A 55043-nucleotide genomic window follows, 5' to 3' on the forward strand; every position below is an offset into this window, starting at 1 on the left:
GGCGTAGGGGCGGATGTCGGCGAGCGCCTGGAGCAGGGGCTGGCCTTCGGCGGGGCGGTAGCCGTCGATGCGCAGCCACACCGGGCCCGAGAGGCCGTGCTCCTTCAGGCGGTCCAGGGTCGTCATCACCAGGGGAATGCGGCCGGCGAAGTCGAGGTAGAAGGGGTAGAAGTCTCCCTCCCGGTTGACGCCGTGATAGCTGCTGGTCCCGCGCCTTGGTGCCCAGTGCTCGCGGGACAGGCCCGCGACCGCGCGCATCCAGTTGGTGAGCGCCGTAGGGCCGGCCCCGGCGGGGACGATCGCCAACGGCGGCAGCCCGGTCAGGCCGGTGCGCCGGTGCGCCGGTGCGCCGGTGCGCCGGCGCACCGGTAGAGCGTCTCCCAGAACGGGACCGTGTCCACGTGGCCGATCCTGCCGCGGCCGGAACTCGGAGGCAGTGCCGGGTCGCGGACCCGACGGGCGTAGAAGTCCGCGTAGGCGCCGACCTTGTCCGCCAGCACGTGGACGGACTCCGTCGCCCGGTCGACCTCCACCATCAGCAGCGGCACACCAGCCGCCTTGTCCTGGAACACCGCGTCGCTACGGACGTTGCGCTTACCCGAGCTGGTGAGCGGGTGCGGGACCTCGGTGCGCCAGCAGTCGATGCTCCCGATCCCGGCCGGGGAGCCGGGCAGGGTGCCGCCGCAGGTGAAGGCCACGATCGTGTGGTTGACGGCCATCGCGTGCGGAGCACCGCCCGCTCCGGCTCCCCGCGCGCGGCCGCCCATCAGCTCCGGGTCGCGCCCCAGCTTCTCGGCGGCCGACTCCAGGCCGGCCGGGGTCAGGCCCCACAGCTTCTGCGACGGCTCACCTCGCCGGTCCGGCGCCCCGAACTTCCCCGCAGGCCCCGCCGTGCTGCCCGCCGCGACCACCAGCTTGTCGGCCTGAAGCACCAGCAGGGCGTTGCGGATCGCCTTGTTGTCCGACAGATGCGGGCGGACCAGGCGCATGATCTGCGTCGCGGTCGCCACCTTCAGAACCCCCAGCACCCCCAGCACATCGGCCTGGTCGCGCACCGTCGCCCGCGGCCGCCGCGCCTCCTTCTGCCCCGCCTTCGCCCTCGGCTTGGTCACCGAGCCTGCCCTGTCCGTCATCCGACGCCTCCCCGCCGACGATCGCTTCGTGGAGGCCCTCCATCGTCGCCTGCGCCGGCCGCAGGCCAGCTCAACTGTCCTGTGGTGCGGCCCTGGCCGCGATGTCCAGCAGGGCGGCGCGCATCTGGCCGGCGTCGTCGCCCGCGCGGGCGGCGGCCTGAGCGCTCTGGCGCTCCATCTCCTCGATCTCCTCGTCGCTGAGGTCCCAGACGTCCCGCGCGCCCCCGTAGGTGCGGTCTGACCGCCAGTCGTCGTAGTCCTCGTCTTCCCTGAGCCGGCCCGTGCGCCGCTTGATGCGCTCGTCCGTGCGCAACTGCTCCTGGCGGCTCTCCACCGCGGGATGGCCGTCCAGGCACAGGTAGGCGGCGGCCGACACCGGGGGCTGCTGACGGTCGCCCCGGCGGGCGTCGGCGATGCGGTCGCGGGCGGCGCGCAGCCGGGCGTTCTGCTCCGGGGTGCTCTCCAGGGCCGTGAGCAGTACGAGCAGTTGTCCGTCGGTGGGCAGGACGCGGCCGTGCATGATGAGTTGGATCGTGGAGCGCGGCACGCGCAGCCCGGCCTGGGCGGTGGCCGTCTCCAGCAGGCGGAGCGAGATGCCCGACTGCTTCCACAGCCGGTGCAGGTGCTGGCCGAGTTGCCCGGTGGTGCGGATCTTGCGGCGCTCGGCGGGACCGGCGGCGGGCGCGGCCTCCCTGGCCGCGGCCCGCCACAGCGCGTAGGCCCGGTCCACGCGGGCCTGCCGGACCCGCGGGGACGGATCCCCGCAGGCCCAGGCGTAGGCGTGCACCGCTTCCCAGCGTGGCAGCCGCGCGCCGGAGACGACCTCGGTCAGCGTGCTGCGCCCGCAGTGCCTGGCGGTGCCCGCGGTGCGGGCGGCCATCTGCTGGTAGGTGAGCTGCGTCCGGGTCTTCAGCTCGCGCAGGAAGCCGACGAGCCGGCGCAGGGCCGGCTTTGCCGCCGGATCGACCGCGCACATGGGGCGCGCCATATCAGCCGTTCCGCTTCCCGCGGCCGCCGGGGCCGCGGCGGATCAGGTCGGCCACCGCCACCGCGATGAGGGTGAGGGCCTGCGAGGCCTGGATGCCGCTCATCGCGAGCGCGGCCAGCACGAGCACGACCACCACAATGACGGCCGCGTCGGGCGCCGGCAAGTGCCGGGAGCCGGGCTGCGCGCTGTGCGGCCACAGGGGGGTGTGCGGCGAACCGCCGCACGGGCAGGGCAGGTTGAGCGACATACGGTTTTCACTCCTGCGTCAGATCGGGGGAATCGAAGACCCCGGGTCGGGCGGAGGCCTTTCGGCGGGCCGCCCCGGATGACGCCGATAGTGCAGTGCCGAGGGGTGCTGCGGCCACTCCAAAGGTCCGCCGGCGTCGGCGACGTCTGCGCGAGCGTTGCGGCGTTTCGGCGATGACGGCAGGTCAGATGAGGCGGGAAACCCCATTGACCCGATTGCGTCCAGAAACAGAAGTCGAACAGGTGAACGACATGGGGGTGTGCCCGCTGTAGCGAGGGCAGCAGTCGGCGGTGGCGCCGGGGTGCGCATGAGGTGCGCCGCCGCCGACTGCTCCGGCCGCAGCCACCCTTGCCACCGCCGGCACTGATGGACCTCCGCGCGGCACGGGCCGCGGCGGCGGGCATCACGATCACGGTCAACGAAGCGGCCTCAGCCTGCAGGCGCGCCCCATTCGCGGCCGGCTGTGCCGGGCGGCCGCCCCTGCTCCCGGCACGGCGGCAAGTCGTCCCGGGCGCGCCGCCGAGCGCCCGCCGGGCGCGGTGCTACGCGGAGCGGGGCGAGAGCTCTCCTCGCTCGGTGCGGTCCTGCCAGGTGTCGAGCACGAACTCCGTCACGGTCACGGTGCTGTTCAACGCCAGGCGGGCGTGCCGGGCCAGTGCCGGGCTCGGTGCGGTGCGTCCGTGGCCGAGCCCGAGCTGGTTGCGCAGCTCGGCCAGACCCTGCACCGTCGTGGTGAGGGTGCGCAGGATCTTGACCACCGTCGCGCTGGCCTTGGAGCTGCCGGCTACCGCGTCGGCATTCAGGCCCAGCAGCGTCGTGACCCGCCTGAACAGCGGCGGCAGGTCCTCTCCCCGGGGGTATTCGACGCCCTGGTGTTCCAGGATGATCTTGCAGAGGCTCTCGACGAGTTCCTTGCACGACGCGATCGCTGCGGCCGGATCGCGCTCCAGACCGGCCCTGATGCGCTCCTGGTGCTCATGCAGGACACGGGGGTCGGTCAACAGGGGGCGTGCCTCGAACTTCAGGTCCGGCCGAGCGCCGTGGAAGGACGCACGGGGACCGCCGGCGTAGACCGGCAGCCCGCTGATGTACTCGGCCGGGTAGAGCTCGAAGCCGTCCTTGGCGAGGATGTCGTTGAGTTTCTCGGCCAGACGTTGGACCTCGGCCGGGTCCCGGCGCACCACGGGGTGGAGCATCTCGGCGAGGAAGTCCATCAGCGGCTGCGGAGAGTCGCTGTTGAGGCCGAAGCGGGCATCGGTGAACACCCACTCCGGCGGCCAGTCGTCGTTGTTGACGCAGTGCTGCCAGATGTCCTCCCTGGCCGTGGCACGCCGGTAGCCGTCGCCTTCGAGGGCGTCTAGGTCGTACAGGCGCTCCAGGAACCTCACCTCGTCCAGATCGCCCCACCACCAGACCCTCTCGACGACCAAGAGGTCCAGGATGCGCTGGCGGGTGACGACAGTGAGCTGCTGCGGTGCCACAGGTCGGCTCTTTCTCGCTGGGGTTCGAGTTCGCGCGGGCTCAGGTCGAGGCTGCGGGTGCGCTGCCCGCGGTCGGGGTCGGGGTCGGGGTCGGGGTCGGGGTCGGGGCAGGCTGCGCCTTGCGCCAGGGGGCATCGGGGTCGGCGAGGGTGTCCAGCATCAGCTCGCACCAGGTGGCGGCCGTGCCGACGGCGAAGCGGGCGTGCCGGGGCCCGAGCCCTGTGGGTGCGGCCAGGCGTCCGTGGCCGGTCCCGTACCGGTTGCGCAGTTCCGCGACGCCGATGGCAGCCGAGGTCAGTGCGCCCAGGATGCGCTTGATGCTGTCGGCGTTGTCCGGGCTGCCATCGGTGCGGGCCGGCGGCACTACTGCGGGGTGGAGGTTGAGGGACTGCTGCGCCTGCTTGATCAGCGCGGGCAGGTCCTGGCGTTCGTCGACGGGTAGGTTCCGCTTGAGCAGCACGAGCTTGGCGGTCGCCTCGATGAGCTGCTTGGCCGCGCCGATCGCGTCGTCGGGGTACTCGGCCCCGAACCGGCGCGCCCGCTCCAGTTCGGCCTGGATGCCCGACGCCTCGGACAGGGCGTCGGCGTGCACGACCAAGTGGGCGACGCGTGCCGTGTGCAGGCGCAGATCGTCGTCCAGACGGCAGCCGTCCCGCGCGAACGCCTCCCGCAGCTCCGCCACCGTATCGGCAGGCAAGCCGTCCCCGCCGTACCTTCGGCTCTCCCGGTCCAGGCGGCGCAGCATGCTCTCGAACACCCGCAGGGCCCGGGTCACATGGTCGTGGTCGGTCCAGTCGACGGAAGCGGCGTAGGAGTCAAAGAGTTGCTTGCGGACCCCGCCCTCGCCCGGAGTGAAGCCGGGATCCGGGGCGAAGTGCTCGTTCTCCCAGTATTCGCCGATCGCTCCTGCCACGAGCCCGCTCATCTGTGCCCGGACGGCGTTGCGGGCGGTCCGGGAGAGCAGTTCGCGATCGGCGGTGACCATACCGGCAGATTACGGGGCCGGTGGTCGAGCGGTCCGGCATTTTCTACCGTGCAGCTCTGGCAGCGTATCGATGGAGGCGTCGGTCCAGGATCGGCTTATGGCGTCCGGGCCGGCTCTCCAGGATGTGCTCGCATGTCCGGGCTCCTGCCGTGAACTCGGCGCAGGTCGAGGGACTGGAAGGCCAGCTCCAGGGGGGCGGCCTCGCCGCCAAGCGAGCCAATCACGGGACAAATCAGAGGGGGGACAAGGGGGGCGGGACAAGGGCCAGCTCCCGCGCGGACCCACCCCGAAACTGAAGGTCACGCTCCACGACGGCCAGCAGTTCTAACTGATCGTTTCAGAATGAGTTGAGCCGCGGGTCTTGCGCCTAGCGATCTTGGTCGGCAAGGTGTCCGGGTGCGTGCTGATCTTGTTCCGGATGACCTGTGGGAGCGCGTGGCTCCGCTCCTGCCACCCTCTCCTGAGCGCCGCCGCCACCCCGGGCGACTGCGTGCTCCCGACCGGGCAGCCCTCACCGGGGTGATGTACGTACTACGGACCGGCGTCGCCTGGCGTGATGTCCCGGCCGAGATGGTCGGCTGCTCCGGCGTGACGGCCTGGCGCCGTTTGCGGGACTGGACTGAGGCCGGCGTCTGGCCGCGCCTGCACGCGGTCCTGCTGACCGAGCTGCGCCACGCCGACCTGCTGGATCTTGAACACTGCGCTGTTGACGGCTCGCATGTCCGGGCCCTCAAAGGGGGGATCACGTCGGCCCCTCGCCGGTCGACCGTGCCCGTCCTGGCTCCAAACACCACCTGATAGTCGACCGGCACGGAACCCCGCTCGCCGTCACGCTCACCGGCGGCAACCGACACGACGTCACCCAGCTGCTGCCTTTGCTCGACGCGGTCCCGCCGATCCGGGGGCTGCGAGGACGGCCTCGTCGCAAGCCGCGGCACCTGTATGGCGACCGCGGCTACGACTTCGACAAGTACCGACGGGCGTTGTGGGCGCGTGGCATCAAGCCGGTGATCGCCCGACGCGGCGTCGCCCATGGCTCCGGGTTGGGCAAGACCCGCTGGGTGGTAGAGCGCACATTCGCCTGGCTGCACCAGTTCAAACGGCTCCGCATCCGCTACGAACGTCGCGCTGACCTCCACCAGGGCCTGCTGGAACTGGCCTGCAGCATCATCTGCCTCCGACGACTCCGAACGATGTGCTGACGCATCAGCGACCTCCGCGAGGGGTTCATGAGGTTCGGATTGGACTGTAGAGGTGCGATATGGACCTCACTGGTTAGAAGTCGGGTTGAACGCGCAGCGTCGCCAGGGCGGCCGGCGCCTGGTCCGGCTTGAACGACCAGCCCGGCATGCCGCCCCAGGCGATCGACACCCTCAAGTACTCGACCAGGGTGATGCCGGATCGGCCTGCCACGCCGTGAATGACCGGGTCGGGCACGAACTGGGCCATCTCGATCTCGTGGGTGGCACCGCTGATGTTGGCCTTGTGCAACTCGTCCGGTGCAAAGTCGAAGAAGAACCCATCCTCGCCAACCTCGGGGTCGTCCTCAACGGCGTCCTGGTAGTCGCCCCAGCTCTCCCGCAGGTGCTGCACAGTCGGAAGCACCAGCGGGTCAGGAAGTACCGGGGCGGCGCTGTACTGGCTCCCTGCGGAGTAGCACTCGTTCAGCGCCGCGCAGTCCCCAGCGAACCACGCGCCGCCAACCTGGCGGAAGCATGCGTCCAGAGCCGGCGGCACAGGGCCCATCTCAGCACGAAGAAGATCGAGCTCCCGCAGATCCTCGGCCGTGACCGGCTCCCGGACGGGCATGACAGGCACGAGTCCGAGGTCGGTCAGCTGCTCCGCGAGACGGTCCACATGGCCTGCCACACGCTGCATCGTCGCAAACGCCACCCCTCGGCAGTCCTCATCAAGCGCATCTGGAACTGAGCCAAGACGGCGCAGTTCGGCCCAGACACCATCATGATCACCACTGATGTACCGCTGCGTAAAGGAAGTCACCGAGGCACCCTGTCCAACATCAGCATCCGTAGGCAAGCCCCGAACTGCCTGCGGCATCCCCCACGTCCTTGCTCCACGGCTCAACTCATTTTGAAACGATCAGTAAGCCGTGGCCGAGGGCCAGCGCAGCGCGGCCGACGCGTCGTGGTGGTACCTGCTGCAGATCCACCTTCCGGCCGCCACCCAGCGTTTCGGCCGCCCGGCCGACGAACCCGCCCTCGTCGACTTCACCGCCCCCGCCTCCCGCCGCGAGCCGATCGAGGGGCAGGCGTACGACCAGATGCCCACCGAGCGCGTCGGCACCACCCCGGCCTGGAAGGTCGAGGAGCCGGTCCACTTCGGCACTGAGCACGGACCTGCCCGCATCGTCCACCCGCGGCACCTGCCATGCCGTACCGCTCACACCGCCGGGCGCAGTGAACCGGCACTCCCCCCGCGGTGGCGTGTGACGCGTGGACGGTGCGCGACGAGGATGGCTGTGACAGTCAGGTCCGGGACCCGAGTCCTCCTGGTGACCTGGGGGCGGGGCGCGGCCGAGGGCATCATCGTCACTCCGGCAACCCAGGCTCCCGCGGGCCCTGCTGCCAGTGGGCAAGTCTGCTGTGGATGACCTTCGTCCGAGGATGGTTGGGGCCGAGGATGCGCCGGGCCTCGGTGAGCAACTGGCCGAGCGCGGCGGCGGCACCGGTCGGATCTCCTGCCTCGCCCCGCCAGTGCGCGAGGTCGCCGCGTACGGAGAGCGTGTAGGGGTGGTCCGTGCCGAGGACGCGCTCGACGACGGGGAGCAACTCGGCGAAGCAGGAGACCGCCGCGGCTGGGTCACCGGCCCTTCCCTGCCATTCGGCCAGGCTGCCCATGTTGTTGAGAGTCCCCGGGTGGTCCCAGCCTTGCGAGGTCAACCGGTCGCGGACCACTTGGGCGAGCGCGGTCACGGCGCAGTCGGGATCGCCGGTCTCACCGCGCCAGTGGGCCAGGCTCGCCCGGGTGTCGAGGGTCAGGGGATGGGTGTCGTGGAGGATTCGCCGGAAGTCGTCGAGAACCTGGGCTAAGCCGACGACGGCCCCGTCGGGATCGCCCGCCTTTCCCTGCCAGTGCGCCAGGCTGCTGCGGACGAGCAGGGTGTTCAGGTGGTCGGGACCGTTCTGTCGTGCGGTGTCCGCGAGCAACTGGCGCAGGGTGCTGGCGGCGCCGGCGGCGTCCCCCGCCTCTCCTTGCCACCGAGCCAGCTCCCACTGTGCTGTGAGGATGTCGGGGTCCTCAGAGCCGCGGAGCCGCCGTGCAAGGGCCACGATGCTCTGGAAGTGGTCACGCGAAACGCCTTCGAGCCCCGCTTCACCGAGGCTGCGGCCATACCGGCTGAGCAGCGGATGGACTGCGGCCTGGACGAGGGCCTCGTCGGCACATGCGATGAGATTTGCGGTGTTGGCACGTAGCGTCAGCGCCAGAAGCGGGTCGCCGCCGTCGATCTCCGGCCACAGGGCCAAAAGCGCGTCCCCCATCGCCCGCGCGTACGCGTGATGCTGGTCCGCCGGCAGCGATTCGCGGGTGGCCCGCTGAACCAGCGCGTGGACGCGGACCGTCCCGTAGGCGGTATTTATCTCCTGGATCAGGCTCAGCCTGTGCAGCACCTGCAGCCCTCGTCCCACGATCCCCCAGACGGGGACGAGGTCCGGCATTGCGGCGACATAGAACCTCTCGACGGACCGGCCGTAGAGGACAGCGACCGGAACTCCGTTGGGGTCTCCCAGCGCGAGCAGCTGCATCAAGGGGCGTGCTGCGCCGACGGGTTCCTGCTGGTCTGCCCGGTCCAGAGACAGCGACCAGACCGCGGTGACCGTTACGGTCTGGTCGTCGGGCAGGCGGTTCGCCCGGGGCAGCGCGTCGGCCAGCCTCCGACGGCGGTCGGCCAGCAGGTCGCGGTATTCCGTCACGCCCATCTTCCTGTCGGCGATGTAGGCGGCGGCCTGCGACAGTGCCAGCGCCAGATAGCCCAGATCCGACGCCAGGCCGGCAAGGTCGTGGCGGGACTCGGTTCGTCCGTGGACGGCGAGCGCCGACGACAGGTAGGCCACCGCTTCGTCCGGGGTGAACAGGCCGACCTCGATCCTGCGGCGGCCGGTTCCCAGCAGTGCCGGCTCGCGGCTGCGGGTCGTGACCAGGGTGCGCCCGTTCGGGGTCTCCGGCGGCCAGAGCCCCCGCAGGTCGTCCGGTTCGGCGAGGTCGTCCAGGACCACGAGCCACTGGTGGCGTTTCGCCCGCAACCAGGCCAGGAACATCCCCGCGGCCTCCTCGCGATCCCGCGGATCGGCCCCACACACCTCGACGCCGGCTCGCGCGTACCCCGACACGATGTCCTCGCGGCTGCTCGCGGTGATCCACACCAGCAGCTCCAACGTACCCTCGTCCCACGCCTGGTGGGCGAAGTCCGCGGCGAGCTGCGTCTTCCCGACCCCGCCCATCCCCACCAGTAGCTGGCACAGCACCACTGTCTCTCCGGCGGAGACCGCCGAGCGCAGCCGGTCGGCCTCCGCACGGTGCTGGAACGAGCGTGCACGCAACGGGACCACGCCCACCTGGTGAGGCAGTGTGGCCGGCGGCCTCGGAGCGCTGACGAAGGTGTTGTTCTGGATGTTGCCGTCGCCCCACATCGCGCCGGTGGGGCCGAAGAACGTGCTGCCGTTCCCCGTCATCGGCGGTCAGGAGCCGAAGGTGTTGCGCATGGTGTTGTGATCACCGAACTGTGCCGCCGTCGGGCCGTGGAAGGTGCTGCCCTGCACGGTGCCGATGTCTCGCTGCTGAGCGAGCGCGTCCGCTACATCGGCCAGGGCTTCCGCCAGCACGGCGGCGAACGCACCGTCCTGCCCTGCGACTTGCTCCAGCACCGCTTCCACGCTCGCACGCGTGCGATCAGTGGGCTGCCGACGGCCCGACTCGGCCTCCTCGACCACCCGTTCGAGCGCGGAGGCCGTGTCAGGCCGTCCCGCGACGAGCTCGAAGAGGCGTCGCAGTCGCGTGTCCACGACACGGTCCACTTCCGTCCCCGCCTGTTCGGAGGCATGCTGTCCCCGCCGCAGGACCCATGCCAGCAGATACCCGGCCACCAGATCGATGCCCAGCATCCCGCCTCCCAAAGTTGCCCGAACCTCCGCGATTCGAAGGTAACCCGTCAGACGGGGAGGCGTGCCTCTTCCTCTTCGTCCCGCGCCCCGGACGAAGTGCCGCACCGCCACGCGCCGCCCCACGGCCCTCACCCGCAACGCGCGATAGCACGGCCGCCCGGCGGGAGCGTTGAGATCCGTGCCGAGAGTGGCTCGGTTGCCGCGCAGCGGATCGGCGACGTTCACCAACACTTCCATCCCCCTGTACGGAAGGCAGTGTCGTGGCCGCGAATGGTGGGGGTGATCCCACCGCAAGCCGATGCGTTTCAGGACTATGCCGAGCGCTCCCGGCTTCGGACCGCGACCGCCGACGGCGGGACCGTGGCACTGTGCCAGGTTTCGCCCAATTTCACGCCAATACAGGAGGGTTCGGAGCAAGGAGCCGAGAACCGGGCCGGTCACGGACCCGCTTGCACCCGCCCCCATTCACCCCCGTTCCACAGCTGCGACCTGCAGCATCGCTGCCCGTGGAACGCCAGGCGCCCGATGACACTGAAACTTGACCGATTGCCACTGAACATCGACCGGTGCGGGATGGTGACGGACGAGCGATCCGCGCGGACAGAAAATCGTGTGACCTCGGTCGCGCCGCGCCCGGACAATGACTCATGCTGACGGACCACTGGCCCCTGCTGGGACTGCGTCTGAACACCCCCCGCCTTGTACTGCGGCTGCCCTCCGAACAGGAGTTGGGCCAACTGGCCGACCTGGCGGCCGAAGGCGTCCACGAGCCGGACCGGATGCCGTTCATCGTCCCCTGGACCGATCTGCCGCCGGCGCAAAGAGCGCGCTCGGTGGTGCAGCACCACTGGCTGCGGCGGGGGAACTGGGCCCCGGACAACTGGGCACTGAACCTCGCCGTCTTCGAGGACGGCCGCGTCGTCGGCCTGCAGGAGATCGCCGCTCGTGACTTCGCCGTGCTGAGGCAGGTCAACACGGCCTCCTGGCTCGGCCTGCGTCACCAGCGCCAGGGGATCGGGACCGAGATGCGCGCCGCAGTTCTGCATCTGGCCTTCGCCGGCCTGGACGCACTGGAGGCACTGTCAGGCGCCTTCGAGGACAACCCCACCTCATTCGCCGTGTCCAAGAAGCTCGGGTACGAACACGACGGCGTCGAGCAGCACAACATCCGTGGCCGACGCGCGACAATGCGACGCCTGCGGTTGACCCGGCCCGAGTGGGAGGCGCACAAGCACATCTCCACCACGGTCACCGGTCTCGCACCCTGCCTGCCGCTCTTCGGCCTGCCGGGCGCGACAACAGCCTGAGTCACCGCCACCGAACCCGAACCGGCCAAACCTCACGGGCAAACGGTCAAGGTCCGGTGGCACCGGACACCAGGCGCCCCGGCCCGGTCCGGTTTTCCACCCACAGAATCAAACGGAATATCGAACTACATTGGGGTTGTGAGCAAGGAAACGAAGGGCGAGGACACGGTAGGGGGCGCCCAGAAGCAGCAGACACCGGAGACGCCACAGACCGTTCAAGCGGATCAGGCGGATCAGCCGCAGGACCGGCCCGACCCGCCCGCGCCGCAGGCCTTCTCAAAACGCTGCGCGAGCACGATCCCGACTTCGTCCTCCTGGACGGAACGCTCGCCGAATGCGACCGCGTCGGCCGCAGCCGCGCCGACTACTCCGCCAAGCACCGCCGCCACGGCGTGAATGTCCAGGCCGTCACCGACCCCGACGGCCACGTGCTGTGGACCTCCCCGCCCTGCCCGGCCGCACCCACGACCTGGCCTCTGCCCGCACCCACCGCATCATCCGGATCTGCGAACGCCAAGGCGTCCCGATCCTTGCCGACCGCGCCTACCGGGGCGCCGGCCCATGGCTCACCACCGGGCTCAACCGACCACCCGACGGGGAACTCAGCCCCACCCAGCACACCGTCAACCGTGCCCTCCGCCACCGCCGGAAAAGTCGCCGCCACCCCCGCCGTGGTCAAAATAGGGACCGCCATAGCCGGATTCGCGGTGGTGGCTCACCGTGCACCTCGCCTTCGCATGAGCCGGAGCAGCTACCCGATCCAGACGACCGAGACCACGTACAGGCGCCCGGCGCTGCGGTTGATCCAGTACACGGCGGTCAGCTGGCCGACGGCGGCCGCGCGGACGTCCTCGCCCTCCAGGTCGCCGGCGTCCATCGGTGGCCAGGTCCACGGGTCGCGGCCGGCGATGTCCAGGACGTCGCGCAGCATCTCCACCGCATGCGGCGGTAGTTCGGTGATGGTCTTGGCGGCCTGTGGGGAGAGGCGGGCCGGCCACAGGCTGCTCACTGGGCGGCCCGCGGCGGCAGCACGTCCTCCAGTGCGACGCCGTCGGAGTCGTCGTACCCCGAGGCGATGAACGCGTCGACGGCCGGCGTGGCGGCCAGGCGGGCCTGCCAGGTGCGCACGACGTCGTGCAGGGGGCTGAGGCTGTAGGAGTGCCGGGAGTCCTCGAGGGCGCGTGCCCAGTCGGCCTCGAACGCCGGCACCCACCGGCCCGCGCGGCGGTCGGCGCGCAGCGCCTCCAACAGCCGCGCGGCAGCCGCCGGAGCCGGGGGCGTGGCCGACGGCAGAGCGTGGTCGGGAGTCGCGCTCATCGAGGCCTCCAGAGGGGCGTTGCGGGCTGCTGCCACGGTAGCGGCCCCGCGGGGCCGCCCGTGCCCCCTTGGCCGGACATCATGGCCCCAGCCGAGGCTGTTCCTCCCCGGGCGCTGCCGACGGGGCGGCCCGCGTGCTGCGGGAGCCGGCCAAGCGCTCGCGGTGCAGGCGCCGCTCGCGCCACCAAGCCAGCCGGTCGGCGGACTCCTGCGGGAAGACCGAGCGGACGATGACGGCGACCGCGCCGGGCAGCGACAGCACCAGCACCGCCCACCACGGACCTCCTGCCGCGAGCAGACTCACCGGCCTATCCCCCGGGCCGTCGGCAAGGCCTGCGCGGCCTTGGCGGCCGCGGCGCGCTCGCAGTGCCGGGCGCCGAGCCGCTTGAGCTTGTGCCGGACCCGCTCGCCATAGCCCTGTGGCAGGCCCGCGCCAGCCGCGGCCTGCTCCCAGCCTTCCCCGTCGACCGCCCACCGCAGGGCGACTTCGGCCTCCGGGCCGGCCAAGCCGCGCAGGACCGGCTCCAGGCGGTCGTCGCGGAACAGCCTGCGCTCATGGGCCAAGTCGGCCCGTAAGGCGGGGCGGTCGGTGTGCAGCGTCGTCATAGTGGTCGTCCTCCTCTGTCGCTTAGGTGCACCTAACGACTGGAATCCGGACAGAATTGCCAAGCATCGCGCTGGATTCAACCGATGTGGTGGCCGGGCCGCCAGGCTTGCGGAGGCAGGCAGAAGCCAGGGCGGATCGCTGGGAGGAACGAACCGGGGACCGTGAAGTAACAGGGCGCAGCCACCGCCGAGGATGGGCGGGGCGGGCAGCACGAAGCCCCGGGCCGCCGTGGGGGCGTATGGCGCCGGGGCTTCGGGAGTGGGGGGATCGCGGTGTCCAACGAGCCGGGGCCGGGATGGTTACGAGGCGGCAGGCTCCGGGCTGAGGTGATGTGCGAGCAGCGGCCGGGCCCCGCGCGGTGTTCACGGGCGGTGAGACCCGGGCGGGTGTAACGCTGTCACGCTCAACTCCGAAGTGCCCGGATCGGCCCTCCCGGCGGGCGATCCCGGCGAGCGTGACACCCGACCCTGACCGTCGTCCCACCCGCCGGGCACGTCCACGATGCCCATTGACCTGCAGTTTCAGTCATCCGCGCGGCTAGGTGATGATGCAACGCGGAGTGTCACGCTCCCGGGCGGCGCAATGCTCACTCTGCGTCAGCGGGACAGCGGACGTGACACCCGTCCCGTAGGGCGGTGGGTGCCGGTCCCTGCAGGCCGCGCAGCTCCTTGCGTGTGCGCGCTCGAATTGCCCGAGCCGCCCAGGGGCTGTCGACCTGAGCGGCCTCCGCCCGGGTGGAGGCACGCCGGACCCGCCTGGTAGAGCGCGTCGGCCTCTCACGCGAAATACTCTCAGTGGCCCACCTAACACGGAGAGGCGTCACCATGGAGAAGTACCACTGCGCAGTCTGCGGAAACCCTTATGACCCCGCGTCGGGCGATCCAGACACGGGAGTGGAGCCTGGCACCCCCTTCGAGGACGTCTCGGAGGACTGGGGCTGCCCGGTCTGTGGCAGCCCCAAGGAGGACTTCGCGCCCTACACCGACTAGCCGCGCTCCCAGGCCCCGCTCGCCGGCGGGCGCCTGAATGTCGACGGCGGCCCGGCCCTGCGCGGTCTCCACCCGGGTGTGCCCTCAGCCGACACCGTCGTCCACGCCGCGCCGACCGGCGCTCACAACGCCCGTCCGGCGGCGGGGTCAAGGAACGCGACCAGGTCCGCGGCGGCCTCGGGGTCGGCGGCCGCGAGACGGCCGGCGAACGCCAGCTCGTCGACGTCGATGTCGCTACCGGGCTGGAGGCGGGCGAGGGCAGCCAGCAGCGCGGCGTGGGTGGGGATCGGGCGCGGCAGGAGGCCGGCGGCGGCCTGGCGGCCTGGCGGGCGGCAGGGTCGGCGTAGTGGCCGCGGCCGGCGGCCAGGGCGTGAGCGAAGCAGGCGTCGACTCGGTAATTCGGTGAGCCAGGTATGGCAGCTCTGCCGGGCGGCCTGCTCAGGAACTGAAATCTATGAACTCCACATCGGTGAAGACCACGTCCGGCCCTCCCGCCCTCGAGTCGAAATTCCGGAAGTAGGCGTGCCCGAGGGCCTTCGCGACCAGCTCCTGCAACTCGGCATCGGTCGCGCCCCGCTCGCGGGCGACGAGGATCCGGCGCGTATCGTCGGGTGCGATCGTCTGGATGATCAGCCACATGTGCGGGTCGTCGGTGGAGCCGAGCGCGGTCCGGAGCCCGAACTGGGCGCGCGCCTCGATCCGCAGACCGCCGGTGGTGGCGGCCTGCGGCCAGCGCCGCGGTGCAGGACGCGCGCGCTGATCACGACCATGCCCGCCGGGAGTTGACCGACCGTGAGCGGCGCCTCAAGGACTCGCGGGCCGCGGCCGCCGAAGCGCAGCAGCCCTTGGGCCGGGCCGTCGACCGGGAGGCTCAGGCGCGCCACGCCGTCGACGAAGCCGAGACGGACGCCCGCCGCACCGGCCGGCAACTGCGCCGACGACGTGTGGCAGGCCCGGCAGCGCCTCCGAGCGGGCCACCGTCGCCTGCGCGTCCTTGGCGTGGACGGTCGCAAAGCCCAGCTCCTCGGCCGGAGCGAAGCACCGCTCGGCGCGGCCTGCGGATCCAGCACTTCAGCACCAGGGCGAAGCTCTCCCGCTTGCGCAGGCCGTGCCGCTCGGAGATCACCACCGTGTCGCACCGCTCGTCAAGGGCGTAGGCGTCGTGGAGGTTCCACGGGGCCCAGGCCCACCGGGTTCGGCACGATGCCCGCGAGCCGTTCGGTGAGCTGTTCAGTTCTGCGCTGTGGGACGGACGACGATCTCGTTGACGTCGATGCCGGGCGCCTGCCCGATCGCGTATCCGATCGCCTCGGCGATCGCCGAGGCCGGCAGGCCGATCTGTTCCGTCGCGGCGCGTACCGCGCCCTGGACCTGCGGGTCGCCGCCCCTGTCAGCGAGTTCGGACCGGGTGAAACCCGGGCTGATCACGGGGACGCGGAGGTCGGTGTTCTCCTGACGCAGGCCCTCGGAGAAGGCTCGGACGGCGAACTTGGTGGCGCAGTAGACCGCCGCCGTCGGGTCGACGCGGTGGGCTGCCGTCGACGCCACGTTGACGATGTGCCCGCAGCGCCGCTCACGCATGGCGGGCAGCACCGCCGCGACGCCGTGCAGGACGCCTCGCAGATTGACGTCGATCATCCGGTCCCACTCGTCGAGCCGGAGCGCGGCCACCGGGGACAGCGGCATGACGCCGGCGTTGTTCACGAGGACGTCGATACGGCCATGCCGCGCGACAAGGCGCGAGACGACGTCCTGCACGTTGCCGCGGTCGGTCACGTCCAGTTCCTCGTGTTCGGCGCTGTGACCCGCCTCGGTGAGATCCCCGACCACCTGTGCCAGGCGGTCTCGACGCCGGGCGGCGAGGACGACGTGGTGACCCTGTTCGGCCAGATGCCGGGCGGTGGCCTCGCCGATGCCGCTCGATGCCCCGGTGACCAGGACGACCTTGGCGTCGGTCGGGATGCGGGTGGGGGATGTGCTCATGGCGCAACTCCGGGAAGTGAAGGTCGGTCGGCCGACTGCCGACGCCGTCATTCTTCGGCCGCGCGCCGATGGGAAGAAGGCCGTGTCATCCGGGGTGCCGTACACCCACCCACGGCTGTCATGGCTCCCAGGTACGCCAGCGCCTCCGCGCTGCGACTTCCCGGCTCGGCCGATCCGACCAGCAGTTCCTGTCCGGGCGCCGCCCGCACGTCGAAGGACTGGTAGGTGAGTTCGATGCGCCCCACCATCGGGTGCACGAACACCTTGTACGCCCGCGTGAGGCCGGAGACGACCTGGTCCTCCCACAACGCGCGGAACGGCGCAGACCGGCGGTTCAGGTCCTCGATGAGCGCGATGATCTCCGGGGCGTCGGGAAAACGCCCGGAATTCAGCCGCAGGGCGTGGACCGTCGCGCCGGCCACCAGCGACCAGTCGGGAAAGACCGTCCGGGCCCGGGGATGCGTGAAAAGGATCCGCGGCATGTTCTTCTCGTGACCGAACGGGGACAGGAGCGCCGCGGCGGTGGAGTTCGCGGCGAGGACGTCGAAAGCGGGACCGAGGACGTAGGCGGCGTCCGCGGGAAACCCGTCCAGCAGGTGCAGCAGCGCGGGATGCACGTGGTTGCGCCCGCTGGGCGCGCCGAGGGCGGGATCGACCCCGGCCAGCCGGAACACGTGGGAACGCGCGTCGGCGTCCAGCCGCAGTGCCCGGCACAGGGCGACGACGACCTGGGGCGACGGGTTCGACTCGCGCCCCTGCTCCAGCTTGGTGTAGTAGTCCGCGCTCACCCCGGCGAGCACGGCCACCTCCTCACGCCGTAGTCCTTTGACCCGTCGCCCCGAGGCAGCCGGCGGAAGACCGACGTCGGAGGGCTCGATGCGCGCGCGGCTCGCCTGCAGGAACGCGCCGAGCGCGTGGTCGGCATGGTCGGGATGTCTGCTCACGGTTCACGGTAACCCTGCTGTCGGCGTGGCCGATGGGGGTGACGGTCGCGGTGAGCCCGCCACCCGGGCGCGGGACCACCCGGACGTCGCCCCCGCCGACCCGGGCCGCGGCCTGGACGGTGGACAGGTTCAGGCCGCTGCCCCGGGTGGAGCCGACCCGGTCGGTGACCCCGCGGACGCTGGAAGAGGACCGATACCTCCTGGGCCGCGCCGACGGGGCCGGTGCCTCGCCCATCACCAGGACTTCCTGCCGGAGGCCCTGGTGATGGGCGAGGCACCGGCGCACCCCTTCGGGCCACGGGCCACGGGCCCCGGTGCCCGGAGCCGCCGGGGGCCCGCGTTTAGGAGGTGATGCTGACCGAAGCGCTGTAGACCTCGGGGAAGGAGTAGACGTAACCGTCGGTGAACTGCACCGCGGCGATGGCGCCCGTCTGGTACGAGGCGGGCGAGACCGGGTACTCGCTGTCGACGGTGTTCTGCAGACCGGAGTAGACCTGCCTGACGGCGCTGTTCGCGACGAGCGAGCCGTTGCGGTACAGGCCCACCTGGGCATCGATCTCGGTGGTCGTGTAGCTGCACTGGACGCCGGCCAGGCCCTCCTCACCGCCGCCGTACGGGCCGCCGTAGTAGCGGAAGGGATTGTCGGCGTCGAGCGTGCAGGTGACCGTCGAGAACGGTGCGACGGTCAGAGTGTGGCTGAAGCTCGCCGACGTCATCGGCGAGACCTTCCCCCCGCCCGGCACCGCGTGCCCGGCCGACGTCAGTCCGCCGGTCGCCGCCGCGGGAGCGGTGGCCCCGGCCGCGGTGCCGCTGACCAGAGCGCCACCCACCGCCAGCGCCACGGCGCCGGCCAGCAGCCCGGCCATCCGCCTCCCCGATACGGACCGCTTTCGATCCAACGTCATGCCCACTCCTCAGAGGTGTCCGGACGCGCACGTACCCGCGGTCGCGGCGTGCGCGATCAACCGTGCCTGGCGTGCCGTTCACGAAGTGCTGAACCGTCGCCGAACCCGCCGCTCACCAGGTGGTCGCGCGGGTCAGGCCGTTCCTGTGGTGAGAGTGTCCGCGGTCCGCACGGTGGCCCTGCCAGGCGCCGGGGCACCGGCGGAACGGGGAGCGACCGACACCCGCCAGCCGCCGCCGGCCAGCTTGCGCCGCAGCAGCTCCGCAACGCCGGGGGATGCGGCGATGTACGCCACCAGCTCGTCCGGAGCGGAGCCGTTCGCCGTCGCTGCCGGGGCGTCACCGTCGCAGGGCGCGCCCAGTCGCAGCGAGTCGGCGCCGACGCCGAACTCGGCCGTCTCGTCCAGCAACCGCCCGAGTTCGCCCGGCCGGCCGGCCACCGTGACACGCAGCGTCACCTGCGCGCCGGGCGAAGCGCGGTTCGGGCCGTGCACGCTCTGCCAGCCGTCCTGACCGCGGTCGAGCAGTTCTTCTACCGCCGCGAGGGCACCCGGGCCGCACGTCGCCGCGGCCCGCAGCGCCGCCACGAGGGTGTTCAAGTCCTCGGCCAGCCCGCCGAGCGTGTCCGCGACATGCGCGGCGTTGGAGCCGATGATGTCGCGCCACAGCCGTGGGTCGCCGCCCGCGATCCGGGTGACGTCGCGCGCCCCGCGCCCGGCCAGCCGCAACGCCTCGTCCGGGGCTCCCCGCAGCCGCGCCGCCATCAGCGAGGCCACCACGTGCGGGGCGTGGGACACCAGCGCCACCGCGCGGTCGTGGTCACATGGGTCCATCATCACCGGGACCGCGCCGCACAGCGCCACGGCCGCCAGCACCCGGTTGAGCGCGTCGGCGGTGGTCTGCCCGGTGGGGGTGAGCACCCATGGGCGGCCGTCGAACAGGTCGGCGCGGGCGCCAAGCGGCCCGGAGCGTTCGCTGCCGGCCATGGGGTGGCCGCCGACGTAGCTCGCCTGGTCCGCGACGCCTTGGGCGACGGCGCGCGTGGTGGCGTCCTTGACGCTCGCCACGTCGGTGTAGGTGAGCGCGAGGCCGCGGTCCTGCTGCTCGGCAAGGACGCGGACGACGTTGCGGGGCGGCACGGCCAGCACCGCGAGGTCCACCGGGGCGGTGGGCACCGCGAGCGTGCCGGCGCCCAGGGCCGCGGCGCCCCGCGCCGCCTGCGGATCCACGTCGAGCAGATGCACGCGGACCCCGCGCCGGCTCAAGGCCAGGCCGGCCGACGTGCCGATGAGCCCTGTCCCCACGATCACCGCCGTGCGGATCATCGGCCATGCCTCCCCATCTCGGTCTCCGTTCCCGGTCGCTTCGGACACCGGTGCCGGGCGCCGTCGGCGTGGGTCCGCCCCGGGGCCGAGCCGGTCGTCGTCGCGGCCGGGGCCGTCACCACGCCGCCCCCTGAGGCCACCCCTGATGCCTCGCGGGCGGGCACGGCCGCGGCGCGAACGGCAGTGCGGCACACGGTCGCAGGGGTCCTTCGGCCGGACCCCGGCGTCCCCCGGGGGGACACGTTGCAGTCTCGCCCGGGGCCGTGGCACGTCTTCGGGCGTGCGCGCACGGTGTGTGCCACATCCGCGCACGGCCCGGGTACGCGAACGCGACAGTGCGGGTGCGCGCGGGCGCTACAGCCCGTCCCGCACGGCCCTTAACGTGCCGTTACCGGAAGCGGGAACCGGACCGGCTGCCTTCCCGGGCCGGGCTGCGTCGGAGGTCCGCGGCCGAGTCAGGCCCGCGGCAGCACACCGCGGACCTGTTCCCTGACCCGCCGCGGCTGCGCTCCCGTGGACGCGACGGCCCGTTGGCAGACGGATCCCGGCCGTGGTCGTCCCGGCCGCGCCGTCCGACACGGGGAGGAACACGAGGAGGAAGAGGCATGGAACTCGATCTGCGCGCCGCCATGCGCCACTTCGCCACCGGCGTGAGCGTGGTGAGCACTTTCGCCGCGGCGCCGGACGCCCCGGGCGGCGTGCGCCACGACGCGGTGACCGTCAATTCCCTGGCCCCGGTCTCGTACGACCCCCCGCTCGTCTCCCTGTGCCTGCACAACGAGTCAGCCCTGCTCGCCGACCTGCTGGCGGCCGGCCGGTGGGGGGTGTCCATCCTCGGGGCGGACGGCGCCCGGACGGCGGCCTTGCTGGCCCGCCCCCGGGAGCGGCGGCGCGAAGCACTCGCCACGCTGCCGGCCGACCGCGGCACGCACACCGGAGCGCTGATCTTCAGCGGCCCCGGCTGGCTGGAGTGCGCGCTCGCCGACTCCTTCGCGGCCGGCGACCACCTCATGGTGATCGGCGAGGTGCTCGCCACCGGGGTGCGCGAACCGCAGGAGCCACTGATCTTCCTTCAAGGCACCTTCACCTGCGGCGTCGCCGGCTAGTCCACGGCAAGCCACGGCCGCCGGCCTGCCGTCCGTGCGACCTGTCCCTCCCACCGCAGCCCCAGCCGCAGAGCCACCCGCAGGCCCACTGCAGACCCACCCCACAGACCCACCGCAGTCCCGCGGCCGGACGCCGGCCGGCGTCCGGCCCGTCCGCCCGATCAGGGCACGTCCGAGGGAGATACCGCCTTGTCCGAACTGCCCACGGCGGTCGATGACCGCCTCGCCGATCCGTCCCCCCGCCCGCGCGCGCTGAACAGCGCGCTGGAGGAAGCCGTCCGGATCGTGGGGGCGGAGCGGGTGCTGCTCCCGGCAACCGACGGGAGCGCGACCGGCCTGCTCGGTCCCAACACCGGCCTCTTCCGGTCCCGGCGCGTCGCGGCGGTGCTGCGGCCGGCCGACGCGGAGCAGGCCCGAAGGCTCGTGGCGCTGTTCGGCCGTGAAGCCGGATCCGGCAGCCTCCACGTCATCAGCACCGGCCGCAACTGGGGACTGGGGTCGAGCGAGCCCGCCCGTGACGACGCCGTGGTGCTCGACCTGGGCGGCCTCGACCGGATTCGCGACCTCGACCTGGAGGCCGGCTGGGCGGTGGTCGAGCCCGGGGTCACCCAGGGACGGCTGTCCGAGCTGCTGGCAGGGACCGACCGCATGCTCAACGTGACCGTCTCCGCCGCCGGTACGAGCATCCTCGGCAACCTGCTGGACCGCGGTGTCGGCCTGCGGGGCCAGCGCACCGAGGACCTCGCCGGCCTGGAGGTGGCCCTTGCGGACGGCGATACGGTACGCGTGGGCTGGTGGCCGGGCGAGGACCGGCGGGCCCCGGTGTACCCGCACGGGCTCGGCCCCTCGGCGCTGCCGCTCTTCGTCCAGTCCGACCTGGGCGCGGTGACCGCCGCCGTGGTGCGGCTGCGGCCGCGGCCCGAGGCGCTGCGCCTGGTTCGCCTCACCTTCCGGCGCCCCGGGCTCGCGCCGGCCGTCACCGCCGTCCGCCGCTGGGTCGCCCAGGGCCTGACCAGGGGCGTGCCCCGCATCTACGACCCCGCCGCGGGTCGTGCCTACGGCGGCGCCGACGACGAGTTCCTGGTCGACCTGCCGGTCGACGGCACGGCCGAGTCGGTGCGCGCGCTGGCCGGCGTCCTGGTGGGCGAGGCCCGGCGGGCGGGCGTGTTCACCCGTGTGTCCGACACCGACGCCACCGATCCCGACAACCCGCGGCGTGCCGAGGCCGCGCTGGTGGAACGCGCCTACACCGGCGACCCGGACGTCGAGGACACCCTGTTCCGCGCCAAGATGGGCGTGGGCGCCGAGGAGGTCGACGCGCAGGCCGGCTTCCTCTTCTTCCTCCCGCTGCTGCCGCTGACCGGCGAGGCGGCCGTCCGGGCCGACCAGTTGGTCCAGGACGCGGCCGCCGCGACCGGCACCCGCATGTCCGCGACGCTGCATCTGCTCGGCCCCGACCTCGTCGACTGCGTGATCGCCCTGCGCTTCGCCCGCGACGAGGATTCCGCCCGCCGGGCGCACCGGGCACTCGACCTGCTCTACAGCTCCTTCACCGGGGCGGGGTTCGCGCCCTACCGGCTGGACGTCGACCACGCCCACTGGGTCGACACCCTCGCCCCGGACGCCGGGGCGGTCGCGCTCACCAGGCGGCTGAAGGCACTCCTCGACCCGCACCAGGCGCTGGCGTCCGGCCGCTACTCCTGACCCGCGGCCTCGGCCGCCTCCTCAGACTGGAGAACCCCGCCATGACGACGTCACCGACAACCGCCCCCGCGTCCAAGACCCGGCCCAACACACCGGCGGAGGTCCTGCGCCGGGCCGAGGGACTGGTCCCCGTGCTGCGCGCCGCCTCCCCGGAGATCGAGCAGGCGCGCCAACTGCCCACCCGTGTCGTGGACCTGCTGCGGGAGGCGGGCGTCTTCCGGACCGGCGTGCCGGTCGAGCGCGGGGGGCCGGGGCTGGACTCCCTCCAGCAGACGGAGGTGGTGGAGACCCTGGCCCGCGGTGACGCGTCCGCGGCGTGGTGCGCGATGATCGGCATGGACACGGCGCTGTACGCGCAGTTCCTCCCCGAGTCCGTCGCCCGGGAGGAGCTGAGCGACCCGGACGCGGTGACCGCGGGCTTGATCCTCCCGCTCGGCCGCGCCGAGCGGGCACCGGGCGGCTACCGGGTCACCGGGCGATGGCAGTTCGGCAGCGGCATCACCCACGCCGATTGGGTGGTCGCGGGCTGTTTCGTTCACCGTGACGGCGAACTGGAGCCCGGTCCCGACGGCCGGCCCCAGTGGCGGATCATGATCGCGCCGACCGGCCAGTTCGAGATCCTCGACACCTGGCACACCACCGGGCTCGCGGGCAGCGGGAGCCGCGACTACCGGGCCGACGCGCTCTTCGTGCCCGAGGAGCACTCATTCAGCCTCGGTACCCCGCGCACCAGCGGCCCCTACGCGACGCCCGAGGCCATCCTGCGGAACATGCCCGGGGTGCCGCTCGGCGTGGCCCGCGGCGCCCTCGACCATGTCCGCGAACTGGCCGTGGAACGATTCGACCGGGCCGCAGGCACCCCCTGGGCCGACACCTACCGGGTCCAGATGGCCATCGCCGAGTGCGAGATGGAGCTCGGCGCCGCCCGCCACGCCGTCTACGGCAGCCTGCGCCGGCAGTTGGAAACCCTGGCCGCCGACGGCGAGATCGGCCGGGACGCCCGGGTGGAGCCCGTTCTGGCCCGGGTGAACTCCTTCCGCGCCGCCCGCAATGTCGTCACCCGGCTCTACGACCTCGTGGCGACCACTGCGATCTACCGCCCCTCGCCCCTGGACCGCGCCCTGCGCGACCTGACGACGATGCGCCAGCACGTGATCGCCCAGGACCAGGTGCTCCAGTCCGCCGGGGCACACCTGCTCGGCGGCACCCCGTACAACCCCTTCAGTCTGGGCATCGTGGCGTGACGGCGCCGCTGGAGCATTGGCGCGGGCCGCAGGGGTCCCGCGTGCCCGGCGCCCCGGACGGCCTGGCCGTGCTGCAGGGCGGTCCGCTGCCGGAGCCACCTGTCACCACCTTGTCCGGGGCGCTGCGGCGGGCAGCCGACACCCGTAACGGCGTGGTCCTCATCGACGCGAGGGGGATCGGGACCTGGCGGCCGTACAGCGAGCTGTACCGCGAGGCGACCGCCGTTCTCGGGGGACTCCAGGCGGCCGGTGCGGAGCCGGGAGCGGTGGTGGTCCTCGCGCTGTCGGCGCCCTCGGACCTGCTCACCGCGTTCTGGGCCTGCGTCCTGGGCGGCTTGGTGCCGCTGCCGGTCCCCGCAGCCGGCGGCAGCGCCGTCCTGGCCGATGCCGGTGCGGCCGCCGGCCGGGCGTGGCTGGTCGCCGACGGCGATCCGTCCGCGCTGCCCGCGGGCATCCGCCCGCTGGGCCCGGTGTCCGCCCTGGGCGTGCCGGGCGGCCCCGGGCCGAGGCCGCACCGCTGCCGGCCGGACGATCCGGCACTCCTCACCCTCACCTCGGGCAGCTCCGGTCGGCCCAAGGCGGTGCCGCTCAGCCATCGCAACGTACTCGCCCGGTCCCACGCCACCGCGCTGGCCCGCGGGCTCGACGAGGGCACCCGCACCCTCAACTGGCTGCCGCTGGACCACGTCAGCGGCATGGTGATGTTCCACATCCGGGACGTCTTCCTCGGCTGCCACCAGGTGCACGCGGACACCGGCTGGGTCCGTGCGGACCCCCTGCGCTGGCTCGACCTGGCCTCGGCCGAGCGCGCCGACACCACGTGGGCGCCCAACCACGCCTTCGCCCGGGTCGTCGAACGGCTCGACGAAAGCGGAGGGCGGCCGTGGGACCTGAGCCGGCTGCGGTACGTCATGAACGGCGGGGAGGCGGTCAAGGACCGGGTGGCCCGGCGCTTCCTGGCGGCCCTGGCCCCCTACGGGCTGCCGGCAACCGCCATCCACCCGGGCTGGGGCATGCCGGAGACCGCCTCCGGTGTCGTCGACGGCGTCCTCGTCCCGCACGGTGGGCCGTCCCGGCGGTATGTCCCGGTGGGGGTGCCGCACCCCGGTGTGTCCGTGCGGGTGGTGGACGACGAAGGGCGGGTGCTGCCCGAGCGCGCCGTCGGCCGCCTCCAGGTCACCGGTCCGCCGGTTGCCGTGAGTTACTTCGAGGACGCCGCACCGCACCCCGCGCCGCTCACCGCGGACGGCTGGCTCGTCACCGACGACCTGGCGTTCGTCGACGGCGGCGAGCTGACCGTGACCGGCCGGGCCGACGACGTGATCGAGGTCGGCCAGGACCGCTACCACGGCCACGAGTTGGAGGACGCGGTCGAGGAACTGCCCTGCGTGCTGCCCGGGTCCACAGTGGTCCGGTCCTACCCGGGCGCCGGCGGCCGCCGGGCCCTCGCGGTCTTCTTCCGTCCCCGCCCGCGGGTGCCCGGCCCGGAAGCAGAACGGATGGTGCGCGAGCGGCTGCGGGACCGCTTCGGGGCCCACGTGGACCACCTGGAGGCCCTGGGCGAACACGACCTGCCGAGGACCCCCACCGGCAAGCTCCGCAAGTCCGCACTGACCGCGCGCCTGCCCGGCCCGCACCCGTGACCTGCAGAGGGCACCCGTGCGCAAACGGCCCATTCCGCGTGCGCGCTTCGGCGGCCGTGCCGCAGGCGCGCTGCCTACGCTCGTCGCGCCCGGTGTCACCGAGCGCAGCCGATCACAGGGAGGGGCAACCCCGTGCTCCCCGACATTCGACCGACCATGCGCACATTCGTCACCGGTGTCTGCGTGGCAACGACCTTCGCCGACGGCGACGGCGAGCGGCGGCACGAGGCCGTCACGGTGCGCTCCCTCGTCTCCGTCTCCCTGCAACCGCCGCTGATCTCCATGGTGTTGCCCCGTGAGGCCGGGTTCTTCACCAGCCTGCTCGCCTCACGGGTGTGGACGGTGTCGATCCTCGACGTGGCCGGCGACGATCTCGCCCGCTCCTTCGGGGCCGACCCCGAGACCCGGGCCAGGGCCCTGCGCACCTGCGTCACCTGGGCCGGCCCGCGCACCGGGGCCCTGGTGCTGGCGGCGTCCGCCTGGCTGGAGTGCCGGCTGTACGAATGGCGGGGGTTCGCCGACAGCGCGGTGGTGATCGGCGAGGTGCTGGCCACCGGCGGGCGCCGGCGTCGGCCACCGCTGGTGTCGCTGAACGGCGCGCTGCGCACCCTGGCCTGCTCCCGCGCCGACAGCCGTCCGCCTCTTGCGCAGCCCCTCCCCCGCGCCACGTCCGACCACCCGGCCGGCGCCGTCGCACGGATCGGCGAGGAACCGTGAACGGCCGGGCGAACGGGCCGGAACGCAACGTCACGAGCAGGAAAGAGGAGGAGCAATGAAATTCGGGGTCTGGCTGGACTTCCGCAACCCGGTGCGCTGGCGGCGTCCCTGGGAGGAGGTCTACGAGGAGACGCTCTCCCTGGCAGTCGACGCCGAGGAACAGGGCTTTGAGTCCGTGTGGCTCTCCGAGCACCATCTGACCGAGGACGGCTACCTGCCCTCGCTGTTCCCCGTCCTGGCCGCCATCGCCGCCCGGACCAGGCGCATCAGGCTCGGTACCGCCATGGTGCTCGCGTCCCTGACCCACCCCTTGCGGCTGGCCGAGGACGCCGCCGTCACGGACCTGCTCTCCGGCGGACGTCTGGAGCTGGGCTTGTCGGCGGGCTACCGGGAGCTGGAGTTCGAGGCCCTGGGCGTGCTGCGAGCGCACCGGGGCGCCCGCACCGAGGAGACGGTGGAGATCCTGCGCCGCGCCTGGAGCGGCGAGCCGTTCTCGTACGCCGGGAAGCACTTCTCCTTCGACGACGTGACCGTCACCCCGGTGCCCGCCCGGCAGGGGCCGCCGGTGTGGCTGGGTGGCGGCGGGCCGGCCGCGGCCCGCCGGGCCGGCCGCCACGGGCTGCGCTTCCTGCCCGACCTCGGCACCCCGCCGGAGACCGTCGAACTGTACCGGCAGACGCTGGCCGCACACGGCCACGACCCCGCCCGCTTCGGCATCACGGCCCTGGTGACCCCTGGCGTCTACGTCTGCGAGGACGCCGAGGAGGGCTGGCAGGAGATCAGGGAGCACTACTGGTACCTGCTCAGCACCTTCCAGGAGTGGTTCGGCAACCCCGGCCTGCCGTCGGTGGACGACCTGCCGCGCGAGCTGTTCCTGGTCGGACCACCCGATGTCGTCGCCGAGGGCATTCGCGAACGCGTCAAGCCGCTGGGCGACGTGGAACGCGTCATCTTCTTCGGCCGGGCGCCGGGACTGCCCGTCGAGCGCGCCCGCCGCTCGCTGGGTCTCTTCGCCGAGCACGTCGTGCCCCGGTTCGGCTGACGACCCGGCACCTTTGACGCCACCGCCGCACCTCCCAACCGACGGATGAAGGAGCACCATGCCAGACATCGCCATTGTGGGAGCAGGCATCTCCGGCCTGCACCTGGCGCTGCGGCTTCAGCAGGCCGGGGTCGCCACCACCGTGTACGCCGAGCACAGCCCGCAGGAGGTCGCCGCGAGCCGCCCGCACAGTCTCCCCGTACGGTTCGGGGCGACCCGGCGGCGCGAGCGGGAACTGGGGGTGGCGCACTGGGAAGGACCGCAGGACGACACCCACGGAGTGAACCTCGTGGCGCCCGGCGACCCCGCCGTCCACTTCTTCGGCCGGCTCGGCGAACCCGCCAGCGGGATCGACCTGCGCCTGTATCTGCCCCGGCTGACGGCCGACTACCTGGAGCGCGGCGGCCGCCTGGAGTTGCTGCGTCCCGAGGGGGCCGAGATCGACCGCGTTTCCGGCGGCCACGACCTGGTCGTGGTCGCCGCCGGGCGGGCGGCCAGGAGCGGGCTCTTCCCGCGCGATCCGGCACGCTCGCCGTACACCGCGCCGCAGCGGGTGCTGACGGCGGGACTGTTCCACGGCATCGCGCCGTCCGACCCGGGGTGGATCCACTTCGAGGTCAGCACGGTGGGGGAAATCTTCTCCACCCGCATCCTCACGTCGGACGGTCCCGTGCACGGCATGGTCGTGGAGGCGCTGCCGGGTGGGCCACTGGAGCAGCTCGCCCGTTTCGACCACGCCGCCGACCGGGCCGGCTTCGAGCGGCTGCTGCTCAAGCTCGTCGGCGAACACGCCCCGGGGCTGCGCGAACGCATCGACGAGGGCGAGTTCGGGATCACCAGGCCAGGTGACGTGATCCAGGGCGGCATCATCCCCACGGTGCGCGAGAGTTGGACCACGCTGCCCTCGGGGCGGGTCGCGCTCGCACTGGGCGACGCCTGGGTGGTCAACGACCCGCTGACCGGCCAGGGGGCCAACCTCGGCTCCCGGTGCGCCTTCGCCCTGGCCGATCTCATCGTGGCCGGGCCGCCGTACGACGAGGCGTTCGCCGGCAAGGTGGCCGAACGGCTGTGGCGGATCGCCGAGCCGGTGGTGGCCTGGTCCAACCTCAACATCGGTCCGCCGCAGGAGCACCTGGGCGGGATCTTCGCCGCGGCCACCCGGGACCAGCAGGTCGCCGACGCCTTCGTCGACAACTTCAACGACCCCGCCGCCATGTGGGACGTGGTCCGATCCCCCGAGGCCACCGCCTCCTGGCTGGCACGGTTCACTCCTCAGGGCGGCTGAACCGGCTCGGGCCCCCCGCGGCGGCATGTCCCCGGGTTCCGGCGCGGAACGGGAGCACGCGGGAAGCGGGCCGCCCCCGCCCACCCCGTGTGCCGTCAGGCCGTGGCCGGGCCGACGGCAGACGGGGCGGCGAGCGACGCGTCCCAGGCGGCCATCGCCATGTCCACCAGAGCGTGGAGCTGGGCGCGTGGGGCACCGTCGCGGGCCTGGACCGAGACGCCGTTGAGGAAGGTGGTGTAGAACGCGGCGATCCGTTCGGTGTCCACCTCAGCGGCCAGTTCGCCCTCCGCCACCGCCCGCTCGAGCCGCTCCTTGATCACGGACTTCGTGCGGGCCCGGCAGCGCAGCGCGAAATCCCGCACGGACTCGTGGTCCGCGGTGCAGTTGGCGGCGGCCTGCACGATCATGCAACCGTGCGGCTTGCCGTCCGCGGTGAACTGGTCGACGCTGCCGTGCAGGAGCGCCGCGACGGCCGAGCGGACATCGGGTGCGGCGTTCATCGCCTGCCGCGACACCGCGGCCTCGGTGGCCTCGTAGTGACCGATCGCCTCGCGGAACAGGTTCTCCTTGTTCGTGAACGCGGCGTACAGGCTCGGCGGGTTGATGCCGATGGCGGCGCTCAGCTCGGTCGTGGAGGTGGCCTCGTAGCCGCGCTCCCAGAAGACCAGCATCGCCGTGTGCAGTGCCGCCTCACGGTCGAACGCACGGGGTCGTCCCAGCCTTGCCACGGGCCCTCCTTGACGGCACGCCAGCCGCTCAGTAGCTTTCTTTAGAGCCTATTACAGAAGTCGGGGGTGCGCTCGCCCCGAGCTGCCACGCTCCCGCCTCCTCGTACCCCCGCACGGCCGTGCCCGCTTCCCTTGCCGCCTCGTCCGGCCCCGGCACGGCCTTCCATCCAAGGAGAGTAGTTCATGGCCCACGCGGACGACGCACTCGCGGACGCCCAAGTGCCCGACGCCGAGGACGGGCGGGGGGAGGTGCGCTGGGGGCTGCGGGCATGGCTGATGCTCGTGGTCGTCTGCGGCGCGTTCTCGCTGGACGCGCTCGACAACATCATGGTCGGCATCGCCACCCCGCAGATCAAGGCCCACTTCGACATGAGCACCTCTGCCGCGCAGTGGGTGGTGAGCGCCTACGTCCTCGGCTTCGGCGGCTTCCTCCTGCTGGGGGGCCGGCTGTCGGACCTGGTGGGGCGGCGCCGGGTGTTCGTGGCCGGCCTGCTGTTGCTGGCGCTCGGCTCCCTCGGCGGCGGCACCGCCACCACCGGTGTGGTCGTCGTCCTCGGCCGGCTGGTCATGGGCATCGGCGCCGCGCTGACCGCGCCCGCCGCCCTGTCCATCGTGATCGGCACCTTCCCCGAGGGCCCGCAGCGCAACCGGGCCCTGGGCATCTACACCGCGTGCGGCGCGGTCGGGTACTCCATCGGCGTCGTGGTCGGCGGCTCCCTCACGCAGGCGAGCTGGCGCTGGACCTTCATGCTGTCGGTGCCGGTGGCCCTCGCCGCCATCGCCGGCGCCCTGCGGCTGGTACCGCGGGATCCGGCGCGCGAGAGCGGCGAGCGCCACTACGACGCGGCCGGCGCCGTCACCGTCACCGCCGCGATGCTGCTGCTCGTCTACGCGATCGTGCAGGCGCCCGGGCACGGTTGGGCCGCCGGCCGCACCCTGGGACTGTTCGCTCTCGCGGTGCTGCTGCTCGCCGCCTTCGCGGCCGTGGAGACGCGCAGCCCGCAGCCGCTGCTGCGCCTGGGCCTGCTGCGCAACAAGTCCCTGGTGGGCGCTAGCCTGATCGCCGCCGCGATCCTCGGCACCTACATGAGCTACCAGTTCGTCGGCAGCCTCTACCTGCAGTCCTACCGCGGCTGGTCACCGCTGGAGATGGCCTTCGCCTTCCTGCCCGTCGGCCTGATGATCCTCTTCTTCGCGCCTCGCGCGGGCAGGCTGCTCGGCCGCACCGGCGTGCACTGGATGATCTTCGGCGGCATGCTCGCCTACACGGTCGCCTTCCTGCTGTTCCTGCGGATCGGCGCCGACTCCTCCTACTGGTCGGTGATCCTGCCGAGCATGGTGCTGATCGGCGGCGGCTTCCCGTTCGCTTTCACCGCGGCCAATGTGCAGGCCACCAACGGGGTCGCCGAGTCCGAGCAGGGGCTGGCCGCCGGCATTCTCCAGACCGGCTACCAGGTAGGCGCCGCCGTCGTGCTCGCGGTGGTGACGGTGCGCATGGGCGACCAGGACACCGGCCAGGCGCGGACGGTGTCCGGCTACCACCAGGGCACATGGGCCATCGTCGTCGTCGCCGCTTTCTCGGCGCTGGCCGCGGCGGTCACAGCCGTCGCCGCCCGCGTACGGGCCAAGGGCGCCGCCCGGGCAGCCGCGGACTCCCCCCAGGCCGGGGCCGGGGAGGAACGGTCCGCATCGGCGGCGTCCGCCGGTGGGTCCGCTTCCTGACCGCGCCGCGGCGGACTGCGCCGGCCGCCGGACGACACGAGGGCCGGGGCCGCCTCCGATACGGGGCGGCCCCGGCCGTCTGCGGTGGGTGCGCTACTCCTCCAGCAGGTCCGGCTGTTCGGCGGTGATCTCGTCCCACAGCAACTGGAAGCTGAACCAGCCCAGTTGCCGGTCACCGAAACCCTGCCGGGCGGCGAGGGCCTGCTCGTGGCTCATCGGCTGGGGCCTGCCGGCCGCTGCGGCAAGGAGCTGGACCTGGGCGGCGCCCTCATAGGTGAAGAACCAGTGCACCGCCTCGTCGACGGAGCCGCCCACGGTGATCAGTCCGTGGTGGCGCAGCAGCATGGCGCGCCTGCCGCCGAGTTCGGCGGCGATGTCCTGGCCCTGCGCCACGCTGATCGACGGCCCCTCGTAGGCACTGTAGAAGACCTGGTCGCCGTAGAAGGCGGCGGACTCCTGGTCCACCGGCTCCAGCAGCCGGCCCAGGGCACCGAGCGCCCGCGAGTACGGGGTGTGGCCGTGCGCCGCGGCCACGGCGTCGGGTCGGGCGCGGTGAATGGCGGAGTGGATGACGAAGGCACTCGGGTTGACCCGGTGGCGGCCGCTGACCACCCGGCCCTGCCCGTCGACCAGAATCAGGTCACGGACCCTGACCCGGCTGAAGGAAACCCCGAACGGGTTGACCCAGAACCGGTCCTCGTCCCCGGGGTCGCGCACCGAGATGTGGCCCGAGATGCCCTCCCCGTAGCCGTACTTGCCGAACAGCCGCAGGGCGGCCGCCAGGCGCTGCTTGTGGTGCCTGCGGGCGTCGTCGACGGAGTCGAAGACCGGCTCGGCGGGCATCGGGAGCCCGGTGCGCGTGTCCGCCAGGTAGCCGGTCTGGTTCTCGGTCGCCGTGTCTGTCGCCGTGTCTGTCGCCTTCTCGGTCGCCGTGTCGGTCATGAAAGAGCGCTCCTTCGCGGGTGTCTGCCCGTTCCCCTGGACGGGGGAACGGGCGGGGTGCGGGCCGGGCGCGTCATGCGGTCTGCATGGAGACGGCTCGGCGGGCGGCCTCCCGGTGGATGGCGTCGGCGATGTCGACAGCCCGGTCCACCAGCGAGGGGACGCCGAAGGTGAAGAACAGGGAGCCCGACGCCAGGTCGCCGAGGGCGTACAGCCGGGTGTCGGCCCTGCCCTTGACGGTCAGCCCGCTCGTGGCGCGGGTGACGCGCAGGCCGCCGCGCGGGTGCCGCTCGGCCAGGCCCTGCCCGACCAGCGACGCCACCAGCGGCTGCGCCGCGGGCGGGATGCGGTGGGCCGGCGGGCTGACCGCGTTGACCACCACATCCGCGTGGCGAACGCCGTCCTCGGTCCACAGCCGGAACCCGCCGCCCGGCACCGGGCTGATCCGCCCCACGAGCCGGGCGAACTCCAGCCGCCCTTCCCCGGCCTGCCGCAGCAGTGCCTCGGCCGTGGCCGGCGGCATCGGGCAGCACAGGCTCATGATGGTGCGGTAATGGTGGCGCACCAGTGCCGCCCGATCCCGCTCCGGCAGGAGTTGCCATACGTCGGGGCCGGTGTCGGGCACCGCGCGCTGCAGGATGCGCAGCCCCAGGTCAGGGTCGTCGACCGCGGCGAGACCGCGGCGCAGCCGTGCCTGCGGGTCCTCGCCGGGGCCGGTGGAGATCTCGCGCACCACCGCGTCCGGGTCGGCCCCGGCGGCCGTGAGTTCCTTGCGCATGAGGGCGGAGGCGTCGGCCAGGGCCAGGGTCTGCCCTCGGGCGGCCATCGCCCGGAAGTGCTCGGCGGTGAAGTACCGCGCCACGTGCTCCACTTGCCGCTGCCGCACGCCGGGCAGGATCCCGGTGCGCGAGGCGAGGACGACGCCGCCCTCGTGGCCCGCCGCTGCGAGCGAGAGCACGACGTCGACCGCGCTCAGCCCGCTGCCGACGACCACGACCCCGGCCCGCGGGCCGATCTCCGCCAGCCGCCGCGCCACCGGATAGGGGTCCGGCACGAAGCCCGGCGCGCCCCCCAGCCGATGCGGGTCCGCCGGGCCGCTGTTGCCCATGCACAGCACCACGTGGTCGAACGCGTGGGAGCCGCCGTCGGCGGTGCCGGCCACCAGCAGCTGCCCGTCGCGGCGCAGGCCGGTCACCGCGCTGCGCACGAAGGAGAGGTCGCTGCCCCGGTCCGCGAGTGCGCCGAGCGCGCTGCGCGCCGACTGCTCGAGGTAGTCGCCGTAGACGGCGCGCGGCGGGAAGACGATGCCCGAGCGGGCGTCCGCGTAGTCGCCGGACATCCCCAGGGTCACGCGCCGCTCTTCCAGCCAGCGCAGGAAGTGCCGCGGATCGCCGGCCCGCACGCTCATGTCCTCCGGCGGCGCGTTGACCCGCAGCACCTCGCTGTCGGGTTGGTAGGCGCGGCCGCGCCACGGGTGCGGCGCCGGATCGAACACCGTGACGGCCGCGGGAACCGCGTCCCGCCGGCTGAGCGCGTCGAGCAGGCACACGGCGGACGCGCCGGCGCCGACAATCCCTATTCGCGTGGAACCGAGCATGCGGGAGAACCCCGTTCGCGTGTGATGGTTCGGGGAACAAAAAGGAAGGGCGGATGCGCATGCATCGTGATTCACGAACAATGCAGGCGCCGGAAATTCCTTGCCCTCGTCAAAACAACGATCGTGCTTCAGTGTCCTGGGAACGGCTTGCCGTTACTCGCGGAAAAGCGCATGCGGTGTGCCGGGTTCGCGCATCCGCGGCACGGGCCGGCCCCCACGGCCGGCGCAGAGCGGACCGGACGCTCGCAGTGAGGCCCGCGGGACGTCAGAAATCTCCCGACCCCGCCGACCCCGCCGACCCCGCCGACCCCGCCGACCCCGCCGACAGGGATCGTTGACGCCACTCCCGCGGGGTGATCCCGTAGCGCTGGCGGAAGAGCTTGCTGAAATGCGAGGCACCATGAAGGCCCCAGCGCTCCCCGATGTGGGCCACGGTCAAGTGCGCCATGCGCGGGTTGCCCAGGTCCTCGCGGCAGCCTGCCAGCCGCTCGTTGCGGATCCACTGCGCCGGGCTGGTGCCCTCGTCCTGGAAGAGGAGTTGCAGGTAGCGCAGCGAGACGTGGTGGACTTCGGCGAGCAGCGGCGGCGTGATCCCGGGGTCGCCGAGACGGGCGCGCGCGTACGACTTGATCCGGTGGAGCTGGGCCCGGCGCGCCGCGGCCGCGCCCTCGCCGCCGTACCGCAGCTTTTCCGCGCACACGGCGGTGACCAGGCTGGCCAGGCTGCTGCCGAGGTAGCCGGCGGCAACCGCGTCCAGCTCCCTCATGTGGCCGGTCAGGCTGCGCAGCAGGCTCGCCAGCAGGCCCCCGGCGCCCTCGCGCCCGGACCAGGTGGCGGCCCGCAGCGGATGCTCCAGCCCCACTCGCAGGTCCACCAGGCGGTGGTCGAACTTGACGGTCACCATGTGGATGGGCGCGCTCATCCGCAGCACGAACGGGCAGGAGCCGTCGTAGCAGAACAGGCTGTCGGTGCCGGCCACGGCGTGGGTGCCGCCCTGGTCGATCACGACCTCGCCGTCCAGCACGCAGGTGAGGTGGAGGGGGGTCGCCTTGGCCCGGGTGGCCAGGCCCTCGGTGAGTTCCACGGTGTGCGGGTCCGCGCGCACCGTCGCGACCTGCACGCTGCCGAAGGTGCCCGAGACGATGACCCCGTCGAAGGCCCCCCGGTCGGCCTGGTGCACCCGCATCGGGCCGCAGGCCGTCGCGACCATCTCGCCCCACACGTGGAAGCGGCCGCCCGATCTCGCCTCCTGGATGTGCAGGCTCTCGGCCGGCGAGCGGTCGGCCGTCAGCAGGCCGTTCATGGGCGGGGCCCGACTGTCCGTGCTCCATGGCCCTCTGTGACCGGCCTCCTCGCCGCGGCCACTCCCCGCCCCCTGGGCTCCGGGCCCTCGGGGGCCATTCCGGAACGCCGGCCGGTTGCCTCCGACGTGAAAACGACAATTGCGTGTCGCCCGCATCGCATAGAGTCCGCTCCTGAATGCGTGAGTCGACAGGTTCGGTCAACGCCCTCGACCATACGTGGCGACACCGAACAGCCGTGCACTCATTCAAGTCAATGTCTTTCCCGGCTTTTCCCGGCTCGCGCCATACGGAGTTGCCGGCTCCGTTCGGCCGGTGTCCCTCGGCACCCCGAATCGGCCGAGGCCGTTCGGAGGGCGGCGAAAGCCGCAGGCCGACGCCCCCGGCCGGGCCCCCGGGGCGCTCGGCAGATTTGCCATCTCGTGTTCACGAAACGCGGCCGGCCACCGGATCCCGCGCGAGCACGCCGTCGCGGCCGGCAGTGCCCAGGTCAGCGCCCCGGGGGCCGGTGCCGCCGTGGCGGGCCTCGACGCCAGGGGCACAAAAGGCGGTCTTGACCGGACGCGCCGGAGAGTTCCCGCGCGTTGACGGCCCGTCAGCCGACCGGTGCACCCCCGTGCACCACCTCGTGCTCCCACTCACCGCGCGCCTGGGTGTGCAGCCGCCAGTAGTGCTCGGCGATGTCGTCCGGATCGTACGCCGTGCCCGGGGCAACCGCACCGGGCACGGTGACGGAGGCGACGTGCACCCCCGCCGCGCCGAAGTTGGCGTCCAGCAGCGCGACCAGAGTACGCACGCCGAACTTGCCCAGGCCCAGGCTGATGTAACGAGGGTCGATACGGGGCATGCCGCCGGTGACGAGGACGGAGCCGCGGCCGCGCTCGGCCATACCGGGCGCCACGTGCACGGCAGCGGTCAGCGCGCCGACGACGTTGACCGCGTAGGCGTCCAACTGGCCGCGCGCGTCCAGCTCTCCCGGTCCGTCGCTGCGGATCCAAGCCGCGTTGTACACCAGGGCGTCGATCGGTCCCGACTCGGCTGCCACCGTGTCGAGGGCGGCTTTCAGCCCCACCTCGTCGGTGCTGTCCGCGGTGAGCGCCAGGACCTTGCGCCCGCGCCGTTCGATCTCCCCGGCAACGGCCCGGACGGTCGACTCACGGCGGGCGATCACCGCGACAGGCAGCCCCTCCCGCGCGAACCTGTCGGCGACGGCGAGGCCGATCCCCGGCCCCGCACCGATCACCACTGCTCCTGGCACGGTGCGCTCTCCTCACGACCCGTCAGGTCCCGGCAATCCCAGCGACTGCGGACACCCCAACTCTAGCTCGATCCCTGTCGGAGATCTTGGAAAGCCGAGGTCAACTCCCGGTCCGGCGACGGACTCGGCAACGACGACCGCGCCTGCGTCCGGGCATCACCGCGCTGAACGGCACGCTTCCGGCCGGCGGCCGGTACCTCGTCCAGGAATGGGGCAACATCGGCGGCACCACCCCCTTGCCCACCCCCGACGCCGTCGGCGACACCAACCTCTCCGCCACGAGCGGCATCGTCGCCCTCGTCGCGGGCACCACGCCGCTCACCTGCCGCACCCAGGCCGCCTGCGCCGAGGACGCGCGCGTCAAGGACCTCCTCGGATACGGCACCGCCGCCGTCCACGAGGGCAGCAGCCCCGCCCAGGGTGCCGGCAACATCACCTCGGCGGCACGCAACACCTCGCTCCGCGGCATCGACGACAACGCTGCCGACTTCGCTGCGTCCCTCCCCTCACCCCAGAACTCCGCCGCGGGCGGCGGCACGGACGATGGCGGCAGCAGCGTCGGCCCCACCGGCGGAGCGGACGACGGGGGCACCGCCGGAGTCATCGCCGGCGTCGACGGCATCACCGGCAGCGTCAACGGCGGCGGGACGGACGACGGCGGCACCATTGGTGTGACCGGGTCCTGAGCACCTTCGTCCGGGAAAGGAGCCCGCACAGGCGGCGACGTGCCGTCCACCGCGGCTCCGGCAGGGCGGCCGGGCCGGCCACAGGCCCGGCCGCCCACGTCGGGCGGGTGACCGACCGGGCCGGCCGCTCACCTGCTCACCCGGGTCGCCGCCTCCGGCACCCCGAAGGCCGCGAGCACCAGGACCCGGAGCGAGGATTACGCGCGCCACCGGTGCGGTAACGATCGCAGGTGCCGGCCGCACCGGACACCGGGACACCGGCACCCCCACAGCCCACCGGCGAACCCGACCGAGGAGAAGCACGCGATGAGCCCCGATACACCCGGCAGCGCCGATGAGGAGTACCGGACCGCACTCGCGACCGCCGGGGAACTGCTGGGGCAGCGGCTCGACTTGCCGCCGGCCCCGGGGGAACCCGCGGCGGGCGCCGACTTCCGCAAGGTGGCCACCGTGCACGCCTTCGCCGACTCCTGGACGCGCACCGCACTGTCCACCCACGACCGAGCGCTGGTCTCGGTCGCGATCACCGCGACACTGGGCGCCCAGGAACCCTTGCGCGGCCAGCTGCGCATCGCACTCAACAACCAGGTGACCAAGGAAGAACTCGTCGACCTGTTCATCCACCTGGCCGTCTACGCAGGAGTCGCCCGCGCCTTCGAAACCTACCAAGTGGCCCTCGCAGTATTCGCCGAACACTCCACCAGCCCCTGAACCCCGATCCCCCATTGCGACAGCGCTCCCACACCACCCCGGCCAACCCCCATCCCCGCACCCACCACCAACACAGGCAACACGACACCCGCCGACAAGCGGCCGCCCCGCTCCGACGCGGAATATCTCGACGCCACGAACATCCGACCACACACCCATTCGATTCCGCACCCGTACAAGCGAAGCCGGAACGAACAGGCGAGCAACCACCTCGACCGCGAACCTGCTCACACCCGCCTGCCCCGCTTGCACGCCCCCCGCGCCCCCGTCCCGGCTGCCCACAGGAGGCAGCCGGGACGGCCCTACCGGCACAGCAGCCATGCCCGGGCATCAGCCCTGCCGTCGATCATCCAGGGAGAGCGCGACTCAGAAGCTGCCCCCGCAGGAGTACGAGTTGGAGTACAGGAAGTCACCCACACATACGCGTGCGAGGTAGCCCGGCCCGTCGTAGTAGTAGTAGTCGGTCCCGACGGTCTGCCCACCCGCGCCCACGTGCGTGTACGAAAGGTCGCTCCACGAACTGCCACCGTTCGTACTGCGCTCCAGCCAGCCCTGGCGCATGCCGTACACGCCCGCAGCCCGACTCCGTGCCGTGCCCGGGCCCAGGGCTCGAAGCGACGGCGACGCTCGCCCCGTGCGGTACGGGGCGAGCATGTCGGCGAGCTGCGTGAGGGGGAGGAGGGCAGGGTCAGCAAGGGCCCAGGTAGTGGTATTCGTTGATCCAGTCGTCCTCGGTGAGGTTCAGGTCGCTGACGTAGACGTTCCGGTTGCCCGAGTCGTCGTCGGTCAGGAGCCATGTCGCGCTGTACCTGCCGTTGACGCCGTACGTCGCGCCCTGGATGTGGCAGTAGAAGTAGTTGGTTCCGGCGTACAGAGTTCCGGCGTGGCTGCTGGTGTTCGCGTCGGGTGTCCAGTGCGTCCACTGCGTCACCGTGGTGTGCAGGTAGGCCTTGGGGTAGGCCTGCGGTGCGGCATGGGCGGTACCGGTGGTCGCCACTCCCAGTGCGGCGAGCAGTGTCCCCGTCGCCACGGCCGTCGTGATCGTGCGCAGCATGATGGGATACCCCCGTGTGAGTGTCGCCCGTGGTCGACGGGCGATGCGGTCGAATGCCGGGGCACTTGAGGCCCCTTCGGTGAGGTCGCCGTGCCCGCAAGGCCCGACGCTGCGTCCTACGTGCCGGCGGCCGGGCCGACCGGCATCGCGACCGGCATCGTCCTCCGTCCGGCGGAAAGCGTCCCGGCGTATCGCCGGAAAGTGCACGTCGCCTCGCAGGCCTTGGGCGCAGGGTGCGAGGGCCTGTCCTGGCGGCACGTGCCTGCGAGGGCCTCTCTGACAAATCCCGCCTGGGCGGCAGGCCCTAGGAGCACTGGTCCAACTTGCTGTAGTACGTGTTCCATCCGTCGGCGTCGAGATTGACGATGCTGACGTACACGTTGCGGTCTCCGGTGTCGTCGTCGGTGTTGAGCCAAATGTGGCTGGTGGAGCCGTTGGCCGCGTACTCCTCGCCGAACGTCCAGCAGTAGAAGTAGTTCAGCCCCGCGTACAGGGTGCCGGCGTGGGTCGATGTGTACGGGTCGGGTGTCCAGTGCGTCCACTGCGTCACCGTCGTGTGCAGGTAGGCCGGGACATGCTCGGCGGGCGCCGCCGCGGCGGTGCCCGCTCCTGCCAGTCCGGCCGCTGCCAGCAGTGCTCCTGCGGCGACAACCGTCGAGATCCTGCGGGCCACGCCGAGCGTGGATCTGGTGCGCATCTGTCTGTCCTCTCGCCATTGCCCGGTCCGCGCATCCCGGCCGGGCGCTGCGTGTGGAACGGCCATCCGGGGGTCTCGGGTCGCTTGGGGTCGCCGCGAACTGCACCGCCCCCCGTTTCGCCGGGTGCGGCCGATCGTGAACGCGCCGGACGCCGCAGTCGTGTTCGCGAGAACAGCGTCTTCACCGGTGGCCGGCGGCCCCGTTGGTCTTCTCCCTGTGAGCGGACGCCCACCGCACCCTGTCCGCGGGCTGAGGTGTGCGCTGCTCTTTGATGACGGTAGGCGCACGCCACGTCCCACAAGCACCATCACGTGCATCGTGACTCCCCAGTTCGTGCACGGCGGGCCGCGGAACAGTAGGATTCCCGCACAAACGGGGCTGGGGGGATCGGCATGACAGACTGCGGAAGTTCCCGATTGGTGGGGACCGAGTCGTTCCAGCAGGTCGCCTCGGGCTTGTTCGCCCCGTTGCAGGTGACCGGTTCCGGCCCCCGGCAGTTCGAAGCCTCGGTCCAGTACGAGGCCGTAGGGCCCGTGGTCGTCGCCCGTATCCGGGCCGGTGCCGCAATTGTGGTGCGCGACAGGCGCAGCATCACCTCCGGCGACGTGCAGTGGATGCATTTCACCGTGCACCACCGCGGACTGCTCACCGCAGCCCAGGACGACCGGGCCACGGTGGTGAACCCCGGAGAGTTGTTCGCCTGTGACAACACCCGGCCTTACCGTCTCGTCGGGGCGGATACCAGTGACATGACGGTGCTTTGCGTGCCGCGGGCGAGCCTGGGCAGGCACGCGGATGCCATCGGCCGGCGCACCGCGCTGACGCTGCCGGCTGCCGGCGGGGTCGGCGGGCTCCTGGGCCACGCACTGTCGGCAGCCGACGACGACCTCCCCCGCCACAGTGCGGCCCGCATGCATCTGGCCGACGCGCTCACCGCACTCGTCCTCGCGGCTTTCGCCGACACCACCCCCGAACGGGCCCCGGTCCCGACCGACCTGGCCGACCGCATCCGCGCCTACGCACTGGCCCACCTCGGCGACGGCCGCCTCGGCGCGGAGCACGTCGCACGCCGGCACCACATCTCCGTCCGGCACCTGCACGCGCTGTTCAAGGGCAGCGGTCCGACCTTCGCCGCATGGGTCCGGCACGAACGCCTGCTGCGGATCCGCCGGGATCTGCTCGACCCGGCCTCCTCGCCCCTGTCCACGGCGGTGATCGCGGCACGCTGGGGAGTGCACGACCCCAAGCATCTGGGCAGGGCCCTGAAACGCGAGTTCGGCGAAACCGTCAGCGATCTGCGCCGCAGGCAGCACGACTCGGGCGGCCGACCGTAGAGCGGTGAACACCTTCGAGCCGGCCGCCGCCGCGTCCGGCGCACTCGACGCCCTCACCGGCGTGCTGCCGGACCGGCTGCACCGCCGGCTCCGCGCCGTCGGGACCGGCTGCACCGCCACGGCGCGATCGCTTCGCGAGAGGCCGGCTGCCCACTCCCTACGGGAGTACGGCGGGTGACGCACCTCATCGCGAGGGCGGACCCGGCCCGATCATCACCTCGGAACGCCGGATCAGCCGTTCGCGTTGCGGTCGCTCATGTCGGCCGGAGTGACCATGACGAACGGGGGTAAGCCCCCGGGGCCCACGACCAGGCGCCGCTCACGGCCGCTGACCTTCCTCCCCACGCCGTAGCCGCGGGACTCGCAGCCAACGGTCCCGGCGGCCTTGACCGACCGTCCCGGTCAGGAAATCCCGGCGAGCGCTTCGACGAAACCGACGAGCGCGATCAGCAGCGGAACACCGCAGAGGACCATCAGAAACGCCCCGACCCTGCGCGTCCTCCCGAACAGCAGGAACCACCCGGCGTTCCGTCCGCCGGCCGTCGCCTCCTCGACAACCGCCCTGTTGCGAGCGGCAAAGTGGGAGCCGATGCCCCTCATGTCGGTGAAGAGCACCAGGCCGAGTCCGAAGAAGCCCAGCATCAGCAGTGCGAACACCGCGAAGAAGATCAGCACGGCATGACGATCCCAGAGCCACCGTCCGCCGTCCACCCGTCCCTCGCGTCCCGCGTGGGGTGAACGGCGGCGGCAGGCGCGGATCCTCGCGCCGTGGACGGCGGCGGACGCGGTGCCGGGCGAGGACAGCAGGCACTGCGCGAACGGACCTTCCAACAGGTCGTCCAACCGTGGTACCTGGCAGTCGCCTTAGCCCCGCATACCCTGAAAGTGCGTACATGGCTGAGGAGTCTCAGAGTCTCTGAGGGACCCCAACTACGTATGAAACGGCCCCCGCCCGTACACAGTCGGCGGGGGCCGAGGGCACCGAGGGCCCGCGGTGCCGACGCCGCACTCCGCATGCCAAGGAGTCAGCACGCCGCCGGGCCCGTTCCGGCGTGCTGACGCAACATGTCCGACCGCACCCGCTTCCTGGCCCTTCTGCCGGCCCTGCCCGGGACTGCCGCGCTCACCACACATGGCGCCCCCTGTGTACTAGCCGCACTCGTGCTGTGCTCGCTGCTCGCGGTTCTGCCCGCCTTGGCAAACATCACAGCGCGCTGGCGTGCCGACAAGCCCCGGCGGGATCGGGAGCAGATCGGAAACCAGGCGCTGAGCCGGATAGGGCAGACCGATCCCGAGCGCGTGGTGGAACTGCTCGCCCGACTATCACCCCCGGCCAGTCCCTTCGAGCCGGAGCCGTCTCCGGCGGAGGGGCCGGCCCCTCCCGCCACAGCCGCCGCGCCGGGCGATCCGGCAGCGGGCGGTGCGGGCGGGAGGAGATGATGCGCGGCTGACTATCGAAGGCTCACCGGGAAGGCACGCCCTGCGCATTCCTCCCGGTACTGATCCACAGGGTTCCGTGCATTGCCCGCTCCCCGATGAAGCGACGGCATGGAGGTGCCCTCGGTGATCGGCGACGGGCGTGCCATGGTGCGGTCCGCCGGTGATCGGCGGACCGCCCCGTCCCGGCTGCCCGCAGGAGGCAGCCGGGACAGCCCTACCGGCACAGCAGCGATGCCCGGGCATCAGCGCTGCCGTCGATCATCCAGGGTGAGCGCGACTCAGAAGCTGCCCCCGCAGGAGTACGAGTTGGAGTACAGGAAGTCACCCACACATACGCGTGCGAGGTAGCCCGGCCCGTCGTAGTAGTAGTCGGTCCCGACGGTCTGCCCACCCGCGCCCACGTGCGTGTACGAAAGGTCGCTCCACGAACCGCCACCGTTCGTACTGCGCTCCAGCCAGCCCTGGCATGCCAGTCCCCGGGTGCTTGTGTTCAGCGTGAACCAGCCTCGCGCGTAGGTGTCGCCCGTGCTGGTGGAGTAGCCGGCCTGCACCTGGCCGGAACAGCCGACAAAAGAGACGTAGGTGCTTGAGATGTACGCGCCATTGGTGAAGCCGGTCTCCGCCTGAGCGCTGCTGGTCACGCCGATTGCCAGACCTGCAGATGCGACACCGATCCCAAGAGCCCGAGCGAGGCTCTTCTTGCTCATCTTCCGCATGTCTTCCCCTTCGTCCGGCGGTGGAGCGCGGTTCGTGCGCTCTGCCATACCGACCCGGCGGTACAGCGAAAACCACCGGCCCCCGCATGTGAGTTGAGTCACTTCGAGCACACTCGCCGCTGCCGGAACGTCACGGGGCCCGGCGGGCCGGCTACGACAGACGGGCCCGCCCGACATCCCCCGACCCGGACGCGGTCAGGCCGGCCGCCACATGCGCCGGGGCCTGCGAACCCCGGTCTCCGCGGCCACGGCACGGGCGAACCACCCGCGGCAGAAACCGGCCGACACCACCCGTCGCCTCAGGGTTCGAAGATCGCCTGATGGCGCCACAGCAGCACGCGACGGCTCCGGTCGGCGTCCGACGCGACTCCGACCGCGCCACTGCGCCGTGCGGCCGCGGCGAAAGGGCCGGACACCTCGACCTCACACGTGCCGTCCTGCGGCGAGTGCCTCACTGGTCAGGCCGGCCCACGCGCCAGGGCGGACCTGCGCAGGAGCGCGGCGAAGGTGATCAGCCATATCGCCAGCGCGATCCACAGCAGCACCCGGCCCAGCGGCTCCAGCCAGGCGATGCCGAGGGGGGCCGACGAGGAGAGCGAGGCCGCTGCGATCATTCCCAGGGGGAAGACCGTGGACCAGCGCCGGATGTCGTATCCAGGGCGCGGCCGGTAGAACTCCGCCCCCGCCAGGATCATGTACCAGGCGAACGTCACGGCGAGGAGCACCACCGCCAGCGTGTGCAGCGTCTCGTGAGCGTTCCCCGACCACTGGGGTGAGGACACCAAGGACGTGCACGCGAGGGCGGAGATCGCCAGCGCGCCGCCGGCCACCCACTGGTCACCCATTCCCGTGAGCACCTGCCGGAAGTCGAAGTACATCAGCGCCACCGCGTACAGGGCCAGCCCCAGGCAGAAGCAGCCCAGCGCCGCCGAACCGAGCCAGCCGGAACCGTGCGCGACGGACAGCCTCTCGGCGAGCATCGCGATCGCCTCCGCGGGCACGGCGATCAAGAACACTCCCCCGGGCATACCACGGGTGAGCCGGCGCACGACGCTCACCGTCAGACCGGGCCACCACACAACCGCCAGCGCGAGCATGGCCGCGGCCGTGTCCAGCCGGCCGAGCACAACCAGGCGCGTGCCCAGCACCGAGGTCGCCGCGACGGCGGTGAGCCCGGGCGGTGTCCCGGCCACCGCCAGCCATGCGCGCCGGTCCCGCACCAGCATGGCGACGAACGCCACCGCCAGCAGAACCCACCACGTGGCGGCAACCGCAAGGGCAATCAGCGACAGCGTCTCGTGACCGACCAAGTGCAGCGCCACGGAGATGATGGCGGCCGCCATTACCGCAGCACCGTCTCCGGCCCGCAACGCACCCCCACCAGCTGCAGTCCTGCGCTCCACCTCCCCATGCCACCACCTGGCTCCTGCCCCCACCACTCGAGCCGGGCCGGCAGCCCTCCACCGCGTTCCTGGCGGCAGGTCCGTCGCGCCGGTGGCAGCCACGACCGGCAGCACCCGTCGGGGCGATCCGCGGTCGCCGCCGCACACCTGGTGACCGCAGGATGGCAGCAGCAGAACCTGTTTCGAGGCCCCGGAGCTGCGTGTGACCTTTACCCAGGCGATGGACCGTGCCGCGCAGGTGTTCGAGGGTGTCGGCGCGGCGGTACTGGCGGTGGGCTTCCTGCTGGCGCTGGCGGTCGCGGCGCGGGAGTGGCGGCGGTCGGGGCTGGCCGGCGAGGGCTACCGCGCGTTGCGCGAGACGTTCGGGGGCGCCTTGCTGCTGGGTCTGGAGATCCTCGTGGCAGCGGACCTGATCCGCACGGTCGCTGTCGCGCCGACACTCAAAAACGTCGCCGTGCTGGGATTGATCGTCCTCATCCGCACCTTCCTGAGTTTTTCCCTGCAGATCGAGATCGAGGGTGCCCTGCCGTGGCGCAGGGCGTCCCGCGACGGGCGTGCCGGGACCGGGCACACCTCCGAGGGGAATCCGACCACATCGCGTCGGCCTCCCCCCGGGACCGGGCACGCCTCGCCCTGAGTACGCAGAGGAACCAAGACACCGCGGCGCCCCCGCGCCGTCACCGACCCAATTGCTCGACCGGCGCCGTCCAACTCCGCAGCAGCTCCAGGCCCTTCGCGCTCTGCGAACCCGGTTCCACGTTGTAGACGCACAGCACCTGGTCCACATCGCCCGGCACCTGGAACGACTCGTACGAGAAGTGCAGCTCGCCCACCACCGGGTGGACGTACCACTTCGCCCCGTGGGTACGGCGCAGCACTTTGTGGTCGTTCCACCAGCGCGAGAACTCCGGGGACTGGACCGTCAACTCCCCCACCAGGTCCGCCAGCTGGCGGTCGTCGGGGTAGCGGCCCGCCTCCAGACGCAGCATCGCGGCCGTCTCCGCCGCGATCCGCTCCCAGTCCCCCACCCGCTCGCGCGCCTCCGGATCCAGCAGGTAGTAGCGGGCGAGGTTGCGGCGCGGGGCGGGCAGCGCGTCGAAGTCGGTGAGAACGGCCCTCGCCAGGCGGTTCGAGGCCAGCACGTCGGTCCGGCGGCCCATCACGAACGCCGGCACGTGGCTCAGCGTCTCCAGCATCAGGTAGAGGCCCGGTCGCACCCGCTGCGGCCTGGCCGGAGCACGCCGGGCCGCATGCGGATCCGGCTGCAGCAGGTCGGCGAGGTGCTCGCGCTCCGACGCGTCCAGCCGCAGTGCGCGGGCCAGCGCCTGGACGACCTCGGAGGAGGGGTGGCCGGCACGGCCCTGCTCCAGCCGCGTGTAGTACTCGGTGCTCACCCCGGCCAGCCGCGCCACCTCGTCCCTGCGTAGGCCCGGTACCCGGCGGACCCGCCCGTCCGGCGCCAGGCCCGCCTCCTCGGGGGTCAGCGCCCCGCGGCGGGAGCGGAGGAAGTCGGCAAGTTCCTGGCTGCGGTCCATACCACCATTGTGATCGCGGCGCGGCCGGCCTGTCCCGCGCGAAGGTATCCCTGCCAGTACCTGCCGGAGCAGGGCCAGCTATGGCGCCCCGACGGGCCCGCCGCGCTGGTGTGCTGGATGTGCGCCGACGAGGAGCCCGGCCGCACCAGCGGCGACCGGCTCACGCGGCCACCCATCGGCCCACCCACGGAAGGCATCCGCCATGAGCACCCCCGCCACCGCCCCGCAGATCCCGGCTCCCCTGCACGGCCGCGTCGCCGTCGTCACCGGCGCCTCCAGCGGCATCGGCGAGGCGACCGCCGAAAAGCTCGCCGCTCTGGGCGCGCACGTCGTCGTCCTCGCCCGCCGGGCCGAGCGGCTGCGGGAGCTGGCCGCCCGGATCGAGAAGAACGGCGGCTCGGCGACGGCCATCACCGCCGACGTCACCGACAAGGCCGCCGTGCAGGCCGCGGCCGACCGCGTCGCCGCCGAACTCGGCGGCGCGGACCTGCTGTTCAACAACGCCGGCGTGATGCTCCCGGCCCCGATCGAGGAGTTGGCCACCGACCAGTGGCAGCGCCAGATCGACCTCAACGTCACCGGGCTGATGAACGCCATCGCCGCGTTCACACCGCAGTTGGTCCGGGCCGCGCAGGAGCGGGGGGTGGCCGACCTGGTCAACACCTCGTCGATCGCGGCGCAGAACATCTTCCCGACGTTCGCGGTCTACTCGGCCACGAAGGCGTACGTCACCCACCTCTCGCGGCACCTGCGCACCGAGCTCGGCCCGAAGAACGTCCGGGTCTCGGCGATCGAACCCGGCATCGTGGGCACCGAGTTGCAGGACCACGTGACCGACCAGGGCGCCCTGGACTGGCTGGAGGGCTCGAAGTCCGCGATGGAGTGGCTGACCCCGCAGGACATCGCCGACACCATCGGCTTCCTCGCCTCGCTGCCGCCGCGGGCCAACCTCCAGCAGGTCACGATCATGCCGACGGCCCAGGCCTCCTGACGCCGGCCGGGCCGGGCCCGGCGGACCGGCCCCCGCAAGGCTGCCCCGCACCAAGGCCCGGGCGGGGCACGCCGGGTGCGCAACGGGCATGCAGGAGCCCCGGGAGCCGGGCCCACACGCACTCCGAAGAGCGCACGTGCGAGGGACCGGACCCCCGGGGCTCAAGGCTCAGCGGGTACGCCGGCGCGGGGCCAGCTTGTAGAGCGCCAGACCCGCCGTCACCAGCGTCGCCGCGGCCACGAACAGCGCCACGCTGTGGGTCCACACGCCGGTCGCGGCCAGCGTCGCCCCCGCGGTGCCCGTGGTGCCGGCACCGATGGTTCTTCCGTACATGAACGTTTCTCCTCTGCGTTCGTCACAGCTGGTGGGACACGTGTGGGGGGAGTCGCGGGGGCCGCGGGTCAGGTGGCGACCCACTTCTCCTCGCTGCGGCGCAGCAGGCCCCACAGCGAGGAGAAGTACACGGCGTGCTGGAAGAGGTCGTAGAGCATCTCGGGCAGCATCAGCGCGGCCAGCACGACCGCCCGCGGGCCGGCGCGGCGCACGGAGACGACCTTCTCGACGAGGAAGACCGCCCCGACGCAGGTCCAGAACGGCGACAGGCCGGGCCAGCCGTAGACGGTCAGGGTGACGGCCATGAAGGACAGGTAGACCAGGAAGCTGAGCGCGCCGAAGCCCATCATGAACTGCTGCAGGAAGTAGCGCGCGGTCACCCGCGTCCAGCCGTAGTCCCGCAGGTTCTCCAGCGCGCCGCGCTGCCAGCGCATCCGCTGGTGCCACAGCTTGGGCAGGGTGGTCATGACCTCCGTGGTCACCCCGCAGCCGGCCGGCGACATGGTGCGGTAACCGAGAGTCTTGATCGCCTTGGTGATCTCGTCGTCCTCGGTGAGGGAGGCCAGGCTGTAGTAGCCGGCGCCGCCGCCGATCCGCCCCTCGCGGCGTGCGGCGCGCACCTCGCGCAGGACGCGGGCGCGGAACACCGTGCCGGTGCCGGTGAGCACCCACGCTTTGCCGCCGCGGCGGTCGACCTCCCAGGCGTAGCGGTGGAACTCCATCCGCTGGAGCAGCCCGAGCAGCCCGCCGCCCTCCTCGCCGAAGAAGACCCCGCCGACCGCGCCGACCCGGCGGTTGAAGGTGCTCTCGGCGGTCTCCACGAACCACGGGTTCAGGACGGTGTCGGCGTCCTGGACGAGGACCAGGTCCCGGTCGGACAGGTGCGGGAGCGCCCAGGCGATGGCCTGGTTGAGGGCGCCGGCCTTCTTGTGCCGGTTGCCGACCGTCTCGAAGACCTCGGCGCCGAGGGCGCGGGCGATGTCGGCGGTGGCGTCCGTGCAGTTGTCGGCGACCACGACGACGAGGTCGGGCCGGCGGGTCTGGGCGTGCAGGCCGCGGATGGCCTCGGCGATACGGTCCTGCTCGTCGTGCGCGGGGATCAGCGCGATCAGCCGGGCCCGGCCGCCGGAGAAGTCGTCGGCCGCGTGCGCCCGGCGGGCGGCGTGGCGCCCGGTACGCGGGGCACGCCGGGCAGGGCCGGCGGGCGCGGAGCGCGGTTCCGCGAGGTCGGGCACGTCACGCTCCGAGGGGTCTCACCTGCCGGATCCATACCGGCGACGAGAATTCTGCACACCGTCTCCACAACCGCACAAGATGCCTGGGATGAGCCGCTGATCACATCAAGTCGGACACGGGAGGACTGTCCTGTAACACCCTTCTCGTGCCTCCCGCAGGGCACAAGAGCCGCTGCCCGGCCGCGCGTTGAGCCCGGCTGCCGCAAAGCCTGCGGACAACGGGAGCGGGCGGCCGGCGGACTTGGTGGAAGTCCGCCGGCCGCCCGCAGTGCAGACGCTCGGGTGTCAGGCCGTGGCACGCAGCGGCGCGCCGGCCGCGTGGAGGTGGCGCAGTGCCTGGGCGTAGGAGGAGAGCAGCCCGGACTCGGCGTAGGGGATGCCCAACTCGGCGCAGTAGGCCCGGACGATGGGCCGGGCGCGGCGCAGGTGCGGGGCGGGCATGCTCGGGAAGAGGTGGTGCTCTATCTGGTGGTTCAGGCCGCCCAGTACGACGTCGAGCAGCAGGCCACCGCGTACGTTCCGCGAGGTGAGCACCTGGCGGCGCAGGAAGTCGGGGCGCTGCGTGCCCGTGAGCGTCGGCATGCCCTTGTGGTTGGGTGCGAACGTGCAACCCATGTAGACGCCGAAGACGGCCTGGTGGACGGCGAGGAACACCAGCGCCTGCAGCGGGCTGAGCACGACGAAGAGCGCCGTGAGGTACGCGACGATGTGCAGGCCGAGCAGCGTGCCTTCCAGGGCGCGGTCGCGGCCGGGCCGGAACAGCGCCCGTACCCCGGCCACGTGCAGGTTGAGCCCTTCCAGGGTGAGCAGCGGGAAGAACCAGTACGCCTGGCGGGCGCCGATCCAGCGGCCGAGGCCGCGGGCGGCGCGGGCCTGGTCCTTCGACCAGACCAGCACGCCGGGGCCGACGTCCGGGTCGAGCTCTTCGTGGTTGGGGTTGGCGTGGTGCCGGGTGTGCTTGTCGTGCCACCAGCCGTAGCCGACGCCGATGCACACGTTGCCCGCGATCCGCCCGGCGTTCTCGCTCGGCCGCCGCAGCCGGAAGACCTGCCGGTGGGCCAGGTCGTGGGCGACGAGTGCGACCTGCGTGAACAGCACACCGAGGACGACGGCAACCGCCAGCTGCCACCAGGAGGAGCCGAGCAGTGCGAACGCCGTCCAGGCGCCGGCGTAGAGGACCGCGAGCGAGCCGATCCGTGCGGCGTAGTAGCCCGGCCGGCGGCGCATCAGGCCGGAGTCGGCGATGCGGCGGGAGAGCACGGCGAAGTCGCTGCCGTCCGGCGGGGCCGGGGCGGTCACCGGGGGCGCGGGTGTCGGCACCGCAGCGGCTGTCATGCCGCACGCCGGCGGGAGCGGGTGGCAGCCGGGCGGCCGGCGGAGCGGGCCGCGCCTGCCGTGCCCGAACCGCCGTTGCCGGAGCGGCCGTTCGCGCGCAGGGAGGTGGCCGCGGCGCCCGAGCCCGTACGTCCCCGGCGGGCGCCGTTGCGGGCGCGGGCACTCGCGGGGGCGGGCGGTGCCGCGGCGGCCGGCGGCGTGATGGTGACCGGGATGCCCGAGGGCTCGCGGGCCCCGGTGATCTCGGCCAGTGCGGCGTCCGAGGAGCGCACCGCGGTCGTGCGCGCGCTGATCCCGGCCCTGGCGGTCAACCGGTCCATCTCGCGCCGCTGTTCGGGCAGGACGAGGGTGACGACGCTGCCGGAGGCACCCGCGCGGGCGGTGCGTCCGCCGCGGTGCAGGTAATCCTTGTGGTCGGCGGGCGGGTCGACGTTGACCACGAGGTCGAGGGTGTCGATGTGGATGCCGCGGGCGGCGACGTTGGTCGCGACCAGGACGGAGACCTGGCCGTCCTTGAACTGGTCGAGGACGCGGGTGCGTTGGGGCTGGCTCTTGCCGCCGTGCAGCGCGGCCGCGCGCACGCCCTGAGCCAGCAGCCGCTTGGCGAGGCGGTCGGCGCCCCGCTTGCTGTCCACGAACAGCAGCACCCGGCCCTCGCGGGCGGCGATCCGCACCACCGTCTGGTTCTTGTCGTCCTCCGCGACGTGGAGCACGTGGTGCTCCATCGCGGTCACCGCGCCGGCCGAGGGGTCCACCGCGTGCACCACCGGGTCGGAGAGGAAGCGGCGGACGAGGGTGTCCACGTTGCGGTCGAGGGTCGCGGAGAACAGCAGCCGCTGGCCGCCGGGGGCGACCTGCCGCAGCAGCGCGGTGACCTGGGGCAGGAAGCCCATGTCGGCCATCTGGTCGGCCTCGTCGAGCACCGTGACGGCCACCTGGTCCAGCCGGCAGTCGCCGCGCTCGATGAGGTCGCGCAGCCGGCCCGGGGTGGCGACGACGACCTCGGCGCCGCCGCGCAGCGCAGCGGCCTGCCGCCCGATCGACATCCCGCCGACCACCGTCGCCAGCCGCAGCCGGACCGCCCGGGCGTAGGGGGTCAGCGCGTCGGTCACCTGCTGGGCCAGCTCGCGGGTGGGGACCAGGATCATGGCGAGCGGGCGGCCGGGCTCGGCGCGCTGCTCGGCGATGCGGGCCAGCACGGCGAGGCCGAAGGCGAGGGTCTTGCCGGAGCCGGTGCGCCCGCGGCCGAGCACGTCGCGCCCGGCGATCGAACTCGGCAGTGTGGCCGCCTGGATGGGGAAGGGCACGGTGACGCCCTGCCGGGTCAGCTCGGCCAGCACCGGCGCGGGCAGGGCCAGTTCGGAGAAGTGCTCGACGGGCGGCGGACCGGGCGTTCCCGCCGCGGTCAGCGCCTGCTCGACGCCGTTGCCGCTCCTGTCGGTCGGGGCGTTCCTGTCGTTCTTGCCGCCGCGGCGGCTTGTGCCGGCGCCGGTGCGGGAGCCGGCCGCGGGGCGGCCGGAGGGGCGGCGGCGTCGGGCCGGCCTGCTATGGGTGGTGTCCTCTGACATGCGGGAAGCCTTCCTCGAAGGCGGCGCGTGCCGGGAGGAATCCGTGGCGGGCAGCAGACGGAGACCAGCGATACGAGCCGGGGTGGTGCGCAACGCGCGGTGCGTGCGCGGACGGTGCACGGGAGGCACCGTGTCGGGTCGGCGCCCCACGGTCGGGTGCGGGCGCCGCGGCCGCCGGATGGCCGGTCGGATGGGCGGTGGAGCAGGGCAAGGGCCGGGCCCCGCGCGCAAGTGGTGCGGTGCCCGGCCCTCGACGGTGCCGTGTCCCGGATCAGGCCGGGACGATGTTCTCCGCCTGCGGGCCCTTCTGGCCCTGCGTGACGTCGAAGCTGACCTTCTGGCCCTCGTGGAGCTCGCGGAAGCCCTGGGCGGCGATGTTCGAGTAGTGGGCGAAGACGTCGGCGCCGCCGCCGTCCTGCTCGATGAAGCCGAAGCCCTTTTCCGCGTTGAACCACTTCACGGTTCCGGTTGCCATTTTTGACTCCTCTTGACGGGGCAGGTCCGATTCCGCACCGTGCGGAACCGGTGCCGCTGCGATGAACCCCACCCGGAGGCCGGAAACAAAAATGCGCCCTAGGGTCACATCCCGTCAGGCGCACACAGAGTTCATGGGTACCACAACTGCAACATCAACTACGCTAGCACAGATCGTTCCGCGACGGTGTGCGCGCCTCGCGGCAGCCACCGGACGAGGGACCGCGGCTGCCGCGAGGGCGGTGAGCGTGGAGGGCACCCGAGGCGCCGTGAGCGTCAGCACCTCAACCCTTCAGGACCACCTCAAGACCTCAAGACCTCAAGATCTCAGCACCTCAGCACCTCAGCACCTCAGCACCTCAGGGGATGATCACGGTGAGCCGGCCGAAACCGGTGCCGTAGTCGATCCTGAGCAGCGCGGTCTGGGAGGACTCGGTGGCGGGCACGGTCAGGGACAGGGTGGTGGACCAGGAGGCGCCGGGGGCCAGGGCGGGCACGGCCGTCGAGGCGTAGGAGCCGGTGATCCCCTGCGGGCCGGAGAGGGCCTTGAGCGTGGTGGCCGCGCTGGTCGAGGTGCCCTTGTTGGTGAGGGTGAGCGGGATGGCGGTGGTCAGGCCCCGGCCGATCTCACAGGTGTTCGGCACCTTCGCGGTCACGCCGAGCGGGCCGGAGCTCTGGGTGCCGCTCAGCAGGCTCATCTCGTAGGCGAGGTCGCCGAGCCAGCCGCAGGAGCCGCTGCCCAGCGAGGTGGCGGCGTTCGCCCAGATGATGGCGCCCTGGGTCTTGGCCTGCACCTGGGCGAACTCGGTGCTCCGGTCCGGGCCGCTCAGCTGGCCGCCGCTGCCGTTGTCCCACAGCGGCCACAGGTACGGGTAGATCGGCAGCGCGGGGTCCATGGCGTGGTCGTCGGCAACCGCCGCGTCGAACTCGTTCTCCCAATCGGCCACGGTGGCCCAGCGGTTGTACATCGAGGGCGCGAAGTACTGCAGGTACCCGCCGGTGTAGAGCTGCTTGGTGTAGGAGCTGTACGCGGTGCTGTAGTCGTAGGAGTAGATGCCCAGGGGTGCGGCGGGCTCGGCCTGGTGGGCCCAGGTGGCGAGCTTCTCGTAGAGGGTGAGGTCCTGCTGGGCCTGGCCGGCCGACTTGGCGCTGACCGGCAGGATGTTCTCCAGGTCGAGGACGAGCGGCGCGGAGGCCGAGGCCTTGAAGGAGGCGACGGCGTTCTTCACCGCGGTCTGGAAGGCGCTCTGCGAGGGCACGTTGCTGCACGCGGTCGCGGAGCAGCTCAGGCCCCACTGGTCGTAGATCGCCGCGTTGTCGGTCAGGCCGAACTGCTCCAGGTTCCAGTTGTGCCAGTCGCCCTGCGTCTGGTTGTAGACGGTGAACGACGCGGCGGAGGCGCTGCGGGCGGCCGGGCCCAGGGTGCACAGGAGCGCGCCGAGCAGGGCGAGGAGCAGTGCCGCGGCGACCCTCCTTCGCGGCCTGGGGGCGAATGCGGGTGCGGACATGTCTCCTCCGGAGGGTGGGGGGCTTTCCGGTTCCGGGCAGCGGATCGTCGCGCGGCTGCCGGGATGGCGCCGGACCGCGGTGGAGCGCGCCTTGCGGGTCAGAAGGTAAGCGGTTTCCACTCCGGTCGTCAATGGCCTTGCCAGTCACGGCCGTTGAGTGTTCACAGGCGGGATGAAACCGGTTTCACAGACCGTCGTCGATGGACGCCGCCAAGAAAGAAGCTATTGGCGTATGCTTCTTTCCGTCGGAGGCGGTCGCACACACGAGGAGAACCGGCCATGACGACGTATCTGGGCAGCGGCGACGCGGGCGCGCGGCGGACGGACTACTACCCGGCCTGGCTGGACGACCTGGCCGAGGACGTCACGATGGAGGCGTCGGTGATGAACGGGATCGTCCGCGGCCCCGAGGCGGTGCGCGCGATCCTGGGGTTCGCCCGCACGCTGTACGACTACCAGGAGTTCGTGTACGCGGGTGAGTACGGCGAGGACGGCTTCGCGGAGGACTACGTCTCGCGGGTGCGCGACGAGCCGATCGGCAGTGTCGTGGTGGTCCGGCGCAACGCGGCGGGACAGACGCAGCACATCGTGATCAACCACCGCCCGCTCTCGGCGGTCCTCACCTGGTCCCGGCTGATGGGCGAGCACTTCGCGGGCACGCCGTACGCGCGGTACTTCCTGACGGCCGGGAGCGCCGAGGAGCTGCGGCGCCCGGCGGGGAGCAGCCCGCGCGGCTGAGCGGCGTACGGGGCCGCTGCGCGCGAAAGGCAGCTCCCGCCCCGACGGGGACCGCTGGGGGCGCCCGGCTCAAAGGCGGGACCTGCGGTCCTACGTGGCCGAGGTCCCTGCCTCCTCGCGGCGGCGGGCCCGGTGGGCGCGGAGGTTGGCGGTGTTGCCGCAGGTCCGCACGTCGTGCCAGACGCCGCTGTTGTTGCGGGAGCGGTCGTAGAAGGCGACGCGGCAGGCGGGGTTGCGGCACACCTTCAGGCGCCGTCGCAGGTCATCGGCCTGCGCCTGCCAGGCGGCGAGCAGCAGGAGCGAGGCAAGGCGCCGCCAGCCGGCGCCCTGGGGCGTGGCGCGGACCTGGCCGTCCGCTCCCAGTTCGAGGGCGGCCTCGCCGGTGAGCGGAGCCTCGCCGGGCGGCCCCTCCCCCGCTCCGGGCTCGATGGCGGCGTCCTGGAAGCGGGCGCGATACGCGCGCAGCCGCGCCAGCGCCTCGTCGTCCACGAGGACGTGCGGGGCGGTGCCGCCGGTGACCGCGGCCCACTGGCGTGCGGTGGCGTCGGCCCACTCCTGCGCCGACGCCTTGTCCGCGAGCAGGTCGCGGTGGGCGGAGCCCTCCGGGGCGAGGGTATTGAGCAGGTCCTGGACCAGGCCGAGCCCGCCCGGGGCGGTTGTCACCCGGAAGCGGCCCGTGGCGGGCCAGCCCGTCTCCTGCGCGCTCATCGGCACCGTCCTTCCGCTCGGAGCCGCCGGTGGCCGTACCGGGACCCGCAACCGAACCCTATGGCAGCGCCCGCGGGCTGTCGCCGCCGCCCGGTTCGTATGACATAGTCAAAGTGATAATACTTCTTTCACCTGCTTCGCGGGCCCACCAAGAGCCCGCCACACCCAGGAGCTTCCCCATGAGCACGCTCAGCCACGATGTCCATGTCTCGGCGATGACGCCCGTCGCACCGGCGGCCCTGAAGCTGCCCGACGGCACCGCCGGCTCGTGGTCGCCGCTCGCCCACACGCTGGTGCACGGGCCCACCGAGGCCGCCCTGGTGGATCCGCCGATCACCCGGGCCCAGGCGGACGCCCTCGGCGACTGGATCGAGGGCTTCGGCAAGCGGCTGTCCTTCATCTACGTCACCCACGGCCACGGCGACCACTGGCTCGGGACGCAGCCGCTGGTCGAGCGCTTCCCGGGCGTCACGGTCCTCGCCACGCCGAGCACCATCGAGGCGATCCGGGCGGCCGCGCCGGAGGGCGCGGCGACGGGGCTGTGGCCGGCCGCCTTCCCCGGCCAGGTGGCCGGCGCGCCGCTCGACCTCGAAGCCGTCCCGCGGGACGGCTTCGAGGTCGACGGGCACGCGCTGCTGCCGGTCGAGGCCGGCCACAGCGACATGGACGGCACCTCCGTGCTGCACGTCCCCTCGATCGGCCTGGTGGCGGCGGGCGATGTCGTCTACGCGAACGTGCACCAGTACCTGGGTGAGGCCGGGGGCGGCGGGCTGGACGCCTGGCGGCGGGCCCTGGACACCGTGGCCGCTCTCGATCCCCGGCACGTCGTCGCAGGGCACCGCGAACCGGCCTGGCCGGACAGCCCCGCCGACATCGCCACGACCCGCGGCTACCTCGACTCCGCCGAGGAGGTGCTGGCGTCGGCGACCAGCGCGCGGGCGTACTTCGACGCGATGGT

The 55043-nt window shown here is 72.4% G+C and carries 56 protein-coding genes and 2 pseudogenes (1 of these 58 running past the window's edge); 20 read left to right on the plus strand and 38 right to left on the minus strand.

Going from position 1 to position 55043, the window contains the following annotated elements; translation table 11 throughout:
• The 6 genes and pseudogenes from BLR33_RS00005 to BLR33_RS00030 form a co-directional block, all read right to left on the minus strand.
• Positions 1–366: pseudogene (locus BLR33_RS00005) on the minus strand (hypothetical protein); the annotation flags it as partial.
• A complete protein-coding gene (locus tag BLR33_RS00010; RefSeq protein ID WP_093782126.1) occupies positions 321–1133 on the minus strand; it encodes a replication-relaxation family protein in 813 nt (270 codons plus the stop codon). The pseudogene BLR33_RS00005 and the gene BLR33_RS00010, both read right to left, overlap by 46 nt.
• 70 nt (positions 1134–1203) lie before the next feature.
• Entirely contained in the window at positions 1204–2121 is a 918-nt protein-coding gene (locus BLR33_RS00015) for a helix-turn-helix domain-containing protein (RefSeq protein WP_093782127.1), read from the minus strand.
• Position 2122: 1 nt separating this feature from the next.
• Positions 2123–2368 carry a hypothetical protein gene (locus BLR33_RS00020; RefSeq protein ID WP_093782128.1) on the minus strand — a complete coding sequence of 82 codons (246 nt, stop codon included), beginning with the start codon at positions 2366–2368 and terminating at the stop codon, positions 2123–2125.
• Positions 2369–2910: 542 nt separating this feature from the next.
• Complete coding sequence (locus tag BLR33_RS00025) at positions 2911–3849, minus strand: abortive infection family protein (protein ID WP_107408820.1); 939 nt, start codon at positions 3847–3849, stop codon at positions 2911–2913.
• Positions 3850–3889: 40 nt separating this feature from the next.
• On the minus strand, positions 3890–4834 hold the full coding sequence (locus tag BLR33_RS00030; protein ID WP_093782130.1) for an abortive infection family protein: 945 nt from the start codon (positions 4832–4834) through the stop codon (positions 3890–3892).
• Positions 4835–5230: 396 nt separating this feature from the next.
• Here BLR33_RS00030 and BLR33_RS00035 point away from each other — a divergent pair.
• Positions 5231–6036 (plus strand): IS5 family transposase gene (locus tag BLR33_RS00035; protein WP_407639621.1). Its coding sequence is split into 2 segments (ribosomal slippage): positions 5231–5576 and positions 5576–6036, totalling 807 coding nucleotides; the frame shifts between segments, so codons are not numbered across the junction.
• A gap of 73 nt (positions 6037–6109) precedes the next feature.
• On the opposite strand, the gene BLR33_RS00040 is transcribed toward BLR33_RS00035, so the two are convergent.
• From BLR33_RS00040 to BLR33_RS00055, 4 genes are all read right to left on the minus strand, one after another.
• Entirely contained in the window at positions 6110–6835 is a 726-nt protein-coding gene (locus BLR33_RS00040; RefSeq protein WP_143031590.1) for a hypothetical protein, read from the minus strand.
• Positions 6836–6920: 85 nt separating this feature from the next.
• A complete protein-coding gene (locus BLR33_RS34600; RefSeq protein ID WP_143031591.1) occupies positions 6921–7208 on the minus strand; it encodes a hypothetical protein in 288 nt (95 codons plus the stop codon).
• Positions 7209–7383: 175 nt separating this feature from the next.
• Complete coding sequence (locus BLR33_RS00050; RefSeq protein WP_093782134.1) at positions 7384–9525, minus strand: tetratricopeptide repeat protein; 2142 nt, start codon at positions 9523–9525, stop codon at positions 7384–7386.
• Positions 9526–9531: 6 nt separating this feature from the next.
• Positions 9532–9954 carry a hypothetical protein gene (locus tag BLR33_RS00055; RefSeq protein ID WP_093782135.1) on the minus strand — a complete coding sequence of 141 codons (423 nt, stop codon included), beginning with the start codon at positions 9952–9954 and terminating at the stop codon, positions 9532–9534.
• Positions 9955–10601: 647 nt separating this feature from the next.
• On the opposite strand from BLR33_RS00055, the gene BLR33_RS00060 reads away from it, so the two are divergent.
• Both BLR33_RS00060 and BLR33_RS00065 read left to right on the plus strand, forming a co-directional pair.
• Complete coding sequence (locus tag BLR33_RS00060; RefSeq protein WP_093782136.1) at positions 10602–11261, plus strand: GNAT family N-acetyltransferase; 660 nt, start codon at positions 10602–10604, stop codon at positions 11259–11261.
• A gap of 260 nt (positions 11262–11521) precedes the next feature.
• Positions 11522–11910 (plus strand): annotated as a pseudogene (locus tag BLR33_RS00065) (transposase family protein); the annotation flags it as partial.
• 102 nt (positions 11911–12012) lie between these two features.
• Here BLR33_RS00065 and BLR33_RS00070 read toward each other — a convergent pair.
• From BLR33_RS00070 to BLR33_RS00085, 4 genes are all read right to left on the minus strand, one after another.
• Positions 12013–12270 (minus strand): hypothetical protein, encoded by a 258-nt coding sequence (locus BLR33_RS00070; RefSeq protein WP_093782137.1) that lies wholly within the window; start codon positions 12268–12270, stop codon positions 12013–12015.
• The gene (locus BLR33_RS00075; protein WP_093782138.1) at positions 12267–12578 is read right to left on the minus strand and encodes a DUF6247 family protein; all 312 of its coding nucleotides are present in this window, start codon (positions 12576–12578) and stop codon (positions 12267–12269) included. Before BLR33_RS00075 ends, BLR33_RS00070 begins: the two co-directional genes overlap by 4 nt.
• Positions 12579–12657: 79 nt before the next feature.
• Complete coding sequence (locus BLR33_RS00080) at positions 12658–12882, minus strand: hypothetical protein (RefSeq protein WP_143031592.1); 225 nt, start codon at positions 12880–12882, stop codon at positions 12658–12660.
• A complete protein-coding gene (locus BLR33_RS00085) occupies positions 12879–13184 on the minus strand; it encodes a hypothetical protein (protein WP_093782140.1) in 306 nt (101 codons plus the stop codon). The genes BLR33_RS00080 and BLR33_RS00085 overlap by 4 nt, the downstream gene beginning before the upstream one ends.
• A gap of 825 nt (positions 13185–14009) precedes the next feature.
• Between BLR33_RS00085 and BLR33_RS00090 the strand changes: the two genes are divergently transcribed.
• A complete protein-coding gene (locus BLR33_RS00090; RefSeq protein WP_093782141.1) occupies positions 14010–14174 on the plus strand; it encodes a rubredoxin in 165 nt (54 codons plus the stop codon).
• 438 nt (positions 14175–14612) lie between these two features.
• Here the strand turns inward: BLR33_RS00090 and BLR33_RS34920 are convergent, their stop codons facing one another.
• From BLR33_RS34920 to BLR33_RS00120, 5 genes are all read right to left on the minus strand, one after another.
• Positions 14613–14813 (minus strand): terminal protein Tpg-like protein, encoded by a 201-nt coding sequence (locus BLR33_RS34920; RefSeq protein WP_176930049.1) that lies wholly within the window; start codon positions 14811–14813, stop codon positions 14613–14615.
• A 591-nt stretch (positions 14814–15404) separates the two neighbouring features.
• The gene (locus tag BLR33_RS00100; RefSeq protein ID WP_093782142.1) at positions 15405–16157 is read right to left on the minus strand and encodes an SDR family oxidoreductase; all 753 of its coding nucleotides are present in this window, start codon (positions 16155–16157) and stop codon (positions 15405–15407) included.
• Between the two features lie 47 nt (positions 16158–16204).
• A complete protein-coding gene (locus tag BLR33_RS00105; protein ID WP_093782143.1) occupies positions 16205–17101 on the minus strand; it encodes a helix-turn-helix transcriptional regulator in 897 nt (298 codons plus the stop codon).
• A 341-nt stretch (positions 17102–17442) separates the two neighbouring features.
• Complete coding sequence (locus BLR33_RS00115; protein ID WP_143031593.1) at positions 17443–18006, minus strand: hypothetical protein; 564 nt, start codon at positions 18004–18006, stop codon at positions 17443–17445.
• A 132-nt stretch (positions 18007–18138) separates the two neighbouring features.
• A complete protein-coding gene (locus tag BLR33_RS00120; RefSeq protein ID WP_093782146.1) occupies positions 18139–19329 on the minus strand; it encodes a prephenate dehydrogenase in 1191 nt (396 codons plus the stop codon).
• A 605-nt stretch (positions 19330–19934) separates the two neighbouring features.
• On the opposite strand from BLR33_RS00120, the gene BLR33_RS00125 reads away from it, so the two are divergent.
• The 7 genes from BLR33_RS00125 (at position 19935) to BLR33_RS00155 (ending at position 28070) form a co-directional block, all read left to right on the plus strand.
• On the plus strand, positions 19935–20435 hold the full coding sequence (locus tag BLR33_RS00125; RefSeq protein ID WP_093782147.1) for a flavin reductase family protein: 501 nt from the start codon (positions 19935–19937) through the stop codon (positions 20433–20435).
• 189 nt (positions 20436–20624) lie between these two features.
• Positions 20625–22139, plus strand: a complete 1515-nt coding sequence (locus tag BLR33_RS35545; RefSeq protein WP_218136576.1) for an FAD-binding oxidoreductase — start codon at positions 20625–20627, stop codon at positions 22137–22139.
• Between the two features lie 41 nt (positions 22140–22180).
• Positions 22181–23383: an acyl-CoA dehydrogenase family protein gene (locus tag BLR33_RS00135; protein ID WP_093782148.1), complete on the plus strand. Its 1203-nt coding sequence runs from the start codon at positions 22181–22183 to the stop codon at positions 23381–23383.
• Positions 23384–23424: 41 nt separating this feature from the next.
• Positions 23425–25026 carry an AMP-binding protein gene (locus BLR33_RS00140; protein WP_176930050.1) on the plus strand — a complete coding sequence of 534 codons (1602 nt, stop codon included), beginning with the start codon at positions 23425–23427 and terminating at the stop codon, positions 25024–25026.
• Between the two features lie 156 nt (positions 25027–25182).
• Positions 25183–25743: a flavin reductase family protein gene (locus tag BLR33_RS00145; protein WP_093782150.1), complete on the plus strand. Its 561-nt coding sequence runs from the start codon at positions 25183–25185 to the stop codon at positions 25741–25743.
• Between the two features lie 55 nt (positions 25744–25798).
• Positions 25799–26785 (plus strand): LLM class flavin-dependent oxidoreductase, encoded by a 987-nt coding sequence (locus tag BLR33_RS00150; RefSeq protein WP_093782151.1) that lies wholly within the window; start codon positions 25799–25801, stop codon positions 26783–26785.
• 58 nt (positions 26786–26843) lie between these two features.
• Positions 26844–28070, plus strand: a complete 1227-nt coding sequence (locus BLR33_RS00155; protein WP_143031594.1) for a styrene monooxygenase/indole monooxygenase family protein — start codon at positions 26844–26846, stop codon at positions 28068–28070.
• A 95-nt stretch (positions 28071–28165) separates the two neighbouring features.
• On the opposite strand, the gene BLR33_RS00160 is transcribed toward BLR33_RS00155, so the two are convergent.
• Positions 28166–28798, minus strand: a complete 633-nt coding sequence (locus BLR33_RS00160; protein WP_093782153.1) for a TetR/AcrR family transcriptional regulator — start codon at positions 28796–28798, stop codon at positions 28166–28168.
• A 183-nt stretch (positions 28799–28981) separates the two neighbouring features.
• On the opposite strand from BLR33_RS00160, the gene BLR33_RS00165 reads away from it, so the two are divergent.
• On the plus strand, positions 28982–30520 hold the full coding sequence (locus BLR33_RS00165; RefSeq protein ID WP_093782154.1) for an MFS transporter: 1539 nt from the start codon (positions 28982–28984) through the stop codon (positions 30518–30520).
• A gap of 93 nt (positions 30521–30613) precedes the next feature.
• Here BLR33_RS00165 and BLR33_RS00170 read toward each other — a convergent pair whose 3' ends face one another.
• The 4 genes from BLR33_RS00170 to BLR33_RS00185 form a co-directional block, all read right to left on the minus strand.
• Positions 30614–31462, minus strand: coding sequence for a class II aldolase/adducin family protein (locus tag BLR33_RS00170; RefSeq protein ID WP_093782155.1), 849 nt, complete (start codon positions 31460–31462; stop codon positions 30614–30616).
• A 73-nt stretch (positions 31463–31535) separates the two neighbouring features.
• The gene (locus BLR33_RS00175) at positions 31536–33059 is read right to left on the minus strand and encodes an FAD/NAD(P)-binding protein (RefSeq protein WP_093782156.1); all 1524 of its coding nucleotides are present in this window, start codon (positions 33057–33059) and stop codon (positions 31536–31538) included.
• Positions 33060–33324: 265 nt separating this feature from the next.
• On the minus strand, positions 33325–34362 hold the full coding sequence (locus tag BLR33_RS00180; RefSeq protein WP_176930051.1) for an AraC family transcriptional regulator: 1038 nt from the start codon (positions 34360–34362) through the stop codon (positions 33325–33327).
• Between the two features lie 593 nt (positions 34363–34955).
• Complete coding sequence (locus BLR33_RS00185; protein ID WP_176930052.1) at positions 34956–35618, minus strand: SDR family NAD(P)-dependent oxidoreductase; 663 nt, start codon at positions 35616–35618, stop codon at positions 34956–34958.
• Positions 35619–35854: 236 nt separating this feature from the next.
• On the opposite strand from BLR33_RS00185, the gene BLR33_RS00190 reads away from it, so the two are divergent.
• Together BLR33_RS00190 and BLR33_RS00195 are read left to right on the plus strand one after the other, a co-directional pair.
• On the plus strand, positions 35855–36304 hold the full coding sequence (locus tag BLR33_RS00190; RefSeq protein WP_093782159.1) for a hypothetical protein: 450 nt from the start codon (positions 35855–35857) through the stop codon (positions 36302–36304).
• A gap of 306 nt (positions 36305–36610) precedes the next feature.
• Complete coding sequence (locus tag BLR33_RS00195; RefSeq protein ID WP_093782160.1) at positions 36611–37015, plus strand: carboxymuconolactone decarboxylase family protein; 405 nt, start codon at positions 36611–36613, stop codon at positions 37013–37015.
• Positions 37016–37381: 366 nt separating this feature from the next.
• Here the strand turns inward: BLR33_RS00195 and BLR33_RS00200 are convergent, their stop codons facing one another.
• The 3 genes from BLR33_RS00200 to BLR33_RS00210 form a co-directional block, all read right to left on the minus strand.
• Complete coding sequence (locus tag BLR33_RS00200) at positions 37382–37585, minus strand: hypothetical protein (protein ID WP_093782161.1); 204 nt, start codon at positions 37583–37585, stop codon at positions 37382–37384.
• Between the two features lie 118 nt (positions 37586–37703).
• Positions 37704–38069 carry a hypothetical protein gene (locus BLR33_RS00205; protein ID WP_093782162.1) on the minus strand — a complete coding sequence of 122 codons (366 nt, stop codon included), beginning with the start codon at positions 38067–38069 and terminating at the stop codon, positions 37704–37706.
• Between the two features lie 304 nt (positions 38070–38373).
• Entirely contained in the window at positions 38374–38766 is a 393-nt protein-coding gene (locus tag BLR33_RS00210) for a hypothetical protein (protein ID WP_093782163.1), read from the minus strand.
• Between the two features lie 420 nt (positions 38767–39186).
• Between BLR33_RS00210 and BLR33_RS00215 the strand changes: the two genes are divergently transcribed.
• Positions 39187–40101 (plus strand): AraC-like ligand-binding domain-containing protein, encoded by a 915-nt coding sequence (locus BLR33_RS00215; RefSeq protein ID WP_245771048.1) that lies wholly within the window; start codon positions 39187–39189, stop codon positions 40099–40101.
• Between the two features lie 4 nt (positions 40102–40105).
• Entirely contained in the window at positions 40106–40279 is a 174-nt protein-coding gene (locus BLR33_RS34925; protein WP_176930053.1) for a hypothetical protein, read from the plus strand.
• A 224-nt stretch (positions 40280–40503) separates the two neighbouring features.
• Here the strand turns inward: BLR33_RS34925 and BLR33_RS00220 are convergent, their stop codons facing one another.
• The 3 genes from BLR33_RS00220 to BLR33_RS00230 form a co-directional block, all read right to left on the minus strand.
• Positions 40504–40944 (minus strand): hypothetical protein, encoded by a 441-nt coding sequence (locus BLR33_RS00220; protein ID WP_093782165.1) that lies wholly within the window; start codon positions 40942–40944, stop codon positions 40504–40506.
• Positions 40945–41819: 875 nt separating this feature from the next.
• Entirely contained in the window at positions 41820–42182 is a 363-nt protein-coding gene (locus BLR33_RS00225) for a hypothetical protein (RefSeq protein WP_143031596.1), read from the minus strand.
• Positions 42183–42715: 533 nt separating this feature from the next.
• The gene (locus BLR33_RS00230) at positions 42716–43600 is read right to left on the minus strand and encodes a tellurite resistance/C4-dicarboxylate transporter family protein (RefSeq protein WP_093782167.1); all 885 of its coding nucleotides are present in this window, start codon (positions 43598–43600) and stop codon (positions 42716–42718) included.
• A gap of 262 nt (positions 43601–43862) precedes the next feature.
• Here BLR33_RS00230 and BLR33_RS00235 point away from each other — a divergent pair, with 262 nt between their 5' ends.
• Positions 43863–44297 carry a DUF1622 domain-containing protein gene (locus BLR33_RS00235; protein WP_093782168.1) on the plus strand — a complete coding sequence of 145 codons (435 nt, stop codon included), beginning with the start codon at positions 43863–43865 and terminating at the stop codon, positions 44295–44297.
• Positions 44298–44337: 40 nt separating this feature from the next.
• On the opposite strand, the gene BLR33_RS00240 is transcribed toward BLR33_RS00235, so the two are convergent.
• A complete protein-coding gene (locus BLR33_RS00240; protein WP_093782169.1) occupies positions 44338–45195 on the minus strand; it encodes a helix-turn-helix domain-containing protein in 858 nt (285 codons plus the stop codon).
• A gap of 202 nt (positions 45196–45397) precedes the next feature.
• Here BLR33_RS00240 and BLR33_RS00245 point away from each other — a divergent pair, with 202 nt between their 5' ends.
• Positions 45398–46186, plus strand: coding sequence for an SDR family oxidoreductase (locus tag BLR33_RS00245; RefSeq protein WP_093782170.1), 789 nt, complete (start codon positions 45398–45400; stop codon positions 46184–46186).
• A gap of 168 nt (positions 46187–46354) precedes the next feature.
• Here the strand turns inward: BLR33_RS00245 and BLR33_RS34930 are convergent, their stop codons facing one another.
• The 6 genes from BLR33_RS34930 to BLR33_RS00270 all read right to left on the minus strand — a co-directional run bounded on the left by BLR33_RS34930 (position 46355) and on the right by BLR33_RS00270 (position 52639).
• Positions 46355–46519, minus strand: coding sequence for a hypothetical protein (locus BLR33_RS34930; RefSeq protein ID WP_176930054.1), 165 nt, complete (start codon positions 46517–46519; stop codon positions 46355–46357).
• A gap of 68 nt (positions 46520–46587) precedes the next feature.
• The gene (locus tag BLR33_RS00250; protein WP_093782171.1) at positions 46588–47754 is read right to left on the minus strand and encodes a glycosyltransferase; all 1167 of its coding nucleotides are present in this window, start codon (positions 47752–47754) and stop codon (positions 46588–46590) included.
• 285 nt (positions 47755–48039) lie between these two features.
• Complete coding sequence (locus tag BLR33_RS00255) at positions 48040–49089, minus strand: fatty acid desaturase family protein (RefSeq protein WP_093782172.1); 1050 nt, start codon at positions 49087–49089, stop codon at positions 48040–48042.
• Positions 49086–50657 (minus strand): DEAD/DEAH box helicase, encoded by a 1572-nt coding sequence (locus BLR33_RS00260; RefSeq protein WP_093782173.1) that lies wholly within the window; start codon positions 50655–50657, stop codon positions 49086–49088. The genes BLR33_RS00255 and BLR33_RS00260 overlap by 4 nt, the downstream gene beginning before the upstream one ends.
• A gap of 271 nt (positions 50658–50928) precedes the next feature.
• Entirely contained in the window at positions 50929–51132 is a 204-nt protein-coding gene (locus BLR33_RS00265) for a cold-shock protein (RefSeq protein WP_014179498.1), read from the minus strand.
• 358 nt (positions 51133–51490) lie between these two features.
• A complete protein-coding gene (locus BLR33_RS00270; protein WP_093782174.1) occupies positions 51491–52639 on the minus strand; it encodes an NEW3 domain-containing protein in 1149 nt (382 codons plus the stop codon).
• 279 nt (positions 52640–52918) lie between these two features.
• On the opposite strand from BLR33_RS00270, the gene BLR33_RS00275 reads away from it, so the two are divergent.
• On the plus strand, positions 52919–53377 hold the full coding sequence (locus BLR33_RS00275; RefSeq protein WP_218136577.1) for a hypothetical protein: 459 nt from the start codon (positions 52919–52921) through the stop codon (positions 53375–53377).
• A 90-nt stretch (positions 53378–53467) separates the two neighbouring features.
• Here BLR33_RS00275 and BLR33_RS00280 read toward each other — a convergent pair whose 3' ends face one another.
• Positions 53468–54085, minus strand: coding sequence for a CGNR zinc finger domain-containing protein (locus tag BLR33_RS00280; RefSeq protein ID WP_093782175.1), 618 nt, complete (start codon positions 54083–54085; stop codon positions 53468–53470).
• 179 nt (positions 54086–54264) lie between these two features.
• Here BLR33_RS00280 and BLR33_RS00285 point away from each other — a divergent pair, with 179 nt between their 5' ends.
• Positions 54265–55043, plus strand: partial view of an MBL fold metallo-hydrolase gene (locus tag BLR33_RS00285; protein WP_093782176.1) — the 5' portion only. It continues 73 nt past the right edge of the window; 779 of the gene's 852 nt are visible here — the first part of the coding sequence; it begins with the start codon at positions 54265–54267; its stop codon lies off the right edge, out of view.

The sequence above is a fragment of the Actinacidiphila guanduensis genome, assembly GCF_900103985.1.
Classification (GTDB): domain Bacteria; phylum Actinomycetota; class Actinomycetes; order Streptomycetales; family Streptomycetaceae; genus Actinacidiphila; species Actinacidiphila guanduensis.

Excerpts from the sequence above, each read along its gene's own strand:
- BLR33_RS00010 (WP_093782126.1), bottom strand. The coding sequence starts at position 1,133 with ATGACGGACAGGGCAGGCTCGGTGACCAAGCCGAGGGCGAAGGCGGGG.
- BLR33_RS00015 (WP_093782127.1), bottom strand. The coding sequence starts at position 2,121 with ATGGCGCGCCCCATGTGCGCGGTCGATCCGGCGGCAAAGCCGGCCCTG.
- BLR33_RS00020 (WP_093782128.1), bottom strand. The coding sequence starts at position 2,368 with ATGTCGCTCAACCTGCCCTGCCCGTGCGGCGGTTCGCCGCACACCCCC.
- BLR33_RS00030 (WP_093782130.1), bottom strand. The coding sequence starts at position 4,834 with ATGGTCACCGCCGATCGCGAACTGCTCTCCCGGACCGCCCGCAACGCC.
- BLR33_RS00050 (WP_093782134.1), bottom strand. The coding sequence starts at position 9,525 with ATGACGGGGAACGGCAGCACGTTCTTCGGCCCCACCGGCGCGATGTGG.
- BLR33_RS00055 (WP_093782135.1), bottom strand. The coding sequence starts at position 9,954 with ATGCTGGGCATCGATCTGGTGGCCGGGTATCTGCTGGCATGGGTCCTG.
- BLR33_RS00060 (WP_093782136.1), top strand. The coding sequence starts at position 10,602 with ATGCTGACGGACCACTGGCCCCTGCTGGGACTGCGTCTGAACACCCCC.
- BLR33_RS00075 (WP_093782138.1), bottom strand. The coding sequence starts at position 12,578 with ATGAGCGCGACTCCCGACCACGCTCTGCCGTCGGCCACGCCCCCGGCT.
- BLR33_RS00085 (WP_093782140.1), bottom strand. The coding sequence starts at position 13,184 with ATGACGACGCTGCACACCGACCGCCCCGCCTTACGGGCCGACTTGGCC.
- BLR33_RS00090 (WP_093782141.1), top strand. The coding sequence starts at position 14,010 with ATGGAGAAGTACCACTGCGCAGTCTGCGGAAACCCTTATGACCCCGCG.
- BLR33_RS34920 (WP_176930049.1), bottom strand. The coding sequence starts at position 14,813 with ATGTGGCTGATCATCCAGACGATCGCACCCGACGATACGCGCCGGATC.
- BLR33_RS00100 (WP_093782142.1), bottom strand. The coding sequence starts at position 16,157 with ATGAGCACATCCCCCACCCGCATCCCGACCGACGCCAAGGTCGTCCTG.
- BLR33_RS00115 (WP_143031593.1), bottom strand. The coding sequence starts at position 18,006 with ATGACGTTGGATCGAAAGCGGTCCGTATCGGGGAGGCGGATGGCCGGG.
- BLR33_RS00120 (WP_093782146.1), bottom strand. The coding sequence starts at position 19,329 with ATGATCCGCACGGCGGTGATCGTGGGGACAGGGCTCATCGGCACGTCG.
- BLR33_RS00125 (WP_093782147.1), top strand. The coding sequence starts at position 19,935 with ATGGAACTCGATCTGCGCGCCGCCATGCGCCACTTCGCCACCGGCGTG.
- BLR33_RS00135 (WP_093782148.1), top strand. The coding sequence starts at position 22,181 with ATGACGACGTCACCGACAACCGCCCCCGCGTCCAAGACCCGGCCCAAC.
- BLR33_RS00145 (WP_093782150.1), top strand. The coding sequence starts at position 25,183 with ATGCGCACATTCGTCACCGGTGTCTGCGTGGCAACGACCTTCGCCGAC.
- BLR33_RS00150 (WP_093782151.1), top strand. The coding sequence starts at position 25,799 with ATGAAATTCGGGGTCTGGCTGGACTTCCGCAACCCGGTGCGCTGGCGG.
- BLR33_RS00155 (WP_143031594.1), top strand. The coding sequence starts at position 26,844 with ATGCCAGACATCGCCATTGTGGGAGCAGGCATCTCCGGCCTGCACCTG.
- BLR33_RS00165 (WP_093782154.1), top strand. The coding sequence starts at position 28,982 with ATGGCCCACGCGGACGACGCACTCGCGGACGCCCAAGTGCCCGACGCC.
- BLR33_RS00170 (WP_093782155.1), bottom strand. The coding sequence starts at position 31,462 with ATGACCGACACGGCGACCGAGAAGGCGACAGACACGGCGACAGACACG.
- BLR33_RS00175 (WP_093782156.1), bottom strand. The coding sequence starts at position 33,059 with ATGCTCGGTTCCACGCGAATAGGGATTGTCGGCGCCGGCGCGTCCGCC.
- BLR33_RS00180 (WP_176930051.1), bottom strand. The coding sequence starts at position 34,362 with ATGAACGGCCTGCTGACGGCCGACCGCTCGCCGGCCGAGAGCCTGCAC.
- BLR33_RS00195 (WP_093782160.1), top strand. The coding sequence starts at position 36,611 with ATGAGCCCCGATACACCCGGCAGCGCCGATGAGGAGTACCGGACCGCA.
- BLR33_RS00205 (WP_093782162.1), bottom strand. The coding sequence starts at position 38,069 with ATGCTGCGCACGATCACGACGGCCGTGGCGACGGGGACACTGCTCGCC.
- BLR33_RS00210 (WP_093782163.1), bottom strand. The coding sequence starts at position 38,766 with ATGCGCACCAGATCCACGCTCGGCGTGGCCCGCAGGATCTCGACGGTT.
- BLR33_RS00230 (WP_093782167.1), bottom strand. The coding sequence starts at position 43,600 with ATGGCGGCCGCCATCATCTCCGTGGCGCTGCACTTGGTCGGTCACGAG.
- BLR33_RS00240 (WP_093782169.1), bottom strand. The coding sequence starts at position 45,195 with ATGGACCGCAGCCAGGAACTTGCCGACTTCCTCCGCTCCCGCCGCGGG.
- BLR33_RS00245 (WP_093782170.1), top strand. The coding sequence starts at position 45,398 with ATGAGCACCCCCGCCACCGCCCCGCAGATCCCGGCTCCCCTGCACGGC.
- BLR33_RS34930 (WP_176930054.1), bottom strand. The coding sequence starts at position 46,519 with ATGTACGGAAGAACCATCGGTGCCGGCACCACGGGCACCGCGGGGGCG.
- BLR33_RS00255 (WP_093782172.1), bottom strand. The coding sequence starts at position 49,089 with ATGACAGCCGCTGCGGTGCCGACACCCGCGCCCCCGGTGACCGCCCCG.
- BLR33_RS00260 (WP_093782173.1), bottom strand. The coding sequence starts at position 50,657 with ATGTCAGAGGACACCACCCATAGCAGGCCGGCCCGACGCCGCCGCCCC.
- BLR33_RS00265 (WP_014179498.1), bottom strand. The coding sequence starts at position 51,132 with ATGGCAACCGGAACCGTGAAGTGGTTCAACGCGGAAAAGGGCTTCGGC.
- BLR33_RS00270 (WP_093782174.1), bottom strand. The coding sequence starts at position 52,639 with ATGTCCGCACCCGCATTCGCCCCCAGGCCGCGAAGGAGGGTCGCCGCG.
- BLR33_RS00275 (WP_218136577.1), top strand. The coding sequence starts at position 52,919 with ATGACGACGTATCTGGGCAGCGGCGACGCGGGCGCGCGGCGGACGGAC.
- BLR33_RS00280 (WP_093782175.1), bottom strand. The coding sequence starts at position 54,085 with ATGAGCGCGCAGGAGACGGGCTGGCCCGCCACGGGCCGCTTCCGGGTG.